Genomic DNA, 56,839 nt, shown 5'->3' with positions numbered 1-56,839 from the left:
TCTCACGACGTTCTAAACCCAGCTCGCGTACCACTTTAAATGGCGAACAGCCATACCCTTGGGACCGACTTCAGCCCCAGGATGTGATGAGCCGACATCGAGGTGCCAAACACCGCCGTCGATATGAACTCTTGGGCGGTATCAGCCTGTTATCCCCGGAGTACCTTTTATCCGTTGAGCGATGGCCCTTCCATACAGAACCACCGGATCACTAAGACCTACTTTCGTACCTGCTCGACGTGTCTGTCTCGCAGTTAAGCTGGCTTCTGCCTTTGCACTAACCGTACGATGTCCGACCGTACTTAGCCAACCTTCGTGCTCCTCCGTTACTCTTTAGGAGGAGACCGCCCCAGTCAAACTACCCACCAGACACTGTCCGCAGTCCCGATTAGGGACCTACGTTAGAACATCAAACATACAAGGGTGGTATTTCAAGGACGACTCCATCAGAACTGGCGTTCCAACTTCATAGTCTCCCACCTATCCTACACATGTAGGGTCAATGTTCAGTGCCAAGCTATAGTAAAGGTTCACGGGGTCTTTCCGTCTAGCCGCGGGTATACGGCATCTTCACCGCAATTTCAATTTCACTGAGTCTCTGGTGGAGACAGCCTGGCCATCATTACACCATTCGTGCAGGTCGGAACTTACCCGACAAGGAATTTCGCTACCTTAGGACCGTTATAGTTACGGCCGCCGTTTACCGGGGCTTCGATCAAGAGCTTCGCTTGCGCTAACCCCATCAATTAACCTTCCGGCACCGGGCAGGTGTCACACCCTATACGTCCTCTCTCGAGTTTGCAGAGTGCTGTGTTTTTAATAAACAGTTGCAGCCAGCTGGTCACTGCGACTCTCCGATGCTTACAGAGCAAGTCTTTCACATTAGAGAGCGTACCTTCTCCCGAAGTTACGGTACTATTTTGCCTAGTTCCTTCACCAGAGTTCTCTCAAGCGCCTTGGTATTCTCTACCTGACCACCTGTGTCGGTTTCGAGTACGGTCAACAGTACCTGAAGCTTAGAGGCTTTTCCTGGAAGCGTAGCATCAGCAACTTCACCACCGTGGTGGCTCGTCTCGTATCTCAGCATTAAGGAACCGGATTTACCTAATCCCTCTGCCTACGTACTTTCACATGGACTACCAACGCCATGCTTGCCTAGCTTTCTCCGTCCCCCCATCGCAGTACTGTCGGTACGGGAATATTAACCCGTTTCCCATCGACTACGGCTTTCGCCCTCGCCTTAGGGGCCGACTTACCCTACCCTGATTAGCATGGGATAGGAACCCTTGGTCTTCCGGCGGGGGAGTTTTTCACTCCCCTTATCGTTACTTATGTCAGCATTCGCACTTCTGATACCTCCAGCAGACTTCACAATCTACCTTCGCAGGCTTACAGAACGCTCCTCTACCACTTGCACATAATGCAAGTCCACAGCTTCGGTGCATGGTTTGAGCCCCGTTACATCTTCCGCGCAGGCCGACTCGACTAGTGAGCTATTACGCTTTCTTTAAAGGGTGGCTGCTTCTAAGCCAACCTCCTAGCTGTCTATGCCTTCCCACATCGTTTTCCACTTAACCATGACTTTGGGACCTTAGCTGGTGGTCTGGGTTGTTTCCCTTTTCACGGCGGACGTTAGCACCCGTCGTGTGTCTCCCGAGTAGTACTCATTGGTATTCGGAGTTTGCAAAGGGTTGGTAAGTCGGGATGACCCCCTAGCCTTAACAGTGCTCTACCCCCAATGGTATTCGCTCGAGGCGCTACCTAAATAGCTTTCGAGGAGAACCAGATATCTCCCGGCTTGATTAGCCTTTCACCCCTATCCACACGTCATCCCCTAATTTTTCAACATTAGTGGGTTCGGTCCTCCAGTTAGTGTTACCCAACCTTCAACCTGCACATGGATAGATCGCCGGGTTTCGGGTCTACGCCTTGCAACTATTCGCCCAGTTAAGACTCGGTTTCCCTACGGCTCCCCTATTCGGTTAACCTCGCTACAAAACGTAAGTCGCTGACCCATTATACAAAAGGTACGCAGTCACCCCACAAGGAGGCTCCCACTGCTTGTACGTACACGGTTTCAGGTTCTATTTCACTCCCCTAACAGGGGTTCTTTTCGCCTTTCCCTCACGGTACTGGTTCACTATCGGTCAGTCAGGAGTATTTAGCCTTGGAGGATGGTCCCCCCATGTTCAAACAGGATGTCTCGTGTCCCGTCCTACTCGTTTTCATTCATAACAACGCTTCGTGTACGGGGCTATCACCCTGTATCGCTCATATTTCCAGATGATTCCACTGCATTGCTATCAACTTAAGGGCTAGCCCCCTTTCGCTCGCCGCTACTAAGGGGATCTCGGTTGATTTCTTTTCCTCGGGGTACTTAGATGTTTCAGTTCTCCCGGTTCGCCTCGTATGACTATGTATTCATCATACGATAGTGTGTAAACACACTGGGTTTCCCCATTCGGACATCTGTGAGTCTAACGTCTCTTACCGACTTCTCACAGCTTTTCGCAGGTTAGCACGTCCTTCATCGCCTCTGACTGCCAAGGCATCCACCGTGTACGCTTAGTCACTTAACCATACAACCCCAAATTGTCTTCGGTTCGTATGTTGTTGTGAGTAAGGTTCACAATAAAATTGTTGACCTTATTTATTACTTTCTATCAGCTTACCTAATTGTTAAAGAGCAGTATGAGCGTAAAGCTCAAATCACAACACACCGTGGTGCATTCTGATTTGAACTCAAACAGTTGTTTTCTTCGCTTATGATTTCACAAGGAATGGTGGAGTTAAGCGGGATCGAACCGCTGACCTCCTGCGTGCAAGGCAGGCGCTCTCCCAGCTGAGCTATAACCCCATACAGGCGATATTGGTTGGTCTGAGTAGACTCGAACTACCGACCTCACCCTTATCAGGGGTGCGCTCTAACCACCTGAGCTACAGACCAGCCGTAACCGCAATGGGTCTTACTGTTTGCTCTACATGACAATCAATCATCTGTGTGGACACTTCGTTAAATCTGTTCGCTTTTGGTAAGGAGGTGATCCAACCCCAGGTTCCCCTAGGGTTACCTTGTTACGACTTCACCCCAGTCATGAATCACAAAGTGGTAAGCGCCCTCCCGAAGGTTAAGCTACCTACTTCTTTTGCAACCCACTCCCATGGTGTGACGGGCGGTGTGTACAAGGCCCGGGAACGTATTCACCGCAACATTCTGATTTGCGATTACTAGCGATTCCGACTTCACGCAGTCGAGTTGCAGACTGCGATCCGGACTACGATATGCTTTAAGAGATCCGCTCACTGTCGCCAGCTTGCCTCCCTCTGTACATACCATTGTAGCACGTGTGTAGCCCTACTCGTAAGGGCCATGATGACTTGACGTCGTCCCCACCTTCCTCCGGTTTATCACCGGCAGTCTCCCTAGAGTTCCCGACATAACTCGCTGGCAACTAAGGATAAGGGTTGCGCTCGTTGCGGGACTTAACCCAACATTTCACAACACGAGCTGACGACAGCCATGCAGCACCTGTCTTACAGTTCCCGAAGGCACCAAAGCATCTCTGCTAAGTTCTGTAGATGTCAAGAGTAGGTAAGGTTCTTCGCGTTGCGTCGAATTAAACCACATGCTCCACCGCTTGTGCGGGCCCCCGTCAATTCATTTGAGTTTTAATCTTGCGACCGTACTCCCCAGGCGGTCTACTTAATGCGTTAGCTGCGCTACTCACGGTACAAGACCACGAACAGCTAGTAGACATCGTTTACGGCGTGGACTACCAGGGTATCTAATCCTGTTTGCTCCCCACGCTTTCGCACCTGAGCGTCAGTGTTGTGCCAGGGGGCCGCCTTCGCCACTGGTATTCCTCCAAATCTCTACGCATTTCACCGCTACACTTGGAATTCTACCCCCCTCTCACACACTCTAGTTTTCCAGTTTCAAATGCAATTCCCAGGTTGAGCCCGGGGCTTTCACATCTGACTTAAAAAACCGCCTACGTGCGCTTTACGCCCAGTAATTCCGATTAACGCTTGCACCCTCTGTATTACCGCGGCTGCTGGCACAGAGTTAGCCGGTGCTTCTTCTGCGAGTAACGTCAAAATTAGCAGCTATTAACTACTAACCCTTCCTCCTCGCTGAAAGTGCTTTACAACCCGAAGGCCTTCTTCACACACGCGGCATGGCTGGATCAGGCTTGCGCCCATTGTCCAATATTCCCCACTGCTGCCTCCCGTAGGAGTCTGGACCGTGTCTCAGTTCCAGTGTGGCTGATCATCCTCTCAAACCAGCTAGGGATCGTCGCCTTGGTGAGCCATTACCCCACCAACTAGCTAATCCCACGTAGGCGCATCCGATAGCATGTGGCCCGAAGGTCCCACACTTTGGTCCGTAGACATTATGCGGTATTAACAGTCGTTTCCAACTGGTATCCCCCTCTATCGGGTAGCTTCCTACGCATTACTCACCCGTCCGCCGCTAGGTCCGAAAACCCCGCTCGACTTGCATGTGTTAGGCCTGCCGCCAGCGTTCAATCTGAGCCATGATCAAACTCTTCAATTAAAAGTTTTTTGCTGCCGAAACAGCTGCTCAGTTTACTGACTAAATAAATTGACTATATAGTCACTCAACTGAAGATTTATTCGTATCATGCGATACATCTTCAACGAGTGCCCACACAGATGATTGATTGCTAATTGTTAAAGAGCGTGCTTCGACTTCGAAGCGGGAGGCGTATCTTACACTTCCCAGATTTTAAGTCAAGCAGAGAAATTTACTATTTAAATAAACTACTCTGCTCAACCTACTTACTTGCCTCACTTGCGATTTCGAGGCTTTCACCCCAACCTCGCTGCGAGGCGGCCATTTTAGTCAGTTTTTAATTCGTGTCAAGCGTCTTTTTATCGACTATTTTTCACTTTTCAAACTTACCCGGCGTTCTGCGTTTCGCTTCACCCCGTCGGCATGGCGCGCATTATAGGTCGTTTTAAATCTCGCGCAAGACTAAATTTGAGAAAAGTTACGCTTTTGCGATCGTTCGGACAAATAAGCCGCAAAACGTGCATTTTCCAAACAAAAACTCCCATTTTACAACCGCTTAGTTGCTTGGCATCCTGCCAACTACTGGTTAAGATGCTGATTGACTACTATAAGTAGAAAGCTTTCTTTGTATTTACTCACCTTTTGCAGAATCAGGAATTCCATATGTTGCCAAGTTTAAGATCCTCACTGCCATTTACCCTGGCACTCGCTATTATCACTTATCTCGTTTTCAGCTTTGTACTGAGCAGTCTGACTTTAGATACACCGACCGCAGTAACTCTTGGAGTAGTACTAGCCGGTGTTCTGGTACCTATGCTGGTCGAACTGAAACCACTTGAGTCTACAGGGACCACTGCGGCGCCTAAAGCAGTCACAGTGACTGCGTCTGGCCCTTCGGTCACGCTGTATGTTGGCAACCTGCCATATAAAGCTAACGAAGAAGCGGTACGGGAGCTGTTCCAACAATCCGGCGTAGTAATAAACGTTCGGTTGATGAAAGATCGCCAGACTGGTCGCCGCCGTGGTTTTGGTTTTGTTGAAGTCGCAGCGAAAGATGCAGGCAAAGTGATTCAGAAACTCAACGACTTTGAATACGAAGGTCGTACATTAAAAGTGCGTGAAGCGAAAGAACGCCAGGACAACGATGACAGTGATGAATAACTAAGCTGTTAATGCCGGGATTGACCAATATTCGTATTGGTCAAAACCAAGTTCTGTCACACGTTGCCTCTGTCGCGCATCCAGTACACCACTACTTATATATAAGTGGTGATAATCGTCAGGCTGATTTGGTGTCTCTGGTAACCGCCCGATTAATGTAGTAACCCGTCTCGCAATGGCATCTGCAGTGTCCAGTAATGTGGTTTGCGGCAGACAATGATTGAGCTCAGCCGCCAGAAATGGGAAATGGGTACATCCCAAAACCAACGCTTCTGGTTGTTCTGACAAAATACCCAACCCTTTCAGCTCTGCCTCAACCTGTACCTGTATATTCTGCTGATACCAGACCTTCTGCTCAGCCAGACGTACCAGCTCACTGGACCCCGCCGTTCTCACAACACAAGCTGACGCGAACTCGGCAATCAGTCCTTTGAGATAATCACTACGGCAAGTTGCAGGTGTCGCCAGTACGGTAAAACCTTGCTGGCAAAATTGTGCTGCCGCGGGTTTAATCGCCGGCACCGTCCCGACAAAAGGCACGTTGAATTGGGTCCGTAATAAAGCAACCGCCTGCGTCGTTGCGGTATTACATGCAATGACAATCAAATCAGCCCCTTTATCCAGAAGCAATGCGGACAACTGTGCCAGCCGCGCCTGAATAAAGGTTTCGGATTTTTCGCCATATGGCAGATAGAAGTTATCCATTACATATATATAGCTGGCTGGCACTTTGGCACGAACCGCTGCCAAAATACTGAGCCCGCCAACACCGCTGTCGATAAATCCAATCCGCATGCTTACTCCTGCCATCTGCGGCCGTTATTTTGCCAGAAGCCACGTTATGACAACAGCACAGACAACGCTATTTGGTTTCTATGCAAAAAGTCTCTAAAATGTGCGGCCCTTTTGTTCTGAGACCACATCATGCAACCAGGTCAGGTTTATCCGACGCAATATGCACAACTACTGGCCGACAAAGCCAACGACGTCCGTCAGCTGTTCAGTGCTTTTGCCATGCCGCAACCGCAGGTATTTGCCTCAGCACCACAACATTACCGTTGCCGCGCTGAATTCCGCGTCTGGCATGAAGGCGATGACCTGTACCACATCATGTTTGACCCAGAAACCAAAACACGCCACCGCATTGATTATTTCCCGGTGGCAATCAAAACCATCGCCGATTTTATGCCTCGGCTGATAGAGGCGATAAAACGTCGCCCTTTATTACGCAACCGTTTGTATCAGATTGATTATCTGTCAGGTCTCAGCGGTGAATTGCTGGTATCGCTGATTTATAAAAAACCGGTGCCACCCGAATGGGCCGATGAAGTCCGGCAATTAAAAGCGGAACTGTGCACTGACCATCCGCTTGATTTCATTGGACGGGCACGAAAACAGAAGATCCTGATCGACCGCGATTTCATTACCGAACAATTGCAAATTGAAGATCGCCAGCTCAGTTACCAGCAGGTGGAGAATAGTTTCAGTCAGCCCAATGCTGCCGTGAATCAACAGATGCTGAGTTGGGCCTGTCAGATCAGTAAACAGCTCAGTGGCGATTTACTGGAACTCTACTGCGGCAATGGCAATTTTTCGCTGGCACTCGCGCCTTATTTCCGTCAGGTCGTCGCGACTGAATTGTCGAAAGTATCGATTAAATCAGCTGAGCTGAATATCCGGCAAAATCAGATCACTAATGTGCAGGTGCTGGCCATGTCGGCAGAAGATGTCAGTGCTGCGCTGGCGCAAGGCAATGCATTGAAACAGCTCGATTTAACGGGGCTGGCACTGAATACCATCTTAGTCGACCCGCCGCGGGCCGGTCTGGACCCGGCGACAGTACAACTGGTCAGCCGCTTCGAAGACATCCTGTACATTTCCTGTAATCCGGCGACGCTGGCAGATAACCTGCAAACCCTGACTCAAACGCACGACGTCCTGCAGTTCGCGTTCTTTGATCAGTTCCCGTACACCCATCATATGGAGTCTGGCGTCTGGCTACGGCGGAAAACTGCGTAACGAAAGTCAGTCTTTTGGCCGGCGGCCATAACCGGCAGCGCCGTGGGCCAGCCAACGTAACTGCACAATAGTGCGCAAGGTGATCTGTACCCGGGTTTCCGGGCTGGCGTCGAGAGCATCGGCGCCGGCGTGGAACACTAAAGTCACCATCGCTTCGGCCTGCATCTGGGCATATTCGTCCGGGCAGGCAGTTTCTTTACGCAGGTAATCCGCCAGTTCAGCACAGAAATGCTGGATCTCGCGGGCGACAGCGCGGCGAAATGCCGCTGAAGTGCCCGAGCGTTCACGCAGCAGCAGCCGGAACACGTTACTGTTGCCGACCACAAATTCCATAAAGGTCTCGATCGACGTGCGGATCACACTGCCGTTTTTTTCAATGCGGTTCCGCGCTTGTCGCAATAATTGTCGCAACATCAATCCGGCTTCATCCACCAGCGTTAACCCCAGTTCATCCATATCGGCAAAATGCCGGTAAAACGACGTCGGAGCGATACCGGCTTCCCGCGCTACTTCACGCAGGCTCAGGCTGGAAAAACCTTTGTCAGGGCTTAACTGGGCAAAAGCGGCATCAATAATAGCGCGGCGGGTTTTTTCTTTTTGCTGGGCTCTCGACACTGGTGTTACCTGTTAACTGATACGGCAAAACGTCATTTTATACCTTGACCGCGCCTCAATGCACAGTAAAATTAGCTTACAGTTGTAAGCCTAAAGTACCTATCATGGAAAAAGAACCTCTCATCTGGACCAACGTGCTGTTATTCAGCCTGACCTTTGCGGTCGCCGCCATCGGCGTACCGGTCTACGCCGTGCTGGTTGGTTTCAGCTGGACCGAAATCATCGCAACGATTCTTTGTCTGGGGTATTGCGGCATGTCGATCACGGCCGGATATCATCGATTGTGGGCACATAAAACCTATGATGCGCATCCGCTGCTGCAATGGTTTTTCGCCATTGGCGGCGCTTTTGCTCTACAAAACAGTGCATTGCACTGGTCTTCCGATCATCGGGTGCATCACAAATTTGTCGATCAGAATGACAAAGATCCCTATTCCGCTAAAAAAGGTTTTTGGTACAGCCACATCGGCTGGATGCTGCGTGAATATCAGGCGCAGCGTTACCATGATTACAGCAATGTGCGTGACCTGCAAAACAACAAAATCGTGATGTGGCAGCACAAAAACTACCTGCTGCTGACCGTGCTGACCAACTTCGGCATTCCATTATTGCTGGGCGTACTGACCGGCAGCATTGTTGGCATGTTATTGAGTGTTGGCGTGCTGCGCCTGGTACTGAGCCATCACTTCACTTTCTTTATCAATTCGTTGGCGCACATTTGGGGTAAACAGCCATACACTGATCAGAATACTGCCCGCGACAACGGCTGGCTGGCGTTCGTCACTTATGGTGAGGGATATCATAATTTCCACCATATTTTTGAATTCGATTACCGCAATGGCATCCGTTGGTGGCATTTTGATCCAACCAAGTGGTTGATTAAAGGCTGCTCGTTTATCGGGCTGACCCGCAATCTAAAAGTGTGCCCGGAAGATAAAATCGTCAAAGCCAAAGCCCTGATGCAGCTGAAACGGGCGCAAGCGCGGGCTATTCAATTGCAACTACCGGATGCTGAACAGTTGTTGCAGAAAATGGAACATGAGTATGCGTTATTGGTCGAGCGGATGCAGGCTTACTACGACTCACAGAAGCAGCTATTGCAGCAGAAGAAAGCCGGTTTTCAGCAGAAAAAAGACCAGCTTATGCAAAGTTATAACGACTTTGACTTGGGCAAACACTGCGCTGAGTTAAAGCAAAACTGGCAGCTACAGCAGCGTCAATGGCAGTTGTTTATCAGCCAATATGCCTAAGCTCAGGTAAAATAAGTAGAAAAGCCGACAGAAGTCGGCTTTTCTACTTCTGCTCCCTGAATTTCAGCTGCTATTATCATCGCATCGCGAGCAGGTAACAGGCGGAAATTCAGGTGTCCAATAAAAAGTCTACAACTCACACGCAAGAACAATTCGACTACGATGCAATCATCATCGGCACAGGTCCCGGTGGCGAAGGTGCCGCGATGAATCTTGCCAAAAGCGGCAAAAAGGTCGCGGTGGTAGAACGTCATACGCAGGTCGGCGGTGGTTGCACACACTGGGGAACCATTCCTTCCAAAGCGTTACGCCACTCAGTCAGCCGGTTTATCGAATACAATGATAACCCTTTGTTTCAGATGGATAACCAATCATCCAATCTGACCTTCCCGCAAATTCTGAAACATGCAGCTGGTGTGATCCGCAAACAAGTGCGGCTGCGCAGCAGTTTTTATGATCGGAACCGCGTCGAAGTTTTTGCCGGCGACGCCTCTTTTGTCGACAAACATCATATAAAAATAGTACCACCAACGGGTCCGGAGCGCGTGATCAGCGCACAGACCATAGTGTTAGCGGTGGGTTCAAGGCCTTACCGCCCGGCCAACGTCGATTTTAACCACCCGCACATATTTGACAGCGACACCATTTTATCGCTGAGCGAAGATCCACGTCATATCATCATCTTTGGTGCTGGCGTGATCGGCTGTGAATACGCATCGATTTTCCGCGGTTTAGGCGTGCGGGTTGATTTGGTCAATACTCGCGATCGATTGTTGTCTTTTATGGACGCTGAGATTTCGGATGCCTTGAGTTACCACTTCTGGAATTCCGGTGTGACTATTCGCCATGGTGAGGAATTTGAGTCGATTGAAGGCTTGAATGACGGCGTCATTTTGCATCTGCAATCCGGCAAAAAAATGAAAGCAGACTGCATTCTGTTTGCCAACGGTCGTACCGGCAATACCGATGCATTGAATCTGGAGGCGGTTGGCCTGAAAGCGGATAGCCGTGGCCAGCTTAAAGTGAATGAAAACTATCAGACCACCGTCGACAATATCTATGCGGTCGGTGATGTGATCGGCTATCCCAGTCTGGCCAGTGCGGCTTATGATCAGGGCCGCATCGCCGGCAACTCGATTATTCACGGTCACTGTGACACCCGGCTGATCGACGATATTCCGGTTGGTATTTACACCATTCCGGAAATGAGTTCAGTCGGTAAAACCGAACAGCAGCTCACTGCAGCAAGGATCCCATACGAAGTAGGCCGCGCCCAGTTTAAGCATCTGGCACGGGCGCAGATCGCCAACACCAGTGTTGGCAGCCTGAAACTGTTGTTCCATCGGGATACCAAAGAGATTCTGGGTATTCATTGTTTTGGTGAACGCGCGGCGGAGATTGTCCATATCGGTCAGGCCATTATGATGCAGAAAAATGGCGGCAATAATGTCGAGTACTTCGTCCATACCACGTTCAATTACCCAACTATGGCCGAAGCTTATCGGGTCGCAGCGATGAATGGGTTAAACCGTTTGTTCTGATTAGGCTGAGTTGCAGAGCAAAACGCCGGCAGTTGCCGGCGTTTTACTTTTTCGCAATCAAATTACAGCGTTGGATAATCGGTATAACCAACCGGGCCTTTGCCGTAAAACAGTTCTTTGCGGGGCGGATTCAGCGACGCATCGGCCGCAAGCCGCGCCGGCAAATCTGGATTCGCAATAAACGGGATGCCGAATGCAATAGCATCCGCTTTTCCCTCTGCCAGCCACTGATTGGCGGTCACTTTGTCAAACCGTTCATTGGCAATCACCACACCGCCAAAAAATTGCTTGAGCAGCGGCGTCAAACTGTCTGCAGCCGCATACTCACGCGTCGAGATAAAAGCAATACGACGTTTGCCCAGCTCAGTGGCTACATAACCAAAAGTCGCCGTTGGATTGCTATCAGCCATGTCATGGGCATCCATTCTTGGCGCCAGATGCACGCCGACCCGGCCAGCCCCCCAAACGTCAATACAAGCGTCTGTCACTTCAAGCAGCAAGCGCGCCCGGTTTTCCACCGAGCCACCGTATTGATCATCACGTAAATTGGTACTGTCCTGCAGGAACTGGTCAAGCAAATAACCGTTTGCGCCATGAATATGCACACCGTCAAAACCTGCAGCTTTGGCGTGGATCGCCGCCTGACGGTAATCAGCAACAGTGGCCGCTATTTCATCGAGGCTCAATGCACGTGGCGTGACAAAATCCTGCACTGGCCGCACTAAACTGACATGGCCGGCCGGACGCACGGCACTCGGCGCCACCGGTGTAGCGCCATCCAGATAGAGTGGCGCCGAGACCCGGCCAACATGCCACAATTGCAGAAAGATGCGGCCGCCGGCGCTATGCACAGCATCTGTGACCAGTCGCCAGCCGGCAACCTGCGCATCAGACCAAATCCCCGGCGTATCCGGATAGCCAACTCCAAGTGCATTCACAGATGTAGCTTCACTGAGGATCAGGCCGGCACTGGCGCGTTGCAAATAATATTCAGCCATCAACGCATTTGGTACCCGGCCGTCGTCGGCGCGACAGCGCGTCAATGGGGCCATCACAATTCGGTTTTGCAGCGTGATATCACCCAGCTGCAGTGGGTCAAAAAGATTAGGCATGGTTGCTCCGTTAAAGCTGTTGTTGCAAGCGGGCCAGAAATTCGGCAATGGCAGCCTCGTTGCGGGAGAAAAAATTCCACTGACCCACTTTTCGGCTGCTGACAAAACCAGAGCGTTGCAAAGTGGCCAGATGCGCCGAGACTGTCGATTGCGACAATCCGGTTTTTTGATCAATTTTACCGGCACAAACGCCCAGTGACAGCGGATGATCCTGATCGGCAAAATACAACTCAGGTTGCTTTAGCCAATGCAGAATGTCCCGCCGCACCGGATGTGACAGCGCTTTAATCATGTCGTCGATTTCAGTTGAGCTCATCTGTCCATATCCATATATCGCGATAAATCGAAACATATATCGAGATAAAACGATATGCAAATAACTTTGCTGATATGGTGAAAAATAAGCGGTGACCAGAGACGGTGTAATTGCAGCAACAAAAAGCAAAAAGCCAGTCGAATGACTGGCTTTTCTGTTTATTTACAATCGCTTAGATATTGTTATCGAGGTGATAAGTGCGGCTGAATGACTGCACAGCTTCAATAAAAAATTTAACTTTTTCCGGATCAACATCAGGAGTAATGCCGTGGCCCAGGTTGAAGACATGACCAGAACCCTGGCCATATCCGTCCAGAATTGCCTGAACTTCTAAGCGCATGCGTTCTGGCGTACCCAGCAAAAATGCCGGGTCCATATTGCCCTGTAATGCCACTTTGTCACCGATACGCTGACGTGCTGAACGAATATCGACGGTCCAGTCCAGGCCAACTGCATCACAGCCTGTGGCGGCAATTTCTTCCAGCCACAAACCACCGTTTTTGGTGAATAACGTGACTGGTACTGGCGTGCCATCGACTTGACGCGTCAACCCGTCGACGATTTGCTGCATGTAACTTAAAGAATATTCACGATAAGAATTAGGCGTCAGTACCCCACCCCAGGTATCAAAAATCATCACAGCCTGTGCACCGGCGGCGATTTGGGCGTTCAGGTACAAGATCACACTTTGCGCCAGTTTATCCAGCAGGATATGGATAACTTCCGGCTCCGAATACATGATTTTTTTGATTTTTGAGAAGGTTTTGCTGCTACCGCCTTCCAGCATATAAGTCGCCAGCGTCCACGGACTGCCGGCAAAACCGATCAACGGCACTTCGCCATTCAGCTCGCGGCGGATAGTGCGTACCGCATCCATCACGTAGCGCAATTCAACTTCCGGATCTGGAATCGGCAGTTGCACCACGTCCATAAAATCGCTGAGTTGTTTGGTGAATTTCGGACCTTCACCTTCACCGAAATACAAACCCATGCCCATAGCATCGGGAATGGTCAGGATATCGCTGAACAGAATTGCGGCATCCAATGGGTAGCGACGCAGCGGCTGCAATGTGACTTCACAGGCCAGTTCCGGATTTTTACATAACGACATGAAGTCACCGGCCTGGGCACGGGTCGCCCGATACTCTGGCAAATAACGTCCGGCCTGACGCATCATCCAAATCGGCGTGCGATCAACTGGTTGTTTTAAAAGGGCTCTTAAGTACCGATCGTTTTTTAGCTGCATCTTTGCTCTACCGTCATACTGAGTTCTGTCATTCTAGCAGCAACGCTGCCAGCACACTATCTTTGCAATTTAATGAAAATAATTCTGTTTTTCTGCATTTCTACACTTGCCAGCCTTGCAGACGATTTGGTATAAAACTGGCGCGCTAGTGAAGAAAATTACAACGAAGAGCCCGATTATACGGGCCCGCAACTTAAACTTAAGCCACAATTGTGGCTTTTTTATTTGGTTTTGCCAGTATTTTTACTGAGCTTTATCAAACTCTTGCTGCAAATAACGGATCATCTGACCCGACAGCGTCTGTTCTGGTGGTATTTCAGGCAATTCATTTAGTCTGAACCAGTCTGCCTCGGCAATTTCGTCTTCCTGACAAACAATCTCCCCACCGACATAATCTGCATAAAAACCCATCATCAGCGAATGCGGAAATGGCCAGGGTTGACTGCCGGCATAACGTAAATGACCAATCTGGACACCCACTTCTTCTGCCACCTCCCGCACAGCGGCCTGTTCCAGCGTTTCGCCGGATTCCACAAAACCAGCGAGGATCGAAAAAAAACCTGGTTTATGCCGGCTGGAACGCGCTAACAGGATCTGGTCGTCTTTGCGAATGGCCACCAATACACAAGGCGAAATACGCGGATAAGCGCGATGGCCACACTGATGGCATAACATCGCTAACTCCCAACTAACCAATCGCATCGCACAACCACACTGCCCGCAATAGCGATGGGTTTGGATAAATAACGCCAGCTGGGTAGCTCTTGCCGCCAGCTCAAACCAGTGTGGCTCGGGATGAACGAGCAACATGCGGGCGTTTTGCCACAGTTCTGGCTCAGTCAGTTGGTCCTGATACACCGCCAGCACACATGGATGTTGTTGCCACTCGCCAATCTGACAGAGCTGTTCTGGTTCAGACAAACCAAGATCCGCCCAATGACCAAATGGTATCTGCGCTTGTGGCAACCATAACTTACCCTGGCACACGACAAACCAATGAGCCTGTGGCACACTGCTCAGGGTCAGACTGTGTTTCAACATGTGTATACCCTTTTGAAACAAGAAGAAGAACCATGCCATGATAACGGCACAGACTGCACCGACCAATGAAAAAATGTGTTGATCTTTATTGCAGAATTCTTTTTATTAGCAATATCAGACAGGTTAAGATTTACAAGGAACCGCTTATGTACAACCGGCTACAGAGTGCCCGGCAGCAATGGGGAGGCTCTCTGACAGCGATTGATAACTGGCTGGAAGAGCGGCAGCAACTCATCGTCTGTTATTGCAAACTCGCTGCATTACCCCCTTTTGACAAACAAAACGCAGACCAGCAGTTGCCTGAACAGCAACAAATTCAGCATTTTTGTCAGCTGCTGATGGATTATTTGTCGGCAGGTCATTTTGAAGTTTATGACCAGATCGTATCGCAATGTGCGATCAATGGTGCGCACAGCAAGTCACTGGCGGAAGCTTTGTGCCCTAAAATTGCAGCATCGACCGATCTGGCGCTGGAATTCAATGATAAATTTGCCGATGAAAGCGCAGGTCAGACACTGACTGCATTTGATGCAGATTTATCTCAACTGGGACAAGCGTTGGAAGAACGCTTTAGCCTGGAAGATGAACTAATTCAGACGTTATTCCTGAAACATACCCAAGGCGTCTCCGCCTGAATTGCATGGCAAAATGCGATTCGTGATGTTGCAGTAAAGAAAAAGCCGGCATTGCCGGCTTTATTGCGTTTTATAGGGTGTCGCAATCACTACTTTTTTTCAGCTTCGCCTGCTGGCGCGGCTTCAGGAGCAGTAATACCAACCAGCTCAACTTCGAACACCAGTACGCTGTTCGCCGGGATTGGACCCATGCCATTCTCGCCGTAAGCCAGCTCTGACGGCACAGTGAACTTGAACTTAGAACCAACGCCCATCAGCTGAACACCTTCAGTCCAACCTTTGATCACGCGGTTTAACGGGAATTCGATTGGTTCGCCGTTGTTGTTTTTCTCGGTGCTGTCAAACTCAGTACCGTCAGTCAGAGTGCCTTTGTATTTCACTTTGACTGTGTCTTCAGCTTTTGGCTTGGCGCCGTCTGCCGCAGTGATCACTTCATATTGCAGGCCAGATGCAGTGGTAGTTACGCCAGCTTTTTTGGCGTTTTCAGCCAGGAAAGCAACACCTTTGGCTTTAGCTTCTTCCGCTTTGGTTTTCGCCATTTCAGCTTGTTTGTTGCGGAATTGCTCATCCAGTGCAGTCAAAATTTTCTGAACTTCTTCTTCAGCCAGCGCTGGTTTACCACCGCCTGCTGCATCCTGCACACCGCGCAGGATCAACGCTGCATCCAGTGTCAGGTTTAATTTTTTATGTTCTTCAACCGCATTGTTCAGGTATTTACCGGCAGACAGACCCAGTGCATAAGACTGTTTGGCGCTGTCGGTATCAAGCTTTGGTGCAGCTGGTTCAGCAGCTTCTTTCTGACAGGCCGACAATGAAATCAGGGCGGCGGCGATCAGTGACACCTTCGTTGCTACGCGCATTTTACTCTCCAAATAAACTGCAGACTTCACTGCAAAATTGTGTTGTGATAAACAGAAAGGACTACCCTTCAACCACGGCTATACTACAGGCTTGTGCGGATGACGTTAACACTTAGATCTAAATATCTGGCCGTTTTTCTCAGCTTTTGGCTGGTAAGCTGCACAGAAGTTCCCAAAGATTTGCTCCGGCAACAGGCGATCAGCGCGGAAGGTACAGTTGCAGGCGCTATCAGCCAGACCAGCCAGTTACTCGCGGTTAGCAGCCTTACCTCTGGAATTGTGATTTGGGATACCAACACTTCGAAGGCAAAATTCCGCCTGAGCCATGGCGATCCAACCCAAAACCTGGTCACACACCTGGTATTCAGTGCCGACGGCAAATATCTGCTCAGTGCCGATCCCGCTAACGCGGCGCTTTGGGATATGCAGGATGGGAAGAACCTTGGCTTCTGGGCTATGCAGTCGGGCGTCACCATCCGCGACATTGCCGTGTCAGACTTCGGCCGCCACCTGCTGATTGGCCAAAGTGATGGCAAAATTCAGCATATCACGTTGAAAAGTGGTCGCCGGCTCGAGTTTCAAGGTCATAGCGAGAACATCAATGCGGTCGCGATTTCACCGAATGGTCGTTATGCTTTGACCGGCAGCAGCGACCTGCATAGCTACTTCTGGGATACCGACAGCGCGCAAATCCTGCAAAGTATTTCACATCCAAACCGGGTCACCCGGGTTGCTCTTGACCCACAAGGCCGCTTTCTGTTTAGCGCAGACAGCCTGCAACAGGCACAGATCATCGAGTTGAAAACAGGCCGATTGCTCAGCCGGTTGCAGTTAGATCGTGGCCGTGTCTTTAGTACGGCACGCTTTAGCAGTGACGGCAAATGGCTGCTGACCGGTTCGCCATCCCAGCGCGTGACCATCTGGAACGTGCAGACCGGTCAAAAAGTCAAAGATTGGACCGTCAGTCCATCACCATATGCCAAACCACCGGGCGCAGTGGTGTATGATGTCGCCCTGCTTAATAACGGGCAGGTGCTGACCCTGAGTTCCAGTGGTCTGGCCGAATACTGGGAGTTCAAACCATGACAAACACTCACGACAGTCATGAGCAGTTGCAGCAGCAAGTGTTCGAACTGGAAAGCAAACTGGCTTTTCAGGAAGACACCTTGCAGGCATTAAATAATGAGTTATTGGAACATCAGCGTCGTATCGAAAAACTTCAGCGCCACGTCCTGATCCTGGCTGAAAAACTGCAGGGTAGCAGTGACAGCGGTATTTTGCGCACTGATGAAGAACCGCTGCCGCCGCATTATTAACGACGGCAGCTCAGCATTATTCCGGCTTAAAGACACCAATGACAGTCTCAGCCGGCCGGGATGCCTTCTCGACAGCCGCTCCCGGCTGAGCCATCTGATATCCACAATGCACACATTCTACTTTCTCGACGTTGTTATCCAGAAACAACATCATGGTATCGGTGGCTTTGCACTTCGGGCAGCTGGCCCCGGCGATAAAACGCTTTTTTTTCCGGCTTTGCATCAGTTTCTGTGTCTCCGCTGAGGGAAAACCACGGCAATACTTGGTTTGCCGGGCCTTTCCGATTACATTAGCAGCCTCTTCCGACGGGTATGGTTTTATGATCCAACTTCAGAACATCGAATTGCGCCGTGGCGCGCAGGCATTATTACTTGACGCCGATCTTACCGTATTTCCGGGGCAAAAGGTCGGCATTATCGGCGCCAACGGCTGTGGCAAATCATCATTGTTCGCGATGTTACAAGGCAAACTGCAGCCCGATGCCGGCAGCGCCAGCATCCCGGCCAGCTGGACTATCGCGACAGTGGCGCAGGAAACTCCGGCACTTGACATCAGCGCGATGGATTATGTACTGCAAGGCGATGAACTGCTGTTTCCGCTGTTACTGATGGTCCGCCATGCTGCCGCCGACACCGATTTAGTCGCAGTGCATCATCAGATAGAAACGCTGGACGGTTATCGTGCAGAAGCAAAAGCAGGTACGTTACTGGACGGTCTTGGGTTCAGTGGTGAGATGCAACAACATAGTGTGAAGTCATTTTCCGGTGGTTGGCGGATGCGGCTCAATCTGGCGCGGGCTTTGATGCAACGCGCCGAATTATTGTTATTGGATGAACCAACCAACCACCTCGATTTAGATGCCGTGTTGTGGCTGGAAAAGTACCTGAGTAATTTTGACGGCACTTTATTGCTGATTAGCCATGACCGCGATTTCCTTGATGCGGTGATCAACAACACTGTCCACATCGACAATCAAAAACTGAATCTGTACCGCGGTAACTACAGTCAGTTTGAACGCCAGCGTGCTGAGCAAATGGCGCAGCAGCAGTCGATGTTTGAAAAACAACAACGGCAGGTTGCACACCTGCAGTCTTATATTGACCGTTTCCGCGCCCAGGCTACCAAAGCGAAGCAGGCGCAAAGCCGGATCAAAGCGCTGGAGCGCATGACTTTATTGGCACCGGCCCATGTCGATTCGCCATTCCAGTTCGAATTCCTGCCGCCGCGGGCGTTACCGAATCCGTTACTGAAACTGGAAAACGTCCGCGCCGGTTATGGCGAGACATCCATCCTGCAACAGATTAATTTCCAGTTATTGCCGGGCAGCCGGATTGGCTTATTGGGTCGGAACGGTGCCGGTAAATCAACGCTGATTAAGCTGCTATCCGGCGCCATGCCGCCGCAAGCGGGTGACTTATGGTACGCCAATGGCGTCAGTATCGGTTATTTCGCCCAGCATCAGCTGGAAACACTGCGGCCTCAGGATTCACCGCTGCAACACTTAGTGCGGCTGGCTCCGCAGGCAACCGAACAGAGCCTGCGCGATTTCGTTGGCGGTTTTGGTTTTCATGGTGATAAAGCCCTGGCACCGTGCGGTCCCTTTTCCGGCGGCGAAAAAGCCCGGCTGGTCCTGGCCTTGCTGGTCTATCAGCGGCCGAATCTGTTATTACTCGATGAACCGACCAACCACCTCGACCTCGACATGCGCGAAGCTATCGTAATGGCGCTGCAAGGTTTTGAAGGTGCGATTGTTGTGGTGTCGCACGACCGGCATTTACTGGCCTCGACCACTGATGAGTTTTATCTGGTGGCGCATGGCAAAGTCGCGCCTTTTACCGGCGACCTGCAAGACTATTACCAGTGGCTGCAAAACGACAGCAAACTGCAGCAGCAAAAAGCCGAGCCAGCCAATGGTGAAGCGCCGGTGGCGCAGCAGCGTAAGGACCAGAAACGGCTGGAAGCAGACCTGCGAAACCTGCTGCGGCCACTGAAACAGCAAATTGAAAAGCTGGAACAACAACAGGAAAAACTGCAGGCGCGGCTCAATACCATTGAAACCGATCTGGCCGATGTTGGCCTGTATGACGCAGCGCGTAAAGCTGAGCTGACTAAACTGTTGGCGGAACAAACCAAGCTGAATGGCGAATTAGCCGATGTGGAACTGGCCTGGTTTGAAGCACAGGAACAGCTCGAACTGAAAACCGAAAATTTTTGGCAGGCCAATGGTGTCAATTGAAAAGGTGTCAGCTGACAACAGCTCATCTGCAAAGCGGTCGGCTGAGTCCCCGTCAGAGAGCGATCACGCAGAACAGTTCTGGCAGTTCAGTCTGGCGCTGTACCCGCTGCTGCAGACTGAACTACTAGCGTTACAAGACCAATACAACTGTAATATCAATGTGTTGCTACTGACCGCCTGGCGCCATGTGTTGGCGCCGCTGCCAGTGTTGATGCAAGGGTTAAGTCCACAGCATCTGACGACACAACAAATCCGCCAGCTGCGGCGTGATTTAAGTCGTCAGCTGAAAGACAAGCCAACCGACCCATTGTTGGCGCAACTGCGGCAACAACTGCTGGCAACAGAACTAACGGCAGAACGACTGGAACAGCGTGCCTTGGTGCAGTGCTGTGCGGATCAAGCTCACTGCACTGTGCTTGCCACCACAGTCCGTCAGCAGTATCTGGATAGCCATCAAGTGCCTGCGCCTATCCAACAGCAACTGGCTTTTGATCTGGATCAAGCACTGTTGCAACTGGGGCTATTACAGCCTTTTGACCCCGCCAAAGCTTGATCTGCATCAGGGTTTGACGGCCTTACGCTGACTAGACTGTCTTCATCAAGTCAATGGAGGCAAACATCATGAACCTGTGGCACGAATTTATGAATGACCCTGTCATTTTCATTTCTTTTACTGGTCTGGCAATTGTGTTGGGACTTTGTACATTTTACGCTGTGTATTTTATGTACAAAATCAGTCATGCCGGCCCGAACGATTAATCTGCGCTACGCTGTAGCGCGGTAAATTCTATCCTGCTGTGTTCTCTCGTCACTTGTACGACTGCGCAACGTTCCCGTCAGGTCCGACGCGCCTTTTGGCCCGAACTCTTTGCCAATGTTGCTGTCGGTATGAGCATTCACACCGACAGTTTTTTTATCAGCTCCATACTAATCCGCCAGCTCAACGCGTAAATCGTTAATTGTGGATTGGCGCCCAAACTGCTTGGCAAAATCGAGCCATCACAAATAGTCAGATTCTTCAGTTGCTGATGCTGGCCGAAGCTGTCGACCACCCCTGTTGCCGGATCCGCACTCATATTACAGCCGCCCATCACATGGGCTGAGGCTAAAGTTGCGCGATAACGCTGCAATGGAAGTTCCGCGATCGCGGCTTTCGCTTGCGGCCAACTCTGATACAAACGCGCGTCGTTATGGATCGGCAGGACAGCACTGGCTCCGGCAGCAAACTGCAATTCAGCCATCGCCAGATAAGCCCGGCGTACGCCATCCCACAGATAGTCGGTCAATGGATAATCCAGTTGGGGTTCACCAAAACTGTCGAGTTGTACTGCCCCACCCTGCGCCTCCGGATGAAAACCATCACGCAGCAAGGCAATCACCACTTGCAGGTGATTAAACTGCCGCATCAGGTCTGCATGCGATTCCGCAATCCCGGTCAGTTTGCTCGCCATCAACACTGGATGTAAGGGCGGAACTTCCAGTTTAAAACCAATCTGTGCCTCGGTTGGCCAGACAAATTGGTCGGAATATATTGATTGAGGCGCGCCTTTCTCCCCATGCACCGCTTCGCCAAACAAGGCACCAGAGATTACGCTTGGGTGCAGATAAGTATGTTTCCCCAGCCTGCCGGATGGATTTGGCACTTTTGAGCGCAATAACAGCGCCGGACTGTTAATTGCACCGCCGGCTAGCAGGTAATGCCGCGCCCGGATGCGAATTTTAAGCCGTGGGTCGGTCTGAAACTGCGCATCAACCGGCACTGCCCACAATTCCTGCACCTGATCACCGCGCCAGACTAATTCACGCGCCGACACCCGGCTGATTAACGTGGCGCCGGCATCCAGCGCCATCGGGATCGTCGTCACTAACATCGATTGTTTGGCGTTCAGTGGACAACCCATGCCGCAATAACCGGTATTGGCGCAGCCTTTGACATTGCGGTGGATCACGGTGTAATCCCAACCCAGGGTTTGGCAACCCCGTTGTAAGATGCCGTTGTTGTGATTCGGAGTCAGTGCCCATTCGCGGATGTTCAGTCGGCCTGTGGCAAGATCTAAAAACGGCTCCAGACTGCCAGTGCTGGCAAAATCCAGCCCAAACTCCTGTTCCCAGTATTTTAACGTGTTGCCAGGAGTGCGGATCGATGTGGTCCAGTTCACCGTGGTGGAGCCACCGACCGTACGGCCCTGCAAAATCGAAATGGCCTGGTCCAAAGTTTTACGGCCGGCGCCATCCTGATATAACTGCGGATAGGCCCAGCGTTCTTGTTGGCGAAAATCACTGCTGGAATACAAAGCACCATGCTCCAGCATTAATACTTTAAAACCAGCCTGCGTCAGCAGCTCCGCCGCAATACCACCACCAGCGCCAGTGCCGATAATGACCACGTCAGTGTCGAATTCCTGATCAGTACGCAGCGTGCTGGCATCAATATGTGACCAGCCACGGGCAAGTCCTGCAGCAATGGGATCATTCATAGGGGTTAAACTCCAGCGGCTGATATTGTAACGCCGGCCAATGCTGTGGCTGACCATAATAGGCGCCTAACAATAATTCGCGCAGACCATGATAGGCCTGCTGCAAAGTAGCGAGATAACTGTCCCGCCAGCTGGTCAGTATTTGCAACCGGCTGCTGATCGGCAGTTCATTCAGACTCAGCCAGTGCCCGGTCAGCGCCAGTTGACCAAGTCGCTCCTGCAGCACTAAAAACAGTTGCTGCAGTTGTTGTTGCTGGCTTCTGGGAAGGTAGGGCAGGAACTGCAATACCGCGTCGCGACTGCGGCGCAAAGCAGCTTGCTGCTCTGCTGCATCAGCTGGCAAAGCGCCTTGCAACAACACCGGCAACAGAGCATCCAGCACCAGCGTTGCGGCATCATTGCGGCTGGCCTCTGTGCTTTGCAGCACCGGATATAAAGTCAGTCCCAGACTCAGGCTGACACCCGCACCAAGGCCAAGCATGATAAACTGTCGTCTTTGCATTATTCTGGTCCGAACAGTTAAAAAACCATTGTTGTAGCAGGAGTTAAAAATTGCAAGCCGGAACTGCGCATCAGCCGCTCCCCCCGTTTAAACCAGCCTTAGGCCTGCGTAACGCGCACCTGCAAACTATTCTGGCTAAATATCTGGCGCCGCGTCGTGCGCTCAATACACGGGTAGAGATCCTGCAATTGCCGGATCGGGACGAACTGCAGCTGAACTGGAGTCTGAATGCCGAAGACTGCAGCAAACCTTTAGTCATCTTGTTACACGGGCTGGAGGGCAATATCAGCAGCCACTATATCCGTGGCATGTTTCATAGCTTGCAGCAACAAGGCTATGGCGTGGTCCTGATGCATTTTCGCGGTTGTAATGGGGTAGCGAATAAGTTACCACGCGCCTATCACTCCGGTGACACCGCCGACTTTGCGCTGTTTTTGCAACAATGCCGCCAACGCTATCCAGCACGTCGTTTTATGGCCATCGGCTTTTCGCTTGGCGGCAATGTCCTGGTGAAATACTGTGGCGAAAGCGGCAGCCAAAATCTATTGAGTGCCGCCGTGGCAGTGTGCGCGCCGCTGGCTTTAGCACCCAGCAGTGACCGCATCAATCAGGGCTTCAGCAAAGTCTATCAGCGTTATCTGCTCGGCCGGCTCAAAGGTACGATGCAACGTAAACTGGTGGCGCATGCTGATTTTCCGCTACCGATCAGTGCGGCTGACATCCGTAACATTCGCAGTATCCGCCAGTTTGATAACTGCTTAACGGCCCCATTGCATGGTTTTCGCGATGCCGAACATTATTACCAAAGCTGCAGCGGGTTAAATTTCCTGCCTGCGGTGCAATGTCCGTTATTGTTGATCCACGCCCAGGACGACCCATTTCTGGCCGCAGCAGTGATCCCGCAGCATTTACCGCCGCAGGTACAGTTACATCTGAGCCGCCATGGCGGTCATGTCGGATTTCTCTCTGGTACGCCCTGGCGACCCGAATATTGGCTGGAACAAGTGATCCCGCAGTGGTTCGGCACGAAGCATTCTCAACAGGAACAGATCTGATGCTCATCCCGTGGCAGCAATTAAACAGCGAAACCTTACATCGTCTGATCGAAAGCTATGTACTGCGTGAAGGCACCGATTATGGTGATGAAGAAGTGTCATTAGCCGACAAAGCCAATGCTGTGTTACAACAAATTCAGCAGGGCCAGGTGCTGATCCTGTATTCAGAACTGCATGAATCGGTAGATTTGTTAACCCGGCAGCAATATCAGCATTTATTGCAAAATGATCCGGCAACAGATTAGCAATCTGTTGCTGATAGCTGGCTAACTTTGGTATTGTGCCTGTTCAGGATACAATATTCATCTGGCAAGGATTTAAGTTGTGCTGCGCGCCTTGCGTCATTACCTCAAACTGACTCCCGCTGATTTAGCCACGGCCAGCCCGGATAACTGGCAGCTTAGTGTATTCCGCATCATGGTGCTGTCTGGCTTATTGCTGGTGCTGGTAATTTGTCTGCATAGCTCGTGGCAAGCCTGGCAACTTGGGGCTTACCATATCATCGCTATCACTTCAGGCTTTTATCTGGCGTTGCTGTTGTTGTTACGCCGCTCCAAACCGGCGCTTGGCTTCAGTGCCGTTGGTTTTCTGCTGCTGGTGGTCTGCGCCGGCCTTGCCATTGTGTTGCTGAATCCTGATTTCGAAATGGCAAAACTTGGCATTGTGTTTTTATACGCGCTGCCGACCATTGCCCTGATGTTTTTTCCGTTGCGGGTCATGGTTGGGCTGATGCTGCTGAATTTTATCCCGTTTGCGTTTTTGTTATATAACCAGCCATTACCCGCATTGTTCGATTTCTCGATTTCCCTGCCGTCGACCCATGCTTACTTGCATGGCTTAATATTCCTGTTTTTTAATCTGTGCCTGCCGCTGGCGTCGGCGCGCATTATCCGTACGATCCAGCGTCATAGCAGTGAGTTGCAGCAAACCCACAAGCAGCTGTCACAAAGTCATGATTTTTATGCCGAACTGTTTGAAAACAACGGCGAAGCAACTGTGTTGTGTGCCAGCAATGGCCGGATCATCAAAGCCAATACCAAAGCTTGTCTGTGGCTGGGTATTGAAGCGGATAACCATGGCTATTTGAGCCAGGTGCTGATCCCGGAACAGGACACCCCAGGCAGCGCCTTCTGGCTGGCGCAGGATTTACCTTGTATCGCCCGCAATCAGCCGGGCCGGCATTTACAGCTGAAACATATGGTACGCACGCGTCAGCATCATCATGTTTTGCAGCTGCAGGATGTCACCGCCATGCATCAGCTGAAACTACAACTTGATCAGCAGCACCAGAATGTCTGGCACCTGTATGACCGGCTGACCTGTTTACCCAAAGCCAGTTTTTTCCGCAAGCAGGCCGATGAGCGGCTGAGTAAAGCACAACCGTGGCCATTTCAGCTTTGTGTGATTATCCGGCTCTGTCATATCAAAACGCTGAATCAACAGTTTGGCTATGAATTTGGCAGCCAGGTATTGCAACAATTCGCCAGTCAATGCCGGCAATCGCTGCGGCCTGATGCCTTACTCGGACGTTTGCGTGGCGTCAAGTTTGGCCTGTTGTTACCGGTCCAGCCAGAGCCACTAAGCCCGGCGCAACAAGCAGAAGCCATGTACCAGCAACTGCCGGAAACCTTGATGATTGGCAGTCAGCAAGTCCAACTGCGTTATCAGCTGGGGTTTTGCCTCAGTGAAGGCACTGCCGATGCAGCGACTTTATTGGAACAGTGCGAGATTGCGCTGGAACAGGCCGACAACAACGTACCTATCGTGCAGTTTGCGCCGGAGCAAGCCGCAGAGCTGCAACAAACCTATGCGCTGGCCAATGCCTTACAGGATGCGATCCGTCAGCGCCAGTTGCAGTTGTTTTTACAACCCAAAGTGAATGGTGAGGGACAGATCAAAGCCTTTGAAGCTTTGTGCCGCTGGCAACATCAGGGGCAGTGGATAGCGCCGGATCTGTTTATTGAACTGGCGTTACAACATGGCTGTATCAAAGCGCTGAGTCAGCTGGTGCTGGAGATGACTATCGACATTCTGGCGCAATGGCAGCAACAACGCTGGTTTTATCCGATCGCTATTAACCTGGCCGGCCCGGAATTACTCGACGATAGCTTTTTTGCCCATTTGCTGGCGCAAAGTGCGTTTTATCCGTGGCTGACTAAGCGGCTGCAGCTGGAGATCACCGAAACGCATTTCGCAACACAACAAGCCGCACTGCACACAAGGCTGCGCGCGTTAAGCCAATATGGCTTCAGTATCGCCATTGACGATTTTGGTACCGGTCACGCGTCGCTGAGCCAATTAGTCGATATGCCAGCGGATACGCTGAAAATCGACCGGCGTTTTATCGCCGCGATCCCGCATCACCGTCAGCAAGTAAAAGTGTTACATACCACGTTACAGCTGGCGCGGGCGCTGAATCTGACGACCGTGGCGGAAGGGGTGGAAACCGATATCCAGCGCAAATTTCTCGCTAAACTGGGCTTTCCATTGATGCAGGGTTATTTGTTTGGCCGGCCAGCGCCAGCCAGTCACTGGCATGAGCAACTGGAACGCCAGCAACCAACACTACACGAAGTCAGTCGGTTATCTGCCGTGGAGTCGGATGTGGCTGGATAAGGTCGCGCCAGGCTACGCTGGACTGCCCTATCACCATAAAATCCGGATTGGCCAAGGTTTCACGTTGATTGTAACTGAGCGGGAAAAACTGGCTGTCGAGAATACGGCCACCGGCCTCTTCCACAATGATATGCACTGCGCCGGTGTCCCATTCGCCGGTCGGACCGAGCCGCATGTAACAATCGGCCCCGCCTTCAGCAACCAGACAACTTTTCAGTGAGCAACTACCGAGCGCGATAAATTCAGCTTGTTGCATCGGTGCCAACAAGGCACTGATCAGATGCTGCGGTTGGCGACGGCTGACCGCAATTCGCAGCGGATCACCCTGTTGATGTTGCCGGACCTGAATATGATTGATCAGATTGCGTTGTTGTTTAAAAGCGCCACGACCGCGGGTGGCGTAATACCAGATTTGTTCTTTTGGCCAGTAAATCACGCCAAGTGCAGGCCAGCCATGTTCAACCAGCGCAATGCTGACGGCGAAATCGCCGCTGCGGGCGACAAATTCCTGAGTACCGTCCATCGGATCAATCAGCCAATAACGCGGCCAGTGTTGACGCTGCGTCAGCGGCACCAAATGACTTTCTTCCGAGATCACCGGAATATCCGGCGTCAGCTCGGTCAGTTGTTCAATAATAATCTGATTGGCGGCGTGATCGGCCGATGTCACCGGACTGCTGTCGGCTTTAATTTCGGTCTGCACATCGCCACTGAGATACATTTGCCAGAGACGTTCTCCGGCTTGTTGTGCCGTGGCTTTGACCGGTTCGAGCAGTTTACTTAAAAACATCAGGGTGGCTGTCCAGATATTTGCGGGCCAGGAATAAGGCGGCCACGCTGCGCGCTTCAGTAAAATCCGCTTGTGCCAGCAGCTCGTCCAGCTGATCCCAGCGCCATAGCACCAGTTCCAGAGGTTCAGGCTCGTCACCTTCCAGCCGTTCGGCATAAAGGCCGGTGGCCAGCACAATCTGCATTGTAGCATTAAAATATCCGGGGGCGAGCGCCACAGCTCGCAGCTCCTGCAGCAGGGTGGCGCCAAAACCGGCTTCTTCTTTTAATTCACGATCGGCCGCCTGTAATGCGGTTTCGCCCGGGTCAATCAGCCCTTTGGGGAACCCAAGCTGATAGTCGTGGGTGCCGGCGCAATACTCGCGGATCAGATAAAAATGTTGTGGGTCCGGGCAAGCCACCACCATCACAGCGCCGCGACCTGAGCCACGCATCCGTTCAAATAAACGTTCTTCACCGTTACTGAATTGCAGCTGCACCTGCTCAATTTTAAACAGGCGACTTTGTGCCACGATGTCCTGCGCCAGAATGCGCGGTTTTTGCCTGGATTGCGGTTTTTCCGCCATAGCTTTGCCTCTGCTACAATGGCACTTCACTTTGCCTGCACTACTATAAATCGGAAAGATGGAAAAACCTATGCTGGATTGGTCGTCGATCGACACTGTTTTACTGGATATGGACGGCACTCTGCTCGACCTGCATTTTGATAACCATTTTTGGCTGGAGCATTTGCCAAAACGCTGGAGTGAATTGACCGGTATTGCCGAAACCGAGGCGCGCGCCACGCTCAGAGCTGAATATGCTGTGTTACACGGGAAAATTGAATGGTATTGCCTCGACTACTGGACACGCCGGCTGAATTTACCGATCACCGCGCTCAAACGCGAGATCAGCGACAAAATCGCCATGCGCGCAGATACACCACCGTTTTTGCAGGCACTGCAGCAAAGTGGTCGCCGCATTGTGCTGGTAACGAACGCTCACCCCGACAGTCTGTCACTGAAAGTCGAACTGACGCCATTGGCGACTTATATTGATGAGCTGATCTCAACACATGAATTTGGCGTGACCAAAGAACAACAGGAGTTATGGCAACAGCTGCAGGCCAGACTCGGCTTTGACGCCAAACGCACCTTGTTTGTCGACGACAGCTTGCCGATTTTACATGCCGCACAGCAATTTGGTATCGGTCATCTGTTGGCCGTGGCCAACCCGGACAGCCAGCAGCCGGTGCGGCACATCGATGAGTTCCCGGCGATTATTGATTATCGTGATCTAGTGGCAGATATACTGGCATCGCCCGTCACAGCACGTTAAAGCGTTGCCACAGAAACAACAAAGCCAGCATAAGCTGGCTTTGTTTTGCTGTGTTAAGGCGCATTACTGCGTACGGATCTGACCACCGAACTGGATGGTGTAACGCCCTTCGGCATCCGGCTGCGACACAAATCGCATCGCGTCATGCACTTCTTTTGGTAAAGACGCATCTGGTTTTAACGTGCCGGCTAACTGATACCGGCCCGCCATCACGTCGGCGGTTACAGCGAGAGCCAGCGGATTGTCCGGGGCTGTCACCAGCCGCAGGTTGCCTTGTTCACAGCTGAGTGTTGCATCGATTTGACGCAGATCCAACCAGCCAATCGGCGATTTAAACCGTGCCTGTTGCCAGCTGGCTGCACCATTTAAACTGGCACAATAAGGCTCACCTTTGGCAAACTCTTTGATATTCAGAACGATAGCGCCACTGGCGTCGACCGGCATTGGCAACTGCAGATTTTGCATAATGCCGCCAATCGGCCAGCGCACTGTGGCTTGTTGCAACGCATAACTGGCTGGATTGATACTGCCCTGTAACTGCAGATACGGCTGGCTGTCGTCTTTGACATCACCGGCCGACAGCTGCACGCCTAATTGTCCACGCCACAGGCTGGCCGGATCAAGCTGCCAACGCACGTTGGTCAGGTAAACCGGCGGCCGCGAAACGGCGTCAATCTGACCTTGCCACAGGCTGCCCTGAACTTTGCCGATTTGCACTTCAGGTGGCAGCGGCGCCAGTTTTAACCAGACCGACGCCGGCGTCAGCACCGCCATAAACAACAAATAGGCCAGCGCGCCGATGACAATAAACCACAACTTCTTCATCAAATGTACTCTTATCCCGTGCTGGTTTTGTCACAAACCGATTGATACCAAGACTTGTGATCTCAGATCCATTTATTCCAGTACCAGCCGGCGCACCCGCACGACACCCGGTACATCCGTATCTGTCACTTCGAGCTGCACCAGCTGCACACCATGCTCACCCTGCAACAGCTGCAACCAGCGCAGCAGTTGTTCAAAGGCGACATCTTCCAGCATCAGGTCGAGTTGCTCGTCTTTCGGCTGCATCCGGCTGACGTTGATCTGAAATTGCCGGCTGGTCTGCGAAACTTTGTCATTCAGACTGCCACCAGCACCAGTGGCAGGAGCCGCTGCCAGTTGTGGTAACTTGCCTTTGAGCCAGACTAGCTGTTCGGATGCCGTCGTTGCGGCCAGTTGCTGACTTTCACGCGTCTGATGCAAAGGCGCCCAGATCAGCGCATAAAATAGACCGATGCCACCAACGACCCCAAGCATACTGACCAGTTGCTGTTCGCGCCGTTGCAGGCTGCTCCACCATAATAAAACTGCTTTCATGATTTACTCCGCAGCGTCAGTGTGCCCTGCACTTTGCCTTCGATCTGGCTTAATGCGCCCTGATCCACTTGAAAACCTTGCTGTTGCAGTTGCGCTTTTAACGCTTCAAAGCGCTGAAAACTGGCGGCGGTCGCCAGTAACTTTAACTCAGCTTTTTTACTTTCATATTTCAGGCTGTTCAGCAGGACTGGTTCAGTGCCGCCGAGCGCTGGCGCGACACTTCCTAACAAGACCGTCAAGCTGTGCTGACCTTGCGCCCCACTGGCTGCCAGTTTACGTTCGACCTGACGTTTCAGGTTGACCACGCGTTCAGTCGGGAACTGTTGCTTATACAAAGCGCTGGCCTCTGTGCGGGCCTGGTCCGCCTGACGACTAAATTGCCAGGCCTCAACGCCAACCACCGTCAGATAAAGTACCGCACAGGCCGCTGCCAGACTGCCACTGAGCCGCCACTGTGCCCAATGTTTGTTGCTGGCTTTTTTCGGTGCATAAGCACCTTGCAGCAAATTAAACGACACCACATCAAGTTGTTGCGCCAGCAAAGCCAGTGGCAATTCAGCCGGAGCCAGCTGATGTGGCTGTGCCGCGCAGTGTTCAGGCCAGGGGCTGTAGCTCAGTACTTCTGGCAGTGCTGCCAGCTGCAAATAATCCGGCCACCAGCTGTCATCAATACAACTCAGCTGCCATTCGCCCTGACGTAACAACCATTGTGAACCCAGCTGCAGCGCTACCGGCTGTTCCAGCACAGGCAACAACAATGCATCAGGTAATAACCGGCGCGGTGTAAAACCAGCCTGCTGTAACAGGCTCAGCCATTGCTCCAGCAAACCACGCCGGACTACCGCGACTTGTTGCAGATATTGACTGTCCCGTTGCACGGTCTGTGCCGGTAATACCAGCAGTTGCTCAATATCTTCAGCCTGCTCTTCTTCGAGCATATACGGCAGCGCCTGCAAAATTTGCCGGGTTGGCTTGCCAGGCAGCGCCACTTCTTTCAGGACCACATCACAGGCAGGCAACAATGCAGTTAAAGGCCGGTCCACACCAATGCGTTCCGCCAACCCTGTCAGCTCAGTGGCATCCGCCAGTTCACCGGACGCAATGACTTCGGCTGCGGCTGCCGACCAAATCAGCCACCACAGTGGTTGTTGTGGCGTGCTGCCAAGTCTGATGATTAATTGTTCACTCACCCAGGGCCTCCAAAGCGCCGCGCGACCACCTGCACCTGATCATCTTCAAGTTTCAGCAGGCTGGTCAAACTAAAATTACTGTCGGCAGTATCAATACTAATCTCTGCCTGAAAATACTCAGATTTTACCGAAAACAACGTTTTCACTTCCGCACTGGGTGTTTGCGTGAATACCGAACTGTTGCTGCTGAAAAAGTCATCAACACTGTCGTAACCCTTTTCCGGTCTGTTGCTAATCAGCGATTTTGCATCGTCTTCGGTCAGCCCCGGAATTAACGCAGCCAGCACCGGCGCTTGTTGTTCTGTCATCGTATTCACGTTCATCTGCAAGGTTCCGACTTGCGGGATCACACAAACCAACGGTGCTACCAAAGCATAGTCGGCCGGTGTCATATCCAGAATCACCCGCAGTTCTGACTTGCTGACCATCAGACTGTTCGCACTGTAATACGGCAACTCCAGCGCGGCATAATCGTTTTCTTCGGCGCCACCGGCACTTTGTAGTGTGCTGTCAGCATCCAGCCAGTCTGCGACCCGCGCCACCAGATAATCTGGCGGCATCGACAGTTCCACCGCGTTTTGCTCCAGCAGTCTTAAGAAGGCCTGTTGCGCCGGCGATTGCTGATTCGGGTTTCGGTTAGTATTCCCCTCAGCCTTTTTTTCCGCGTCATTTTGCGCACCAGCACCACGACCGTTATTGTTATCTGGATTTTGGTCGCTATTTGGATCTGTGCCACCGCCCGGAGTATTGCCCGTCACAGGTCGCAGCGAATTTAAGTTAAAACAAGCCTGCAGATCGGTGACAGTGCCGCTGATCGTCGCCTGTTCGACCGGGAACACTGCGCCTTGCGTCGCCCACTCCTGACTAAGGTTGACCGTATCTTTGCCTGCCGCCGATTTCTTCAGCAGCCGCTGGATAAATTGTTCGGCACCCAATGCCAGCCAAATCGCTTGCTGGCGCTGCTGTAAATTAATCTGCCGTTGTAGCTCCAGCTGCAAGCGGCCACTCATACTGACGGCGATCAGCACGACAAATGCCACCACCATCATTACAGCGATCAACGCCACGCCGCGCTGTGACCGGCGATTCAGCGACTTCATCTGGCCTCCCGCAGCGGCAAACTGAAGACGCGTTCAATAGTGCCAAACTGTGGCGATTTGAAGGTCATTTTCACTGCCAGTGGCCAGTTCGCCTGGTCCCAGAATTCTTTCCATTGTTCCTGACCATCTTCTTTGATCAGATAGCGGAATTTCAGCTCATCGATGTCGTCGAGTAACGGCTGTACATTGGGCTCAGTGCCCGTCACCGCATCCGGGTACAAATAATACAGCCGTTGCAGCTGCCGCTCTTTTAAACGATAACCAACCAGCTGTACTTCGCTGCGCGCCAGCACCATGCCCGGATTGGTCCAGCCGGCATGACTAAAGGTGATGCCATCGTCGTCGCTTTCAATCCAGTTCACCGCGCCGGCCAGCGTTTGTGCCACCGGCGCTTCCCCATTGACCCGGATCTGCCGCGCGCTGATTTGCCAGAAATCACGATCTAACAACATCATCGCGCGCTGCAGCTGCTGTAGCCGCAATGTGCCGGCACGCGACGCTTCGTCACTGCGGGTAACACTGTCGAGCACCGCGACAGAGGCCAGGCCGACCAGAGCAAAAATCGCCACAGCCAGCAGCATCTCAATAAAAGTAAAACCGCGATTATTGTTCACGTTGCCGTCCGACAAAGGTCTGCAGCGTTGACACTACGCGCTCCGGCTCTTCCAGCGGCCGCACCGTGACTTTTAACATGCGAAATTCAGCATCGTCGGTTTCGACCACTTCCAACACCCATTTCCAGCGGTTTTTGGCCATTTCTGCTTCGCCGTCCCGCGCTTGCGGTGGCCAGCGCGTCTCCAACCTTGCCAGTTGCAATTGATTTTCTGCGACGTAACCGGCCATCGTCATCTCTTCGATCATGCCCATGGCGCGGATATGTTCCGTCGTCGCACGCATCACGGCAACGCCGGCGATGGCAAATACCGCCATCGCGATCATCAGTTCAATCAGCGTGAAGCCATTAACGCGTTTGTTCAATCTGCCCCCGCTCCAGTGGAATACTGAATACCGCTTTGAGACTTTGGCTCAGTGCTGGCCGTTCAGTGTTTTCAATCAGCTCCAGTAAAAAGGGGCTGATTTCACCACTGGATAAAATAAATACTGTCGGATAGCGCGGGTCTTTTTTCTGCGGCGGCGTGGTCAGAATGCCGGTTTGACGTTTTTTCGGCCTTTTCACTTTGCCGTCGGCCCGCTCTTTGTCAGCTTCGACCTGCTGTTTTTGTTCTTCCGCCAGCTGTTTTTCCACTTCCAGCTCATCAAAGCTGTTGGCTTCGGACAAGCCATCATCTTCCGGCTCAAACTCGGCACGGCTCAGCAGATTCTGCTCGGCCCATTCCAAGCCTTCCAACTCGATTTTGGCACTGAATCCGGGTTTAAACTCATATGGCGCCAGTGCTTTAGGCTCACGGATAGTGCGCCATTTATCCTGCTCAAACAGCATAAACCGATAGCCTTTATCATCGATAAACAACCCAAGCTCGACGTTTTTCAACATCGCCAGCTCAGCCGCCAGCTGGATACGGGCCTGTAGTTTTTCGGTCTCTTTGCCAAGCGTTTGTGACCGGCTTTCGCCGCTGAAGGAATACACCACTGTGGCCGCCAGTAATCCAATTAACAGGATCACCAGCAACACTTCAATCAGGGTAAATCCTCCGGCGCGGCGTATCTTCATTAGTTTTGCGGCTCTTGGCCACCATCCAGATTCCAGTTACCGATGTCATCTTCAGTGCCAGCGGCGCGATCCGGGCCGGCCGAGAAAATATCGATTTTGCCCATTTCACCCGGGCTGGCCAGTTGATACTCACCATTCCACGGATCTTTCGGCAGACGTTTGATATAACCACCTTCCGGGTACTGCCGTGGCATTGGCTCAGACGTCGGCTGCGTGGTTAACGCTTGTAAGCCTTGTTCTGTGGTCGGATAAAAGCCGTTTTGCATCTTGTATAAATCCAGCGCATTCTCCAGTTGCTGAATATCGACCACGACCTTCTGTTTGTCGGCCTGCTCTTTATTCCCCATCAGGTTGGGCACGACCATACTGGCAATAATGCCCAGAATAACGATAACCACCATGACTTCTAACAGGGTAAAACCACGTGAACGTTGCATTGTATTAACCTCCTCCTACTAAATTGTTCAGGGCCAGGATTGGCTGCAAAATCGCCATCACAATAAACAGCACCATGCCCGCCATCACCGCGACCAGCGCCGGCTCAAACACTTTGAGCGAGACAGTGACCAGGGTTTCAAATTCTTTATCCTGACTATTGGCCGCACGCTCCAGCATGCCGTCCAGCTGTCCGCTTTTTTCGCCGCTGGCAATCATGTGCAACATCATCGGCGGGAATAATTTGGTTTGATCCAACGCAGCGCGCAATGATGTGCCTTCGCGCACCCGGCCGGTCGCTTCAGCGATCATTTGTTTCATATAGCTGTTGTCCAGCACATCCGCGCTGATCCGCATCGCCTCTAACAATGGCACTGCGCTGGCATTCAGAATACTGAGGGTGCGGGCAAACCGGGCGGTATTCAGGCCACGGGCGACCTTGCCAATCAAGCCCATCCGCAAGATGCCGCGATCATATTTCAGTTTCAGCGCCGGTTTGCGTAACGCGCGTTTCAACGCGGTCACCGCCAGCATGATCAACACCACGAGGTAGAGGCCATAACTGCGGATAAATTCACTGGCGGCAATCAAAAACAATGTGGAACCCGGTAACGACTGGCCCATATGGTCGAATTGCTCAACGATTTTCGGCACCACTAATGCCAGCAGGATGCTGATCACGGCGACGGCGAAAAAGGTCAGGATGGCCGGATACAACATCGCCTGCATCAGCTGACTGCGCATATGCTGACGTTGTTCGGTGTAATCAGCCAACCGGTTTAATACTGCGTCCAGATGACCCGACTTTTCGCCGGCAGCTACCATTGAACAGAATAAATGGTCAAACACGTACGGAAATTCACTTAAACCTTCGGCCAGGCTGTAGCCTTCCACTACTTTGGAACGTACGCCCATCATCATGTTGCGCAGCCGCGGTTTTTCGCATTGTTCCGCCACCGCCAGCAAGGCGTTTTCAATCGGCAATGCCGCTTCCACCAGCGTGGCAATTTGCCGGGTGATCAGCGCCAGATCTGACGCACTGATGCCGCTTTGCAGCCAGTTACGGCCGCTGGCAATGATTTTTTCCTGCTGCGACGCCAATTCAATACTGACCGGCGTCAGCTTACGCTCACGCAGCAATTGGCGGGCATGCCGGGCGTTATCCGCTTCCAGCACACCTTTGTTTGATTTGCCACGCGCATCCAGCGCCTGATATTCAAAAGCCGCCACTATGCATCCTCACGCGTGACACGCAGTACTTCTTCCAGCGTGGTAATGCCGGCCAGCACTTTGGAAAAACCGTCCTGACGGATACTGGGGCTCTGGCTGCGGATATATTTTTCAATCGCCTGCTCGCCTTTGCCGTTGTGGATCAGCTCACGGCAATGTTCGTCGACGACGATCAGCTCATGAATACCGGTCCGGCCGCGATAGCCGGTCTGGTTGCACTGGTCACAGCCTATGGCGCGGAAAATCGGCGCGGCGTCGGTTTTTTTCACGCCCAGCAGTGCGCGTTCTTCTTTATCCGGTTCGTGGCTTTGTTTGCAGTGCGGGCATAAAGTCCGCACCAGTCGTTGTGCCAGCACGCCGAGTAAACTGCTCGATAACAGGAAAGGCTCGATACCCATATCTTCCAGCCGGGTGATAGCACCGGACGCGGTGTTGGTGTGCAGCGTCGACAATACCAGGTGACCGGTTAAGCTGGCCTGGACCGCAATTTGTGCGGTTTCCAGATCGCGGATTTCACCGACCATCACCACATCCGGGTCTTGCCGTAAGATCGCGCGCAGGCCGCGGGCAAAAGTCATGCTGACTTTGGTGTTGACCTGCGTTTGGCCTATGCCTTCCAGTTCATATTCAATCGGATCTTCCACCGTCAGAATATTGCGATCTTTGGTGTTGATATCCGTCAGGCCAGCGTACAAGGTGGTGGATTTACCGGAACCGGTCGGCCCGGTCACCAAAATGATGCCGTGTGGTTTTAAAATCAGCTCGGCAAATGCTTGTTGCACCGACAATGTCATGCCCAAATCGGCAAGATTCAGGTGCGAATTGTTTTTGTCGAGTAACCGCAGCACCACGCGTTCGCCATGGCTCGACGGCATCGTCGACACCCGCACGTCCACAGCGCGGCCAGCAATGCGCAGACTAATCCGGCCATCCTGCGGCACGCGTTTTTCCGCGATGTCGAGTTTCGCCATAACCTTAATCCGCGACACCAGCAGGCTCGACAACTTGCGGTTTGGCCGCAGCATTTCGCGCAGCACACCGTCGATGCGAAACCGCACTACTAAGGCTTTTTCAAAAGTCTCGACGTGAATATCGGAAGCGCCGAGTTTAATGGCTTCACCGAGCATCGCATTGATCAGCTTAATGATCGGCGCGTCGTCTTCGTTTTCCAGTAAGTCTTCAGTTTCCGGAATTTCGTCAGCCAGAGATGCGAGATTCACCTCATTGCCGATGTCTTCCATAATTTGCTGCGCTTCACTGGAATCACGCTGATAAGCGGCTTCCAGCATGGCTTCAAACTCCACCGCACTCATCCGCTGAATAACAAATGGCTGATTCAGCAAACGACGGATCTCGAGCAGTGCCGCTGGTTGTGTGTCCGGGGAGATCAGCAACTGCCACTGACCGGCAGTGCCGGCCTGCAGCAAGACTTTGTGTCGTTTCGCAAAACCAAACGGCAGCCGGACACGGGGGTTGCCTTCCGGCAGGTCGACCGCGGCCATTTATTGGTTGCCCTCTGGCTGATCACCCTTCGGCGGATTGGTATCGCCTTTATCCATCTGCTCCAGTCGTTGCTGAATTTCCGGTGGCAAGGTTTTGTCTTTGCCCCATACCGGCATTTCCGGAGTGTCGGTTTCTGGCATCAGCGACACGCCATTGTCTTGTTTATTTAGCTGCTGCGCACGCATGTAGTTGTACTTACGCTGGCTGACTTCATTCATCACACCACCATCGCGCATGATGGTCGGCCGGATAAACACCATCAGATTACGTTTTTTCTTGCTGCTGCTGGTGGAACGGAACAGATGGCCTAAGACCGGAATATCACCCAGTAATGGCACCTTGGATTCGCTTTGTTGCACGTCTTCGTCAATCAGACCACCCAGCACTACCGTGGCGCCATCGTCAGCCATCACTGTGGTTTTAATTTCACGTTTCGCGATAATCAGGTCACCGTCAATAGTCCCGGCGCGGCTGGAGACTTCCTGCTCGATAGTCAGGCGCACTGCAGTGCCTTCATTAATTTGCGGTGTGACTTTCAGTTTGATACCAATCTCTTTGCGATCTTTGGTGGTAAAAGGACTGTTGCCGTTTTGGCCTGGGCTGGTCGTCGTTTCAACCGGTACTTCTTCACCGACGATAAAAAACGATTCCTGGTTATCCAGCGTGGTGATATGCGGCGTGGCCAGAATATTGGAGTCAGTGTCGGCTTTGACGGCCTGAATAATCGCGCCCCAATCGTCTTTGACAACACCGAGCATCGCACCACTAACCTGGCCTAATACTGTACCCAAAGCCGTGTAATCACCCGGAGTATCAGCGTCTTGCACTGTCGTACTTGGCACACCAGGAATAGTAGACTGCACCACGCGTGGCTGCGGCGTCACTTTGCGGGCTGACGCCGCTGCTGCCGCCACTGAAGACACTGGTACCACACCATTATTAAACTGGGTGATCCCGCCTTCGGCCGAAATCAGCTGCACTCCCAGGTTAATGCCGGCGGTTTCACCGACTTCAACAATAATGGCTTCGACCAGTACCTGCGCGCGGCGGATGTCCACCTGCCGGATCACATCTTCGAGGTTGCGCAACATATCCGGCTGCGCCGTGACAATCACCGAGTTACTTTCGGTATGCGCTTCAATACTGACTTCACGGTTGCTGCCGCGCGAGCTACCGCCACCTTGCGCCGCTTGTTGGGTCTGGGCAGAATTGGCCGCCGCCACCATCGAGTTCGACACGCCCTGCAGCACTTTGACTAAATCTTCCGCCTTGGCGTATTTCAGGTAATAGACCCGGGTATTGCCTTGGCTTTCCTGTTCGGCATCGAGGCGTTTGACAATTTCTGACACGCGCTGACGCGCCTGTAATTCGCCGGAGACAATCACACTGTTGGTGCGCTCATCGGCGACAATTTTCGGGATCAGGAATTCAGGCTGGTCGCCTTGCCCTTGCTTTTTATAGATATTATCTAAAATGCGCACCACTTCCGCGGCAGAAGCAAAGCTCAGCCGGATGATTTCGATATCCTGATTACCAGCCTTATCGACGCGCTGGATAATGTCCACCAGCCGGTTCACTACTTCGGCCTGACCGGTCATCATGATCACGTTTGACGGATCATAGTTCACCACATGACCACCACCGGCCTGATCAGTGAACTGACGCAGCAGCGGCGCTAGCTCGCGCACCGACACGTTTTTGACCTGCACCACGCGGGTGACCATTTCGTCGCCAACGCCACCATTGTTGTCACTGACTACCGGGATGTTCGACATTTTGGCGTCTTTTTGCCGCACGACTTTCAGCACACCGCTTTTCATCTCGACGATCGAGAAGTCATAGACTTCCAATACGTTGAGGAAAAACTGGTAATACTGCTGCTCATTGAGCATTTCGTATGACCGCACATTGATCCGGCCGCGCACTTGCGGGTCGACAATGATAGTTTTGTTCAGATTTTTGCCGACAATATTAATAAATTCAGTGATTTCAGTGCCTTTAAAATTCGGCTGATATTCGACAGCAGCACTGAAAAAGCTCAGCAAGGCCAGGGCACCGGCACCCAGTTGCAGCTTCAGAGACGGAAGGCGGAAAATAGTTGATTTCATTGGAAGTAAGCCATTCTGTACTGGTTATTGTTGTGACAGGTTTACCTGGATATCCTGGATCTGACCGTCACGTTCTACTTTAATCGAAGCCTGGCTGGCTTCACGTAATTCGTTAATCACGCCATAGGCTTGCTGCATGTCATTCAGCCGCACGCCATTAATTTCGATGGCCACGTCGTTCGGCCGCAGCCCCATACGCGCAAACAATTCTGCATCTTTACCCGGCAGCAGCGCATAACCGTACATTTGACCGTTACGATGACGCGGCGTGATGCGGACATAATCAAAGAATTTGGCGGGTTCGTTTAACATCTCGCGCCGCATGCTGGCGACGTCTTCGGCCGCCGGACTATAAGATCCTGGCGGTGGCGCAACTTCCTGCAGGCTTTCTTCGCCTACAGCACTGTTGGCTTCACTGAGTTTCTGGTATTCAACACCATCGAGCATCAGCGTTTCCATCCGGCCCGACACCTGCAGTAACACCCGATCTTCCAGTACCTGTTTCAGCACGGCCGCAGTGCCTTCAATTTGTTCGTCAATGGCATACACTTGCTCAACACCACTGTTTTCGATCACGGCCGTGCCTTGCTCAGGTTTGGTCAATGTCGCGACGACGCCGGTCAGTTTCAAACTCAGACTGGTTTGCGGTGCATCTGTGACGGTCTGGACCGCGACCGGCTCCGCTGCTTTTTCCTGATACTTACCAAATAAACTGGCATCTACGACGCGCTGTACATCCTGCGTTGAACTGGCTGGTGCCTGGGCCGCTGCAACCGGGACTGCCACTTGTGACGTGTTACCTGTCGGGATCAATAACCAGCTGACCCGTGCCGCCAGCCAGGCCAGCAGCAGCAGAAAAACACATGCAAAAATACGGTTAAGTAACACGACAGGCAGTCGTGCATAAAACTGTTGCCACTGTGCTGCCCAATCCAGGCTGGAGACTCGTTGCCAATTCATTGTAATGATTCTGTATCTATTCTGTTTTTATCTTACTCAGTTGGGTCCATCGCAACAAGATCAGCAAACAATTTACCAATAAGATACAGGTGATAAACATCTGATATCTGCCGGATCATCGTGCCAAAATACCGTCCCGCTGGAGCCAACGCTGTGTTTATGCTATGGTCGCGCGCATTGCCGGAGTAAACATCTGATGACTCAACCCACCCAAAATCAGGACAATACCACAGTTATATTACGTTTGGACAAATGGTTATGGGCCTGTCGTTTTTACAAAACCCGCAGCCTTGCTAAAGACATGATAGACGGTGGAAAAGTTCAGTATAATGGCCAGCGCTGTAAGGCCAGTAAGACCGTCGAGGTCGGTGCAACTATTCGTCTGACCCAGGGCACCGACGAACGGATCGTCGTAGTTCGCGGTCTCTGTGAGCAACGTCAGGCAGCGCCGCTGGCGCAACAGCTGTATGAAGAAACCGCCGAAAGTCTGCAACTTCGCGCTGAACGTGCGGAATTGCGCAAGTTAAATCTGTTATTTGCCCCGCATCCGGAGACTAAACCGGACAAAAAAATGCGCCGGCAATTGTTATTACTGAAGTCACAAAATTGAGGTTGTCATGAACCAGTCTGATCAACTGCTACGTTTTTTATTCCGCGAACGCGATGTGCGTGGTGAAGTGGTCAAAGTATCCGCCAGTCTTGATGCCATGCTGGCCGGCCATCAATATCCACAACCGGTAAAACAATTATTGGCAGAACTGGTTGCTGCCACCAGCCTGCTGACGGCAACCCTGAAGTTTGAAGGCCAGATCGCTGTACAGTTGCAAGGCGATGGACCGGTTCGTTTTATTGCCGTAAACGGCAATCATCAGCAACAATTTCGTGGTGTGGCCCGGTTGCAAAAAGAAGTGCTGGGCGACAGCTTTGCCGAGTTAATTGGCCAGGGTTATTTGCTGGTGACTATCACGCCAACCCAGGGCGAGCGTTATCAGGGTATTATTCCATTGGTCAACGACAGTTTGACCGCCACCCTGGAAGCCTATTTTAATCAGTCCGAACAATTGCCTACCCGCCTGTATCTGCATACCGATATTGGCGCTGAGCATTGTCAGGCTGCCGGCTTGTTGCTGCAGGTATTGCCGGTTGACGCGGAAAAATCCCGCGCAGATTTCGCTGATCTTGAAATACTGACCGACACGCTGACGCGTGAGGAGTTACTGCAATTAGCACCGGAAGAAAGCCTGTACCGGCTATTTCATCAGGAAGTTGTTGAGTTATTCCCGGCACAGCCCGTCCAGTTTGTTTGTGGCTGTTCACGCGAAAAATCGGAAGCAGCCATTGTCAGTCTGGGGACCGAGGCGATTGACGAGCATATTGCTGAAGGGAAACTGGATATCAGCTGCGAATACTGCAATACGCTCTACCACTTCGATGCCGCGCAACTGCGGTTAATCAAACAGAATTTCTAATCTCGGGCTAGCGTCTGTATCTGTGCAGACGCTACTTTAAATTTACAATTCGTCGCATCTCCAACCATTTTGAGTATTCAAACATCACTCCTTTCTACTATAGTATTTTCGCACGCAGAGTTCAGAACAACACACGGCCGACCTCAGAGCCGGGTTGATTTCGCAACCTCTGCAGCTAGCTAAATTGTCCGGCGACAGAATTGCGACTGGCGGCGGCATCAAAAAAACAAAACTATTCAGGAAGCACAACATGTTGGTCAAACCCTCAACCAAAACCTTGCTGGCGATCTCTGTCGCTGCAGCTCTGGCTGCACCAGCCTCCGCCAATTTCGAAATCAAACATAGTTACTCTCCAGAGATTTCGGGGGAAATTCAATTTGACACTTCTTTAAAAAACAAAGCATTAAAACAAGATTTCCCTCAGTATTTTATCGTTCAGCTGCAAAGCGAACCGCTGGCAGCAACTGCAGTGACTTCCGAACAATCTGGTCCTGGTAACAAACTAAGCCTTGAAGCCGCTTCCACACAAAAGCAAGGCAACGTATTGGCGCAAGAACGCAGCGCATTTGCTGCAGCCTTAAAACAAGCCTTACCCAATGCCGAAATCGATCGTCACTTTGATACCGTAATTAACGCCGTCGTCGTCACGTCGACTGATGACGTCTACGAGCAATTACAAGAAGTTGCCGGCGTCAAAGCGGTGTTCCGTGAAGAAATGTACTACGAGCAAATGGATACCTCGCTGGATCTGATTAAAGCCAGAACTGTGTGGGAACAAATGGGCGGCGACATGAATGCCGGTAAAGGCGTCAAAGTTGCGGTCATCGATGGTGGTATCCGTCCGGAAAGCCCATTGTTTAAAGACACCGGCTTCTCTGCGCCTGCCAGCAAACCAAATAACGACTATTGCGCGACAGTTGAGCCAACGTTCTGTAATAACAAACTGATTGTTGCTCGTTTTAGTACACCAACTTTCGCGACAGTGCCACAAGAGTATATGAGCCCGCTCGGCAATGGCGGCCACGGTACGCATACGGCCGGTACTTCAGTCGGTGTGCCCGCCAAAATCAAATTCAATGGTTCAACCAATATCATTCCGAGCGTTGGCGGCAAACCAGATGAAAGTGGGTTTACTGAGCTGACGGTCTCTGGTGTGGCGCCAGGCGCCTATCTGATGGCATACAAAGCACTATTTCAGGTATTCCGTGCTGACGGTACCGTCACAGGCAGCGGCTCTAACGTGATGTTGTTGGAAGCGCTGGACTGGGCAGTCAAAGATGGCGCTGATGTCATCAATAACTCCTGGGGTGGCAGTGCTGGTGCCAATCCGGCCACCAGCCCATATCAGGCTGCTTTTAAAGCCGCAGAAGATGCCGGTGTAGTGGTCGTGACTTCCGCCGGTAACAGCGGCCCAGCTGCACAGACAGTAGGTTGCCCGGGTTGTATTGAAAGTGGTATCACCATTGCCAGTACCACCACAGGCCGGTTCTTCGGCAACACAGTGAAATTCGGTTCTGATGCGGCCATGCTCGGTATCGCTGGTTCACAATTTGGTGCCACTATCTCCGGGCTGACTGCAGACCCGGTGGCTAAAGTGATCGACACAGCCAAAGCCGCACCGACCAATGCATTGGCTTGTACTGCCTTCCCGGCGGATACTTTTAAAGACAGCTTCGCGCTGATTTCGCGCGGCACCTGTGCTTTTACCGACAAAATTAACAACGCGATGGCTGCGGGCGCCAAAGGCGTGATTATGGTGCAGAACAACGACGGTCAGCCAACGTCAATGTCTAACCCGAATACCACGATCCCGTCGCTGATGATCAGCAAAGCGGATGGCGCCAAATTGGCCAAATCAATTGAAGGCGCACCGAACAGCACCGCGACCCTCAGCCGCTTTGCCAGCCGTGTGGTGTCGGCACAATTTGCTGACAACATGAGCGACTTCTCGTCACGTGGCCCGGACGGAGATAACAATATTCTGAAGCCGGATATGGGCGCACCGGGCAGCGATATTCTGTCTGCGACATCACCGGATGCCTTTGCTGATAAACGTGGCTTCCAGCTGATGAGCGGCACGTCCATGGCTGCACCTCATGTGGCAGGCGCCGCAGCGATTATGCAGCAGAAATTCCCGAAATGGACTGCTGTGGAAATCAAAACCGCACTGACGTCTACTGCAGTCAACGGTCTGAAGAAAGAAGACTCCGTCTCTGCGACGACACCATTTGATATTGGTGCCGGTCGGCTGGATTTAAGCCGCGCAGTCAAAGCTGCCGCGACCTTTGACAAGCCTTCTTTTGCACAAAACCCTTGTGTCGGCAACTGTAACTTTACCCGGTCAATTCGTAATATGACTGATAAAGAAGTGACCTGGACTGGTAGTGTGCAGTTCACCGATGCCAATACCAAAGGCAAGCTGGATAAAACTACTGTGACGCTGAAACCTTATGGTACTACAGGCGATACAGCCGACTTTGTGCTCAGTGTGGATGGTACTATGTCGACCTTTGGTGCTTGGACATTTGGCAATGTATTGTGGACGTCTTCAGACAGCGCTGCACCAACAGCAACGATGCCAATAGCGGTCCGTATTGCTGAGTCTGCAGACACCACCATACTGGCGACTGCCAGCAGTACAGTGCTGAAAGTAGGTGAGCCTACGCAGGTTACTGCTACCTTTAACAACAAGTCCTATGACGGCACAGTCACCATGACCGCACAGGCGCCAGCTGGTACTAAACTGGTCGCCAGATCTGCCTCTGTGGGTTTAAAAGACGCTGCCACCAACTTATTGAATGAAAATGTCAGTTTAGGCAGAGTTGCCTGGGCCGGCAATGCAGTCAAAGCCGGTCTGGCTGTAGCTCAGTCCGCCAGTGCAGGCGCCAGCCTGCTCAAAGGTACAATCCCAGCGGCAACTTGCTCCGGTGACTGCGACGACAACGTCATCAGCTATAACCTTGGTACCTCAACAGTTACTTATGCAGGGGTTAAATACAGCCGATTCCATGTCTCGACCAATGGTTTTGTGCAATTAAGTAACAGTTCTACTGCGCCTGCTGCAACGCCAAATAATGTGAAGTTACCGAGTGCGGTAGTGCCGGCCAACATTCTGGCGCCGCTGTGGGCGGATATGGACTTGACGGGTGGTGAAACCGGCGCTGGCAGTATCCATGTCGCCACAGTGACCAGTAACGGCCGTGAATATTCGGTGGTCGAGTGGAATGGAGTCGAAGTCTTTGACGTACCGGGTTTGCAATACACCTTCCAGCTCTGGATGGCAAAAGATGGTGCTGAAGATATTAAATTCAACTACATAGATATGAGTGTATTGCCTTCAAAAGTTACTGTAGGTTTACAGGACTCCAGCCGTATTTTAGGTAACTCATTATACTATGCTGATGGCAGCACTTCAGCGGGCATCGCACCTGGAGCAAACTCAGGCGCATCAGTGAAGTACACCACAGCCGGTAGCGTTGACATGAAGTACTCTTTGGAACTGACCGGTGATTTGGAACTCGGCACCAAAGATGCAGCCACGACGGCAGAGGATACCAAGTCTGCCGCTATTGATGTTCTGGCCAACGAAAAAACCTCGTTTACCAAAATCATCAATGTCGAAGTAACCGGTGGCGGTAAATCTACCAAAGCCATCAACAAAGCGGCTGCTGGTGCTAATGGTGCGCTGTCTAAAGTTGCGATTGCAGCGCAACCTGCCAACGGCACTGCAGAAGTAGTTGAGGGCAAAGTGGTTTACACGCCAAAAGCTAACTTCAACGGCAAAGATACCTTCACTTACACCGCGGAAGATACTAAGGGCCTGAAACTGGTGCCGACCACTGTAGAAGTCACTGTGACTGCCGTCAATGACGCACCAACAGTGTCAGCTGCAACCGTGACAGCCAATGAAAGCAGCACAGCTACTTTGACGGCGACCGGTGCAGATGTGGACGGTGATGCACTGACCTATACCTGGACGCAGACTTCAGGCCCGGCAATGACTGTTACCGGTAATACCGCTTCAGTCAGCGTCTCGGTACCAGCTGTCACTGCAAACACTGTCGCGACATTCAGCGTAGTGGCCAGTGACGGCAAGCTGTCTTCAGCACCGGCGACAGTCACACTGAACATCACTGATGTACCAGCACCAGTTGTAGTTCCGGAGAAGAAGAGCAGCGGTGGTGGCGCAGGTCTGTGGACTCTGCTGTTATTACCACTGGTGTGGATGCGTCGTAACCGCCGGGGTTAACACCCTCGCGGTCCATCCTGAGGTCGATCGACCTTTTTAACTGAAAAAGCCCGATGCTTGCGTCGGGCTTTTTGTTTTCCGACAAGTCATATTACGAAATTCATTTGGTAATAATTAATCACCCAAATCAGTAAAATCCGCCATAAATGCAATTAAAGCTGAATTTATATGCGATTAATGCGGTTTTATGCGCAAAACCTGCAGGTCTGATCAGTTCGAACTGCATTTTTTTGTCGCCCGAAATGTCGACTTACGATACAATGATCAGGAAATCCAATCCCTGCTCTGTACCCGAAGGAGTCTGTTGAGAATGACCACGCAAACAAATAGCCACATAGATTTATCTGTGGCAGATCTGGTTGAACATGCCATCCGCCGTAACGAAGGTGTTCTGGCAGACAACGGCGCCCTTGTGGTGCGCACCGGTCACAGAACAGGCCGCTCGCCGAAAGACCGTTTTATTGTGCGTGAAGCCAGCACTGAAAACGATATTCAGTGGGGCAATGTGAATCAACCAGTCGCTGCTGACGTTTTCAACGCGCTGTGGAACAAAGTAGAGCACTTTCTGAACGACCGTGAGCACTTCACTTCTCATCTGGAAGTCGGCGCGGATCCTGAACACTACCTGCCGGTAGTCGTACGCACCGAAACCGCCTGGCAACATGTGTTTGCTAAAAACCTGTTTATCACACCAGCTCAGTGGAACGTAGCCGGCAAACCAGCCTGGCAGATTCTGAACGTCCCTGGTTTCGCCTGTGATCCGACGCGTGACGGCACGCACTCAGACGGCACTGTGATGATCAACTTTGCTGAGCGCAAAGTGCTGTTAGCTGGTATGCGTTACGCCGGCGAAATGAAAAAGGCGATGTTCTCAGTACAGAACTTCCTGTTGCCAGCCAAAGGCGTGTTGCCAATGCACTGTTCCGCCAACGTTGGTGAAACCGGCGATGTGACCTTGTTCTTTGGTCTGTCAGGCACAGGTAAAACAACATTGTCTGCCGATCCGAAACGCTTCCTGATCGGGGATGACGAGCACGGTTGGGCACCAGGCAGTGTGTTTAATATTGAAGGCGGTTGCTACGCGAAATGTATCGACCTGTCGAAGAAAAACGAACCGGTGATTTGGGATGCGATCCGCTTTGGTACCATCCTTGAAAACGTTGTACTGGATGACAATCGCACGCCAGATTACAAAGACGCCACACTGACCCAAAACAGCCGCGCAGCTTATCCGCTGGCCCACGTAGAAAAACGTGTCGAAGCCAACCGTGCCGGTGAACCGCGTGCTGTCGTATTCCTGACCTGTGACGTATCCGGTGTGCTGCCACCCGTCTCTGTGTTATCAGAAGAAGCTGCTGCTTATCACTTTCTGTCTGGTTACACTGCGAAAGTCGGCTCGACTGAAATTGGCTCCACCTCAGCCATCGAATCGACCTTCTCTACTTGCTTTGGGGCCCCATTCTTCCCGCGTCCGGCCGGTGTTTATGCCGAACTGCTGATCAAACGCGTGCGTGAGTTCAACTCAAAAGTTTATCTGGTCAATACCGGCTGGACCGGTGGTCCGCATGGCGTTGGTCAGCGTTTTGACATCCCTACTACCCGCGCCATCATCGACGCTATCGTGTCTGGTGAGCTGGCTAATGTTGAGACAGTGCACCTGCCACAACTGAATCTGGATGTGCCGGTAGCTATCCCTGGCGTCGACAGCACGTTGCTGAATCCACGCGAAACCTGGGCTGACAAAGCACAATATGATCAGTTCGCGGCCAAACTGGCGGCTGAATTTGCCAACAACTTTAAGAAATACGACGTTTCTGCGGCGATCCGCGATGCAGGTCCAAAAGCCTGACGCTGAGACTGTCTGCAATAGAACATCATAAAGGCCGCAATTGCGGCCTTTATTTTTATCTAATACTCAGTCAGAGTTCAGCGGTTTCAGCCCTGTTGCTACCTGCAACTCAGGCTTGCTTCGCTTTTTTCAGCGGCAAATACACCGTTGCCACCAGGCCGCCAAATGCATGGTTGTGCAGCCGGATCTCGCCATGATGCATATCGACAATCTTTTTAATGATCGCAAGACCAAGTCCGGAGCCTGCGCTGCCGCGCGCAGTGTCACCCTGAGTAAAAGGCTCAAACATTTTTGCCATCTGCGCCTCCGGAATTCCGGGACCATGATCACGGACCTGCACATAGACCCGCTGGCGGTTTTTCTCATAGCCGGTACGCACTTCGATGGCACCGTCGGAGTACTTCAGCGCATTCTCAATCAGATTACTCAGCACACGCTTAATCGCGATGCGCCGGATTGGCACCAGTGGCAGTGTTTGTAACAACTCAGTGCTGATCTGGCGTTGCTGCAGCCGATCCGCGTCGACTTGCTCCAGCACCAGCTGGTTCAGATCTTCTTCGGTCAGCGTTTCTTCTTTGTGATGGCGGATATAATCGATGAATTGATCGATGATGGCATTCATATCTTCGATATCACTGACAATCCCGTCGCGGATCCAAGCATCCTGTTCACTGACCATTTCACTGGCCAGCCGGATCCGTGTCAGCGGTGTGCGCAAATCATGTGAGACGCCGGCCATCAGCAGACTGCGGTCTTTCTCCAATTGCCGGATGCCATTGGCCATATGGTTAAAAGCGCGGGTCACCGCAATAATCTCGGTTGAGCCGTCTTCCGGCAACGGATCCGGAATATCACCGCGACCCACCAATAAAGCGGCGCGTTGCAGCTGCTGCAATGGTCGGTTCAACTGGCGTGCAAACCACCAGCCACCGGCCACGCTTAAGAAACCAATCAGCAGGATGTAAATTTGCAGCGGCGAAAAATCGGTTTCGTTCAGACCAGTCAGCGGGATTTTGATCCAGTATTGAGGGGCTTGTGGTGGGCGGACCCAAAAAGAAAACTGTTTATCCTGTTCAATCCGGACTTCGGCCGGACCTCCCAACTCACGAGACATTTCGTCCGAGAAATACTGGTAATGGATCGCATTGTTCAAGCCCTGCCGTAATGCCTGTGCTTCGGTCAGCACATCAATACCGGTCGCCTGCTGAAAACGCTTTGTCAGCTCTTCTGATAATAGGCGGTCTTCCCCACCGACATCGATAAACACCACTTTAATTTGCTTGGCAATCAGATGGTTAGTTTGCTGCAATGTTGGTTGGATCACATACACGGCCACCAGAAAATACGATACCAGCTGGTTGATCAGCAACAATAAGCCGATCAGAAAGACTGTTTTGCCAAACGCACTGCGCGGTAAAAAACGCATCAGCTGGTCGCACCATCCGGCACAAATACATAACCCAGGCCCCAGACGGTCTGGATATAGCGTGGATTGGTTGGATCATCTTCGATCATCCGGCGCAAGCGTGATACCTGTACGTCGATACTACGCTCCATGGCGGAGTAATCACGGCCACGCGCCATATTCATCAGTTTATCGCGTGACAACGGCTCACGAGCGTGACTGACCAGTACTTTTAATACCGCAAATTCACCGCTGGTCAGTGGCATCAGTTGCTCGCCTTTATGCATCTCCCGGGTCGCCAGATTGAAGCTGAACGGACCAAACTTCACCATGGTCTCTTCTTGCGTTGGAGCACCCGGCAGCTCTTTGGATTTACGCCGCAACACGGCACGAATACGAGCCAGCAGTTCACGCGGGTTAAAAGGTTTCGGCAGGTAATCATCGGCGCCCATTTCCAAACCAATAATGCGGTCGACTTCGTCGCCTTTCGCAGTCAGCATAATGATTGGAATTTCATTTTCCTGCTGCCGCAAACGCCGGCAAATCGACAAACCGTCTTCACCGGGCAACATCAGGTCCAGAACCAGTAAATGGAAATTTTCCCGTTCCATCAGGCGGTTCATCTGCTCGAAATTCGCGGATGTCCGCACGATGTACCCTTGCTCGACCAGATACCGTTCCAGTAATGCCCGCAGCCGCATATCGTCATCAACGACCAGAATTTTGGTGGTTTCCTGTGTTTGCATCAGAAGGGTCCTTAATACAGATTTTTCCTCACTATAAACGAAAAACCCGCAATGTTGACGAGACATTGCGGGCTCAGGTGTTACAAATTCTTTCCAGTGCTAGATCAGGGTTTTGGTTGCTCCGCCAGCGCGACTTTACGTAGCGGTGGATTAATCCAGACCACATGCGAAACCTGGCGTTGTTGCCGCTTCAGGTTGTCCGCTTTGCTGACCTGATCCTGGTCAACGACAAAGGCATAATCGGGTTTGACGGTGGCGCAACCGCTCAGCAACACAGCTGCAACGGCCACGACAGTGAATACAGTTTTTTTCATCATGTTGCTGTCTCCGGCGGTTAGGTTCAGTTTGAATATAGCGAACGCCTGCCCCAGATCGCCAGCATATTTTTGTTACACGTAGATGACAGAAAACAATTAATTTAAAATAATTTTATCTAATTGATTTTATTTGAAATTATTTCCTGAAGTCGTGTTGCTCACGGCACACCTGTAATAAATCGGCAATCACTTCCGGCGTTTTCACCGGCGGAATGTAATCCAGTACACATTGCCAATAGGCTTTTTTGCGCGGTAACAAGACCAGTTCACGATGAAGATGATCACAGGCGCTACGCACCAGCCCAACCACTTGCGGCACTTCGACTTTACTTTGATATTGCAACAGACATTGCTGGTAAGCTGCGTCATCCGCCTGTACATGCCAGGCACAAGCCGCCAGCAACCCGATCCACAGATTTTTCATACAGACTCCTTTTGCGTCAGATCTGGAATAAATTGCGTGGATTTGGCTGATCGGCTGCTGAATGGCATCGTTTCAAGCGGGTTGCGGGTAATAAATGTCGGTCACCCACCACTCTTTTGCCCCAGCCGGTGTGGTGACTATGGCGCTGTCATCGACTTGTTTTTTTAGCAGTGCACGTGCCATCGGCGCATCAATTGAGATGTAATCGGTACGGCCGTAGATTTCATCCGGTCCGACAATACGGAATTTCAGGCTGTTGCCGTCTTCATCTTCCACTTCCACCCAGGCGCCAAAAAACACTTTGCCCGCCTGCTGTGGTGAATAATCAACGATTTGCAGATCTTCTAATCTTTTACGTAAATACCTGATTCTACTGTCTATTTGTCTTAATAATCTCTTATTAAAGGTATAATCGGCGTTCTCAGATCTGTCGCCGAGACTGGCAGCCCAGCTGACAATCTTGGTGACTTCCGGCCGTTTTTTAAACCACAGCTCATCATGTTCAGTTTTCAGCTGGTTATAACCTTCCCGGGTGATTAATTTGGTTTTAGCTTGTTTTTGCCCACTCATCTGACACCACTTTGCCGGTTGCTTTGCGACTGAATGGCGGTTTATACCAAGCAGCGCGGACGCTGTCAGCCGCCACAGGATGGATTTTTTTACGCCGCCGTATGACAATAGCCACCACTTTATCAGAAGCGGCCGGCTATCATGCCGCTTTGCAAGGAAACCAAACCAACCATGTCGATGATTATCAAACAGATCGCAGCAGAAATTGCCGCACGCCCGGATCAGGTTAACGCTGCCGTGCAGTTACTCGACGAAGGCGCAACAGTGCCTTTTATTGCCCGTTACCGGAAAGAAGTGACAGGCGGCCTCGACGATACTCAACTGCGTACGCTGGAGCAGCGCCTGAATTATCTGCGCGAACTGGAAGACCGTCGCCATGTCATCCTGAAAACGATTGCCGAGCAAGGTAAACTGACCCCTACGCTGGAAAAAGACATCCTGGCGGCCGACAACAAAACCCGTTTGGAAGACTTATACGGCCCTTATAAAGCAAAGCGTCGTACCAAAGGTCAGATCGCTATCGAAGGTGGTTTATTGCCACTGGCAGACGCGCTGCTGGCAGATCCGAATCTGGTGCCGGAACAAGCCGCTGCCGCTTATATCAATGCTGAGGCTGGCTTTGCCGATGTGAAGGCTGTGCTGGATGGCGCCAAATACATTCTGATGGAACGTTTTGCTGAGGATGCCAACTTATTGGCCAAGCTGCGTCGTCATCTGGCACAGCACGCGGTGTTAAAGAGCAGCGTCGTGACCGGTAAAGAAGCAGAAGGTGCGAAATTCCGCGATTATTTTGAGCATACTGAACTGTGGAAAAACGTGCCGTCACACCGCGCCTTAGCCATGTTCCGTGGCCGCAACGAAGGAATTTTAAACCTGCAATTGCAACCAGATGCCGACGAAACCAGCGCCCATGCCAGCTGTGAGCAAATGGTGGCCAGCCACTTTGATTTGCGCCAGCAAGGCCGCGCCGCGGACGCCTTTATCCGCACCGTCGTACAGTGGACCTGGAAAGTTAAATTACATCTGCAACTGGAAAACGATCTGCTCGGTGAACTGCGGGAAAAAGCAGAAGAAGAAGCAATCGCCGTCTTTGCCCGTAATATGAAAGATCTGTTGATGGCTGCACCGGCCGGTATGCGCGCAACACTCGGGCTGGATCCGGGTTTACGTACTGGTGTAAAAGTGGTGGTGGTTGATCAGACCGGCAAACTGGTGGCCAACACCACCATATTCCCGCATGCGCCACAAAATCTGTGGGACAAATCAGTCAAAACGCTGGCCGCTTACTGTAAGCAATTTAAGGTGGAATTGATCGCCATCGGCAACGGCACCGCGTCACGTGAAACCGATAAACTGGCCGCCGATGTGATCAAGTTATTGCCAGAGCAATCATTGAGTAAAATCATGGTTTCGGAAGCAGGTGCATCGGTTTATTCCGCCTCCGAGCTGGCTGCGCTGGAATTTCCGGATCTGGATGTATCTTTACGCGGCGCAGTCTCGATTGGCCGTCGCTTACAAGACCCGCTGGCAGAGCTGGTTAAGATTGAACCGAAAGCGATTGGCGTGGGCCAGTACCAGCATGACGTTAACCAGAGCCTGCTGACCAAATCCCTCGATGCAGTGGTGGAAGACTGTGTAAACGCCGTCGGTGTCGACCTGAATATGGCTTCGGTCGCTTTATTGGCACGCGTGGCGGGTCTGAATAAAACTCTGGCGCAGAATATCGTCATGTACCGCGACAGCAATGGCCGGTTTAATCAGCGCCGTGATTTACTGAAGGTACCACGACTTGGTCCTAAGGCATATGAACAAGCCGCCGGCTTCCTGCGCATCAATAACGGCAGCAATCCATTGGACGCTTCGGCAGTGCACCCGGAAGCCTATCCATTGGTTGAGAAGATTCTCGCCAAACACCAGCAACCGGTGGATGCCGTGATTGGCAACAGCAGTTTTCTGAAATCAATTAATCCGGCCGAGTTTGCCGATGAGCATTTTGGGGTCCCGACTATCACCGACATCCTGAAAGAGCTGGATAAACCGGGGCGTGATCCACGGCCGGAGTTTAAAACGGCGCAGTTTAAAGACGGTGTCGAAAAACTCTCTGATTTAACTCCCGGCATGCTGCTCGAAGGCGTCGTCACCAACGTGACTAACTTTGGTGCTTTTGTCGATATCGGTGTGCATCAGGACGGCCTGGTGCATATTTCATCGCTGACCGACAAATATGTGTCAGATCCGCATCAGGTGGTCAAAGCCGGCGATATCGTCAAAGTGAAAGTGCTGGAAGTGGAAGTCGACCGCAAACGCATTGCGCTGACGATGCGGATGGACGAGCAGCCACAGCCAAAAGCAGCCGGTAACAACAAAGAACGCACGGCTCCGGCAAAACCGGCCAGCAACAACGCCCGCCCGTCAGCACCGCGCCAGCAAGACAATGGCAACGCGGCAATGGGCAATGCATTTGCTGCGGCGCTGGCCAAGCTGAGAAAGTGATCACCACACCGCATTTAGATAAAAAAACCGCCGTCAGCTGACGGCGGTTTTGTTTTTGTCGTGCAAAAAATATCAGGCGGTCAGTAACAACGGTCGTTCCTGCGGCTGCACGGCCTGTTGGTAAAAACCGCTAATCACCTTGCTGCGCTGTTGCATCAGCGCGGCAAACTCCAGACTACGTTGTTCCAGCTGCGGGCCTTTATTGACTGCCTGGCCTGGCGTCATTGCTTGTGTTTCAGCATCTTCAGCAGCCTGACGGGCCACGCCACGCTGCTGAATATTGTCCCCGGCTTGCTCCAGCCAATAATTGGCATCAGCCGCTGGCGGGTCGTTTAACGCCACTTTCTGCTGCGCCAGTTCGGTTTGTGCCTGTAAAATCCGTTTGGTCGCTTCAGATGCCACACTGCGGTCAGCGGACGATGGATCCGCCGGAGCCAATGCTGCGGCTCTGACCTTCTGCATTTTGACGATAGTCGCCTGGGGATCCCCTGGGACCATCGCTAAGTCAATATTGACCTCACCGCCCACAGCGTATTGCTTACCATCCGGTCCCAGTTCAAATTCATAACTGGGAGCGGCCGCCAAATCACCACCGACACTGGCATGCGCCTGTTCATGCGCCCGGACTTCGGCATCGCGCTTCTTCAGTTCAGCCAGTTTACGCTGTTCGGTCGCTTCCTGCTGCGAGTCGTCCCGCCCGGACTGGCCTGAACTGTCCTGCCCAGAACGACTTTCAGGGTCACGTTCTTGCGAACGTCCCTCGACAGCTTGCTTCAGCTCAGTACCGCGGTTTTTAATTTCGTCGCTGTAGGTGGGATTATTTTGCGCTGTATTGCGGCTTTTATCTTCGGAGATAACGCCTTTCTCTGCCGCACTGCGTTCCATCTGTGCAACAGGCTCGATGATATCGCGCTTCAGATTTTCCCGACGCGCCAGATCTACTGCCGGATTTCCGACATAAGGCGTGACATTGGGATAAACCGAAGTGATGGCCATTATTTACACCTCAGGCACTGACATCAATCAGCGTACCGAGCATTTCATCGGCGCTTTTCATAGATCGGACGTTGGCCTCGGCATAAACAGACTCGGTGGCAAGCTGCACCAGACTTTGCTCCAGCGCCGGTGTTTTCGGCGCGGCAACTGCGGGTTCTGGCTGTTGCGCAACAGCGTTGCGGTCTTGTGCATTTTGCACCCGCTGCTGATTGATGGTTTCTCGATTGATATTAACAGTGGCTTCCGTAATTCCATTGGAAGCACGTTGCAAGCCCTGCAAACCTGAGGCATAAGCGGACTGTATTTCCATTGACGGATCTCCACAACATGAACGGATGATTAAATAGTAACCAACCGATGTGAATGAGACAAGCACAATGGCAATTTAACGCCACAAAAGCGGCAATTTTATGCCGGATGATAGTGCAAACAATGGCCCGGTAACTTTACAGCGCCGCTCCGATCTGCAGAAAACGTCGCAGCCAACTCAGAAACTCATCCGGATGAGAAATAAATGGTGCATGCGAAGCCTTGGCCAGTACTGTGATGTCGGCCTGCGGCGCAAAAGTAGCGAACGGCTGTGTCATCGCCACCGGCACCAGCGAATCAAGCCGGCCAAAACAAGCCCACAATGGCATCTGCAACCGCGATAATTCCGGGCGCAAGTCAGCACTGGCCAGGATCTCCAGCCCACCAGCCAGAACCTTCGCATCCGGCAACGGCAAACTCAATACGGCTTGCTTCAGCTGTTTGATATCCTGGCGGGCTGTGGTGCTGCCCATCGCCTGGATCGCCAGAAAACGTTCCACCGTCAGTGCGAGGTTGGCGGATAACGCACCGGCAAATTGCTGCATCACGCTGGCATTCATCCCAGGCCAGTCCGTCTGCTGTAAAAAACAGGGGGAACTCGCCAACAATGCCAGTGCCCGGACTTTCGCCGGATGGCGCAACGCCAGTTGTGTCGCGACTAGTCCGCCCAGTGACCAGCCAAGCAACAGGCTTTGGGGTGGAATGATCGCGGCCAGTTGATCCGCCAGAGCAATAAGCGAATAAGGCTCAGGATAATCAGTTGCCAGGCCATAACCAGGTAAGTCTGGTGTCAGCACGATACATTCATCAGCCAATGCCGCCGCGATGGGCTGAAAAATCGCATGATTCAGGCCCCAGCCATGCAGCAGCACCAGCGTCGGTTTGGTCTTTTCGGAGATTTCGGTCATAGTTAATTTTTTGTGAATTAATGTATTCAGGCAATTACAGGGATTTGTATGCGCGCACTGCAAGCTATTGTGCCAGCGCTGTTGCCGCTGGCGCAGCGCTTTTTGCACTTTTGTCTGCCTAATTGTTGTTTATGGTGTGATTTTGCCGTGCAGCGACCGGCAGCACAGCTGTGTGACTACTGTCAGGCTGCTTTACCGCGCCTGTATTGGCCCGCTGGTGCGCATGCGTTGCAATTGCCGGCGGTGCGGCGTGGCCTTAAGTCCCCGCTGTTTGATGCGGTGTGGAGTTTAAGCTGGTATCAGCAACCCTGGAGTCACTTTATCAGTGCCTGGAAGCTACACCAGGATCTGGCCTGTGGCGTGATGTTGCGCCAACAACTTGCCAGAGCTTTGCCGGACTGGGCGTTGCACCAGCATTATGACGCGATCAGTTATGTGCCGATGCATCGCAAACGCCTGCGCGAACGCGGTTTTAATCAATCCCGCCAATTGGCGATGACAGTGGCGTGCAGCACCGATCTGCCGCTGTTAGATCTGTTTGTGGCACAAAGCCATCTGCCGCACCAGTTGGGGGCTAGTGCCAGTGCACGGCGCGCCCAGCTGCGCCGGCAATTCCGGCTGCGACCTGCTGTCGACGGCTGGACACAACTGCCACGGCGGATCTTGCTGGTCGACGATGTACTGACCACTGGCGCTACGCTGAATCAGCTCAGCCGGCTGCTACGTAAGGCAGGCGTGCAGCAGATTGGCGTGGTGACCCTCGCCATCACGCCGGCGCCGGGAGTCAGCACCACACTTTATGCATCGCAGGCAGCATATGCAGCACCGGCGCTTTATTCTTCGCCATCGCCGCTGTCGTCACCGGAATCAAACAATTTGCCGAAATAAAGACTGTTGACCAACAA

The 56,839-nt window shown here is 52.0% G+C and carries 53 protein-coding genes, 2 tRNA genes and 2 rRNA genes (2 of these 57 only partly in view); 20 read left to right on the top strand and 37 right to left on the bottom strand.

Translation table 11 applies throughout. From position 1 onward, the window contains the following. The 4 genes from ACQ66Q_RS15225 to ACQ66Q_RS15210 all read right to left on the bottom strand — a co-directional run. Positions 1 to 2,579, bottom strand: a 23S ribosomal RNA gene (locus ACQ66Q_RS15225); it reaches 304 nt to the left of the window's first position. Between the two features lie 202 nt (positions 2,580 to 2,781). Beyond that, positions 2,782 to 2,857, bottom strand: a tRNA-Ala gene (locus tag ACQ66Q_RS15220). Positions 2,858 to 2,870: 13 nt separating this feature from the next. After that, positions 2,871 to 2,947: transfer RNA gene (locus ACQ66Q_RS15215), tRNA-Ile, on the bottom strand. An 86-nt stretch (positions 2,948 to 3,033) separates the two neighbouring features. Next, positions 3,034 to 4,558 (bottom strand): 16S ribosomal RNA (locus ACQ66Q_RS15210). The 16S and 23S rRNA genes sit together here with 2 tRNA genes alongside, the layout of an rRNA operon. 642 nt (positions 4,559 to 5,200) lie before the next feature. Between ACQ66Q_RS15210 and ACQ66Q_RS15205 the strand changes: the two genes are divergently transcribed. Further along, positions 5,201 to 5,698: an RNA recognition motif domain-containing protein gene (locus ACQ66Q_RS15205; protein ID WP_430457582.1), complete on the top strand. Its 498-nt coding sequence runs from the start codon at positions 5,201 to 5,203 to the stop codon at positions 5,696 to 5,698. On the opposite strand, the gene murI is transcribed toward ACQ66Q_RS15205, so the two are convergent. Continuing rightward, complete coding sequence (gene murI, locus ACQ66Q_RS15200; RefSeq protein WP_430457581.1) at positions 5,699 to 6,493, bottom strand: glutamate racemase; 795 nt, start codon at positions 6,491 to 6,493, stop codon at positions 5,699 to 5,701. A 129-nt stretch (positions 6,494 to 6,622) separates the two neighbouring features. Here murI and trmA point away from each other — a divergent pair, with 129 nt between their 5' ends. Next, positions 6,623 to 7,717: a tRNA (uridine(54)-C5)-methyltransferase TrmA gene (trmA, locus tag ACQ66Q_RS15195; protein ID WP_430457580.1), complete on the top strand. Its 1,095-nt coding sequence runs from the start codon at positions 6,623 to 6,625 to the stop codon at positions 7,715 to 7,717. Between the two features lie 6 nt (positions 7,718 to 7,723). Here the strand turns inward: trmA and fabR are convergent, their stop codons facing one another. Next, entirely contained in the window at positions 7,724 to 8,332 is a 609-nt protein-coding gene (gene fabR / locus ACQ66Q_RS15190) for an HTH-type transcriptional repressor FabR (protein WP_430457579.1), read from the bottom strand. Positions 8,333 to 8,436: 104 nt separating this feature from the next. Here fabR and ACQ66Q_RS15185 point away from each other — a divergent pair, with 104 nt between their 5' ends. Both ACQ66Q_RS15185 and sthA read left to right on the top strand, forming a co-directional pair. Continuing rightward, positions 8,437 to 9,582 (top strand): acyl-CoA desaturase, encoded by a 1,146-nt coding sequence (locus ACQ66Q_RS15185; RefSeq protein ID WP_430457578.1) that lies wholly within the window; start codon positions 8,437 to 8,439, stop codon positions 9,580 to 9,582. 113 nt (positions 9,583 to 9,695) lie between these two features. After that, complete coding sequence (gene sthA, locus ACQ66Q_RS15180) at positions 9,696 to 11,123, top strand: Si-specific NAD(P)(+) transhydrogenase (RefSeq protein ID WP_430457577.1); 1,428 nt, start codon at positions 9,696 to 9,698, stop codon at positions 11,121 to 11,123. A gap of 62 nt (positions 11,124 to 11,185) precedes the next feature. Here the strand turns inward: sthA and ACQ66Q_RS15175 are convergent, their stop codons facing one another. The 4 genes from ACQ66Q_RS15175 to nudC all read right to left on the bottom strand — a co-directional run bounded on the left by ACQ66Q_RS15175 (position 11,186) and on the right by nudC (position 14,838). Beyond that, positions 11,186 to 12,235: an alkene reductase gene (locus tag ACQ66Q_RS15175; protein WP_430457576.1), complete on the bottom strand. Its 1,050-nt coding sequence runs from the start codon at positions 12,233 to 12,235 to the stop codon at positions 11,186 to 11,188. Positions 12,236 to 12,245: 10 nt separating this feature from the next. After that, entirely contained in the window at positions 12,246 to 12,551 is a 306-nt protein-coding gene (locus ACQ66Q_RS15170; protein WP_430457575.1) for an ArsR/SmtB family transcription factor, read from the bottom strand. A 172-nt stretch (positions 12,552 to 12,723) separates the two neighbouring features. Then, positions 12,724 to 13,797 (bottom strand): uroporphyrinogen decarboxylase, encoded by a 1,074-nt coding sequence (gene hemE, locus ACQ66Q_RS15165; protein WP_430457574.1) that lies wholly within the window; start codon positions 13,795 to 13,797, stop codon positions 12,724 to 12,726. A gap of 243 nt (positions 13,798 to 14,040) precedes the next feature. Beyond that, a complete protein-coding gene (gene nudC, locus ACQ66Q_RS15160; protein WP_430457573.1) occupies positions 14,041 to 14,838 on the bottom strand; it encodes an NAD(+) diphosphatase in 798 nt (265 codons plus the stop codon). Between the two features lie 146 nt (positions 14,839 to 14,984). On the opposite strand from nudC, the gene rsd reads away from it, so the two are divergent. After that, positions 14,985 to 15,473, top strand: coding sequence for a sigma D regulator (gene rsd, locus ACQ66Q_RS15155; protein WP_430457572.1), 489 nt, complete (start codon positions 14,985 to 14,987; stop codon positions 15,471 to 15,473). An 89-nt stretch (positions 15,474 to 15,562) separates the two neighbouring features. Here the strand turns inward: rsd and ACQ66Q_RS15150 are convergent, their stop codons facing one another. Continuing rightward, positions 15,563 to 16,333, bottom strand: coding sequence for an FKBP-type peptidyl-prolyl cis-trans isomerase (locus ACQ66Q_RS15150; protein ID WP_377248682.1), 771 nt, complete (start codon positions 16,331 to 16,333; stop codon positions 15,563 to 15,565). A gap of 99 nt (positions 16,334 to 16,432) precedes the next feature. Between ACQ66Q_RS15150 and ACQ66Q_RS15145 the strand changes: the two genes are divergently transcribed. Then, positions 16,433 to 17,419 carry a WD40 repeat domain-containing protein gene (locus ACQ66Q_RS15145; RefSeq protein ID WP_430457571.1) on the top strand — a complete coding sequence of 329 codons (987 nt, stop codon included), beginning with the start codon at positions 16,433 to 16,435 and terminating at the stop codon, positions 17,417 to 17,419. Then, a complete protein-coding gene (locus tag ACQ66Q_RS15140; RefSeq protein ID WP_430457570.1) occupies positions 17,416 to 17,649 on the top strand; it encodes a SlyX family protein in 234 nt (77 codons plus the stop codon). The genes ACQ66Q_RS15145 and ACQ66Q_RS15140 overlap by 4 nt, the downstream gene beginning before the upstream one ends. A gap of 16 nt (positions 17,650 to 17,665) precedes the next feature. Here ACQ66Q_RS15140 and ACQ66Q_RS15135 read toward each other — a convergent pair whose 3' ends face one another. Next, entirely contained in the window at positions 17,666 to 17,872 is a 207-nt protein-coding gene (locus tag ACQ66Q_RS15135; protein WP_377248691.1) for a YheV family putative zinc ribbon protein, read from the bottom strand. Between the two features lie 97 nt (positions 17,873 to 17,969). Here ACQ66Q_RS15135 and ACQ66Q_RS15130 point away from each other — a divergent pair, with 97 nt between their 5' ends. Genes ACQ66Q_RS15130 through ACQ66Q_RS15120 form a run of 3 tightly spaced genes read left to right on the top strand, consistent with a single transcriptional unit; the run spans position 17,970 to position 20,645 of the window. After that, on the top strand, positions 17,970 to 19,886 hold the full coding sequence (locus ACQ66Q_RS15130; protein WP_430457569.1) for an ATP-binding cassette domain-containing protein: 1,917 nt from the start codon (positions 17,970 to 17,972) through the stop codon (positions 19,884 to 19,886). Next, on the top strand, positions 19,873 to 20,439 hold the full coding sequence (locus tag ACQ66Q_RS15125) for a DUF2390 domain-containing protein (protein ID WP_430457568.1): 567 nt from the start codon (positions 19,873 to 19,875) through the stop codon (positions 20,437 to 20,439). The genes ACQ66Q_RS15130 and ACQ66Q_RS15125 overlap by 14 nt, the downstream gene beginning before the upstream one ends. Before the next feature lie 53 nt (positions 20,440 to 20,492). Further along, positions 20,493 to 20,645, top strand: coding sequence for a DUF3149 domain-containing protein (locus ACQ66Q_RS15120; protein ID WP_430457567.1), 153 nt, complete (start codon positions 20,493 to 20,495; stop codon positions 20,643 to 20,645). A 137-nt stretch (positions 20,646 to 20,782) separates the two neighbouring features. Here the strand turns inward: ACQ66Q_RS15120 and ACQ66Q_RS15115 are convergent, their stop codons facing one another. Together ACQ66Q_RS15115 and ACQ66Q_RS15110 are read right to left on the bottom strand one after the other, a co-directional pair. Continuing rightward, on the bottom strand, positions 20,783 to 22,363 hold the full coding sequence (locus ACQ66Q_RS15115; RefSeq protein ID WP_430457566.1) for a GMC family oxidoreductase N-terminal domain-containing protein: 1,581 nt from the start codon (positions 22,361 to 22,363) through the stop codon (positions 20,783 to 20,785). Further along, complete coding sequence (locus ACQ66Q_RS15110; protein ID WP_430457565.1) at positions 22,356 to 22,865, bottom strand: hypothetical protein; 510 nt, start codon at positions 22,863 to 22,865, stop codon at positions 22,356 to 22,358. The genes ACQ66Q_RS15115 and ACQ66Q_RS15110 overlap by 8 nt, the downstream gene beginning before the upstream one ends. 50 nt (positions 22,866 to 22,915) lie before the next feature. On the opposite strand from ACQ66Q_RS15110, the gene ACQ66Q_RS15105 reads away from it, so the two are divergent. The 3 genes from ACQ66Q_RS15105 (at position 22,916) to ACQ66Q_RS15095 (ending at position 26,536) form a co-directional block, all read left to right on the top strand. Then, positions 22,916 to 23,920, top strand: coding sequence for a hydrolase (locus tag ACQ66Q_RS15105; protein WP_430457564.1), 1,005 nt, complete (start codon positions 22,916 to 22,918; stop codon positions 23,918 to 23,920). Further along, positions 23,920 to 24,165 carry a YheU family protein gene (locus tag ACQ66Q_RS15100; protein WP_430457563.1) on the top strand — a complete coding sequence of 82 codons (246 nt, stop codon included), beginning with the start codon at positions 23,920 to 23,922 and terminating at the stop codon, positions 24,163 to 24,165. The genes ACQ66Q_RS15105 and ACQ66Q_RS15100 overlap by 1 nt, the downstream gene beginning before the upstream one ends. A gap of 79 nt (positions 24,166 to 24,244) precedes the next feature. Further along, a complete protein-coding gene (locus tag ACQ66Q_RS15095; protein ID WP_430457562.1) occupies positions 24,245 to 26,536 on the top strand; it encodes a putative bifunctional diguanylate cyclase/phosphodiesterase in 2,292 nt (763 codons plus the stop codon). On the opposite strand, the gene cysQ is transcribed toward ACQ66Q_RS15095, so the two are convergent. Continuing rightward, the gene (gene cysQ / locus ACQ66Q_RS15090) at positions 26,496 to 27,326 is read right to left on the bottom strand and encodes a 3'(2'),5'-bisphosphate nucleotidase CysQ (protein ID WP_430457561.1); all 831 of its coding nucleotides are present in this window, start codon (positions 27,324 to 27,326) and stop codon (positions 26,496 to 26,498) included. The two genes, ACQ66Q_RS15095 and cysQ, sit on opposite strands and share 41 nt — an antisense overlap. Next, on the bottom strand, positions 27,313 to 27,891 hold the full coding sequence (nudE, locus tag ACQ66Q_RS15085) for an ADP compounds hydrolase NudE (protein WP_430457560.1): 579 nt from the start codon (positions 27,889 to 27,891) through the stop codon (positions 27,313 to 27,315). The genes cysQ and nudE overlap by 14 nt, the downstream gene beginning before the upstream one ends. A gap of 58 nt (positions 27,892 to 27,949) precedes the next feature. Here nudE and yrfG point away from each other — a divergent pair, with 58 nt between their 5' ends. Beyond that, a complete protein-coding gene (gene yrfG, locus ACQ66Q_RS15080) occupies positions 27,950 to 28,642 on the top strand; it encodes a GMP/IMP nucleotidase (protein WP_430457559.1) in 693 nt (230 codons plus the stop codon). A gap of 63 nt (positions 28,643 to 28,705) precedes the next feature. Here the strand turns inward: yrfG and ACQ66Q_RS15075 are convergent, their stop codons facing one another. The 12 genes from ACQ66Q_RS15075 to gspC form a co-directional block, all read right to left on the bottom strand. Continuing rightward, the gene (locus ACQ66Q_RS15075) at positions 28,706 to 29,467 is read right to left on the bottom strand and encodes a type II secretion system protein N (protein WP_430457558.1); all 762 of its coding nucleotides are present in this window, start codon (positions 29,465 to 29,467) and stop codon (positions 28,706 to 28,708) included. 72 nt (positions 29,468 to 29,539) lie between these two features. Then, entirely contained in the window at positions 29,540 to 30,001 is a 462-nt protein-coding gene (gene gspM, locus ACQ66Q_RS15070) for a type II secretion system protein GspM (protein ID WP_430457557.1), read from the bottom strand. Then, the gene (gspL, locus tag ACQ66Q_RS15065; RefSeq protein ID WP_430457556.1) at positions 29,998 to 31,191 is read right to left on the bottom strand and encodes a type II secretion system protein GspL; all 1,194 of its coding nucleotides are present in this window, start codon (positions 31,189 to 31,191) and stop codon (positions 29,998 to 30,000) included. The genes gspM and gspL overlap by 4 nt, the downstream gene beginning before the upstream one ends. Continuing rightward, positions 31,188 to 32,291: a type II secretion system minor pseudopilin GspK gene (gene gspK / locus ACQ66Q_RS15060; RefSeq protein ID WP_430457555.1), complete on the bottom strand. Its 1,104-nt coding sequence runs from the start codon at positions 32,289 to 32,291 to the stop codon at positions 31,188 to 31,190. Before gspK ends, gspL begins: the two co-directional genes overlap by 4 nt. After that, positions 32,288 to 32,905, bottom strand: a complete 618-nt coding sequence (gene gspJ / locus ACQ66Q_RS15055) for a type II secretion system minor pseudopilin GspJ (protein WP_430457554.1) — start codon at positions 32,903 to 32,905, stop codon at positions 32,288 to 32,290. Before gspJ ends, gspK begins: the two co-directional genes overlap by 4 nt. Then, positions 32,895 to 33,269 carry a type II secretion system minor pseudopilin GspI gene (gene gspI, locus ACQ66Q_RS15050; RefSeq protein WP_430457553.1) on the bottom strand — a complete coding sequence of 125 codons (375 nt, stop codon included), beginning with the start codon at positions 33,267 to 33,269 and terminating at the stop codon, positions 32,895 to 32,897. The genes gspJ and gspI overlap by 11 nt, the downstream gene beginning before the upstream one ends. Then, positions 33,253 to 33,963 (bottom strand): prepilin-type N-terminal cleavage/methylation domain-containing protein, encoded by a 711-nt coding sequence (locus ACQ66Q_RS15045; RefSeq protein ID WP_430457552.1) that lies wholly within the window; start codon positions 33,961 to 33,963, stop codon positions 33,253 to 33,255. Before ACQ66Q_RS15045 ends, gspI begins: the two co-directional genes overlap by 17 nt. After that, positions 33,963 to 34,400 (bottom strand): type II secretion system major pseudopilin GspG, encoded by a 438-nt coding sequence (gene gspG, locus ACQ66Q_RS15040; RefSeq protein ID WP_430457551.1) that lies wholly within the window; start codon positions 34,398 to 34,400, stop codon positions 33,963 to 33,965. Before gspG ends, ACQ66Q_RS15045 begins: the two co-directional genes overlap by 1 nt. Positions 34,401 to 34,404: 4 nt before the next feature. After that, positions 34,405 to 35,628: a type II secretion system inner membrane protein GspF gene (gene gspF, locus ACQ66Q_RS15035; protein WP_377248748.1), complete on the bottom strand. Its 1,224-nt coding sequence runs from the start codon at positions 35,626 to 35,628 to the stop codon at positions 34,405 to 34,407. Further along, positions 35,628 to 37,130: a type II secretion system ATPase GspE gene (gene gspE / locus ACQ66Q_RS15030; protein ID WP_430457550.1), complete on the bottom strand. Its 1,503-nt coding sequence runs from the start codon at positions 37,128 to 37,130 to the stop codon at positions 35,628 to 35,630. Before gspE ends, gspF begins: the two co-directional genes overlap by 1 nt. Continuing rightward, complete coding sequence (gene gspD, locus ACQ66Q_RS15025) at positions 37,131 to 39,239, bottom strand: type II secretion system secretin GspD (RefSeq protein WP_430457549.1); 2,109 nt, start codon at positions 39,237 to 39,239, stop codon at positions 37,131 to 37,133. Positions 39,240 to 39,263: 24 nt separating this feature from the next. Next, on the bottom strand, positions 39,264 to 40,199 hold the full coding sequence (gene gspC, locus ACQ66Q_RS15020; RefSeq protein ID WP_430457548.1) for a type II secretion system protein GspC: 936 nt from the start codon (positions 40,197 to 40,199) through the stop codon (positions 39,264 to 39,266). A gap of 196 nt (positions 40,200 to 40,395) precedes the next feature. Here gspC and hslR point away from each other — a divergent pair, with 196 nt between their 5' ends. From hslR to ACQ66Q_RS15000, 4 genes are all read left to right on the top strand, one after another. After that, positions 40,396 to 40,809 carry a ribosome-associated heat shock protein Hsp15 gene (gene hslR, locus ACQ66Q_RS15015; RefSeq protein WP_430457547.1) on the top strand — a complete coding sequence of 138 codons (414 nt, stop codon included), beginning with the start codon at positions 40,396 to 40,398 and terminating at the stop codon, positions 40,807 to 40,809. 7 nt (positions 40,810 to 40,816) lie between these two features. Further along, complete coding sequence (gene hslO / locus ACQ66Q_RS15010) at positions 40,817 to 41,668, top strand: Hsp33 family molecular chaperone HslO (RefSeq protein ID WP_430457546.1); 852 nt, start codon at positions 40,817 to 40,819, stop codon at positions 41,666 to 41,668. Positions 41,669 to 41,918: 250 nt separating this feature from the next. Beyond that, positions 41,919 to 45,917, top strand: a complete 3,999-nt coding sequence (locus ACQ66Q_RS15005; RefSeq protein WP_430457545.1) for a S8 family serine peptidase — start codon at positions 41,919 to 41,921, stop codon at positions 45,915 to 45,917. A 310-nt stretch (positions 45,918 to 46,227) separates the two neighbouring features. Next, on the top strand, positions 46,228 to 47,766 hold the full coding sequence (locus ACQ66Q_RS15000) for a phosphoenolpyruvate carboxykinase (protein ID WP_430457544.1): 1,539 nt from the start codon (positions 46,228 to 46,230) through the stop codon (positions 47,764 to 47,766). A 109-nt stretch (positions 47,767 to 47,875) separates the two neighbouring features. Here ACQ66Q_RS15000 and envZ read toward each other — a convergent pair whose 3' ends face one another. From envZ to greB, 5 genes are all read right to left on the bottom strand, one after another. Continuing rightward, positions 47,876 to 49,192, bottom strand: a complete 1,317-nt coding sequence (gene envZ, locus ACQ66Q_RS14995; protein WP_430457543.1) for a two-component system sensor histidine kinase EnvZ — start codon at positions 49,190 to 49,192, stop codon at positions 47,876 to 47,878. After that, entirely contained in the window at positions 49,192 to 49,917 is a 726-nt protein-coding gene (ompR, locus tag ACQ66Q_RS14990) for a two-component system response regulator OmpR (RefSeq protein WP_430457542.1), read from the bottom strand. The genes envZ and ompR overlap by 1 nt, the downstream gene beginning before the upstream one ends. A 104-nt stretch (positions 49,918 to 50,021) precedes the next feature. Next, a complete protein-coding gene (locus ACQ66Q_RS14985) occupies positions 50,022 to 50,234 on the bottom strand; it encodes a hypothetical protein (RefSeq protein ID WP_430457541.1) in 213 nt (70 codons plus the stop codon). 136 nt (positions 50,235 to 50,370) lie between these two features. Continuing rightward, on the bottom strand, positions 50,371 to 50,658 hold the full coding sequence (locus ACQ66Q_RS14980; protein ID WP_430457540.1) for a VF_A0006 family four-cysteine protein: 288 nt from the start codon (positions 50,656 to 50,658) through the stop codon (positions 50,371 to 50,373). Between the two features lie 72 nt (positions 50,659 to 50,730). Further along, the gene (gene greB / locus ACQ66Q_RS14975) at positions 50,731 to 51,228 is read right to left on the bottom strand and encodes a transcription elongation factor GreB (protein WP_430457539.1); all 498 of its coding nucleotides are present in this window, start codon (positions 51,226 to 51,228) and stop codon (positions 50,731 to 50,733) included. A gap of 171 nt (positions 51,229 to 51,399) precedes the next feature. Between greB and ACQ66Q_RS14970 the strand changes: the two genes are divergently transcribed. Further along, complete coding sequence (locus ACQ66Q_RS14970) at positions 51,400 to 53,721, top strand: Tex family protein (RefSeq protein WP_430457538.1); 2,322 nt, start codon at positions 51,400 to 51,402, stop codon at positions 53,719 to 53,721. A 72-nt stretch (positions 53,722 to 53,793) separates the two neighbouring features. Here the strand turns inward: ACQ66Q_RS14970 and ACQ66Q_RS14965 are convergent, their stop codons facing one another. The 3 genes from ACQ66Q_RS14965 to bioH form a co-directional block, all read right to left on the bottom strand. After that, complete coding sequence (locus ACQ66Q_RS14965) at positions 53,794 to 54,717, bottom strand: putative metalloprotease CJM1_0395 family protein (RefSeq protein ID WP_430457537.1); 924 nt, start codon at positions 54,715 to 54,717, stop codon at positions 53,794 to 53,796. 10 nt (positions 54,718 to 54,727) lie between these two features. Beyond that, a complete protein-coding gene (locus tag ACQ66Q_RS14960) occupies positions 54,728 to 55,027 on the bottom strand; it encodes an excinuclease ATPase subunit (protein ID WP_430457536.1) in 300 nt (99 codons plus the stop codon). A gap of 136 nt (positions 55,028 to 55,163) precedes the next feature. Then, a complete protein-coding gene (gene bioH, locus ACQ66Q_RS14955; RefSeq protein ID WP_430457535.1) occupies positions 55,164 to 55,934 on the bottom strand; it encodes a pimeloyl-ACP methyl ester esterase BioH in 771 nt (256 codons plus the stop codon). 48 nt (positions 55,935 to 55,982) lie between these two features. Here bioH and ACQ66Q_RS14950 point away from each other — a divergent pair, with 48 nt between their 5' ends. Beyond that, positions 55,983 to 56,822 (top strand): ComF family protein, encoded by an 840-nt coding sequence (locus ACQ66Q_RS14950; RefSeq protein WP_430457534.1) that lies wholly within the window; start codon positions 55,983 to 55,985, stop codon positions 56,820 to 56,822. On the opposite strand, the gene ACQ66Q_RS14945 is transcribed toward ACQ66Q_RS14950, so the two are convergent. After that, a protein-coding gene (locus ACQ66Q_RS14945) for a M14 metallopeptidase family protein (protein WP_430457533.1) crosses the window boundary here: on the bottom strand, positions 56,768 to 56,839 show its 3' portion. It continues 2,472 nt past the right edge of the window; the window shows 72 of its 2,544 coding nt (coding positions 2,473–2,544); its start codon lies beyond the right edge, outside the window; the stop codon is at positions 56,768 to 56,770. The two genes, ACQ66Q_RS14950 and ACQ66Q_RS14945, sit on opposite strands and share 55 nt — an antisense overlap.

It is taken from the genome of Rheinheimera sp. (genome assembly GCF_965283995.1).
GTDB lineage: Bacteria > Pseudomonadota > Gammaproteobacteria > Enterobacterales > Alteromonadaceae > Pararheinheimera.
This window is presented reverse-complemented; position numbering and strand designations above follow the sequence as displayed.

What these genes read in the sequence shown, in the direction of transcription:
- ACQ66Q_RS15205 (WP_430457582.1), top strand. Translation starts at nt 5,201, where the DNA reads ATGTTGCCAAGTTTAAGATCCTCACTGCCATTTACCCTGGCACTCGCT.
- murI (WP_430457581.1), bottom strand. Translation starts at nt 6,493, where the DNA reads ATGCGGATTGGATTTATCGACAGCGGTGTTGGCGGGCTCAGTATTTTG.
- trmA (WP_430457580.1), top strand. Translation starts at nt 6,623, where the DNA reads ATGCAACCAGGTCAGGTTTATCCGACGCAATATGCACAACTACTGGCC.
- ACQ66Q_RS15185 (WP_430457578.1), top strand. Translation starts at nt 8,437, where the DNA reads ATGGAAAAAGAACCTCTCATCTGGACCAACGTGCTGTTATTCAGCCTG.
- ACQ66Q_RS15175 (WP_430457576.1), bottom strand. Translation starts at nt 12,235, where the DNA reads ATGCCTAATCTTTTTGACCCACTGCAGCTGGGTGATATCACGCTGCAA.
- ACQ66Q_RS15170 (WP_430457575.1), bottom strand. Translation starts at nt 12,551, where the DNA reads ATGAGCTCAACTGAAATCGACGACATGATTAAAGCGCTGTCACATCCG.
- hemE (WP_430457574.1), bottom strand. Translation starts at nt 13,797, where the DNA reads ATGCAGCTAAAAAACGATCGGTACTTAAGAGCCCTTTTAAAACAACCA.
- nudC (WP_430457573.1), bottom strand. Translation starts at nt 14,838, where the DNA reads ATGTTGAAACACAGTCTGACCCTGAGCAGTGTGCCACAGGCTCATTGG.
- rsd (WP_430457572.1), top strand. Translation starts at nt 14,985, where the DNA reads ATGTACAACCGGCTACAGAGTGCCCGGCAGCAATGGGGAGGCTCTCTG.
- ACQ66Q_RS15150 (WP_377248682.1), bottom strand. Translation starts at nt 16,333, where the DNA reads ATGCGCGTAGCAACGAAGGTGTCACTGATCGCCGCCGCCCTGATTTCA.
- ACQ66Q_RS15145 (WP_430457571.1), top strand. Translation starts at nt 16,433, where the DNA reads ATGACGTTAACACTTAGATCTAAATATCTGGCCGTTTTTCTCAGCTTT.
- ACQ66Q_RS15140 (WP_430457570.1), top strand. Translation starts at nt 17,416, where the DNA reads ATGACAAACACTCACGACAGTCATGAGCAGTTGCAGCAGCAAGTGTTC.
- ACQ66Q_RS15135 (WP_377248691.1), bottom strand. Translation starts at nt 17,872, where the DNA reads ATGCAAAGCCGGAAAAAAAAGCGTTTTATCGCCGGGGCCAGCTGCCCG.
- ACQ66Q_RS15130 (WP_430457569.1), top strand. Translation starts at nt 17,970, where the DNA reads ATGATCCAACTTCAGAACATCGAATTGCGCCGTGGCGCGCAGGCATTA.
- ACQ66Q_RS15125 (WP_430457568.1), top strand. Translation starts at nt 19,873, where the DNA reads ATGGTGTCAATTGAAAAGGTGTCAGCTGACAACAGCTCATCTGCAAAG.
- ACQ66Q_RS15120 (WP_430457567.1), top strand. Translation starts at nt 20,493, where the DNA reads ATGGAGGCAAACATCATGAACCTGTGGCACGAATTTATGAATGACCCT.
- ACQ66Q_RS15115 (WP_430457566.1), bottom strand. Translation starts at nt 22,363, where the DNA reads ATGAATGATCCCATTGCTGCAGGACTTGCCCGTGGCTGGTCACATATT.
- ACQ66Q_RS15110 (WP_430457565.1), bottom strand. Translation starts at nt 22,865, where the DNA reads ATGCAAAGACGACAGTTTATCATGCTTGGCCTTGGTGCGGGTGTCAGC.
- ACQ66Q_RS15100 (WP_430457563.1), top strand. Translation starts at nt 23,920, where the DNA reads ATGCTCATCCCGTGGCAGCAATTAAACAGCGAAACCTTACATCGTCTG.
- cysQ (WP_430457561.1), bottom strand. Translation starts at nt 27,326, where the DNA reads ATGTTTTTAAGTAAACTGCTCGAACCGGTCAAAGCCACGGCACAACAA.
- nudE (WP_430457560.1), bottom strand. Translation starts at nt 27,891, where the DNA reads ATGGCGGAAAAACCGCAATCCAGGCAAAAACCGCGCATTCTGGCGCAG.
- yrfG (WP_430457559.1), top strand. Translation starts at nt 27,950, where the DNA reads ATGGAAAAACCTATGCTGGATTGGTCGTCGATCGACACTGTTTTACTG.
- ACQ66Q_RS15075 (WP_430457558.1), bottom strand. Translation starts at nt 29,467, where the DNA reads ATGAAGAAGTTGTGGTTTATTGTCATCGGCGCGCTGGCCTATTTGTTG.
- gspM (WP_430457557.1), bottom strand. Translation starts at nt 30,001, where the DNA reads ATGAAAGCAGTTTTATTATGGTGGAGCAGCCTGCAACGGCGCGAACAG.
- gspK (WP_430457555.1), bottom strand. Translation starts at nt 32,291, where the DNA reads ATGAAGTCGCTGAATCGCCGGTCACAGCGCGGCGTGGCGTTGATCGCT.
- ACQ66Q_RS15045 (WP_430457552.1), bottom strand. Translation starts at nt 33,963, where the DNA reads ATGAAGATACGCCGCGCCGGAGGATTTACCCTGATTGAAGTGTTGCTG.
- gspG (WP_430457551.1), bottom strand. Translation starts at nt 34,400, where the DNA reads ATGCAACGTTCACGTGGTTTTACCCTGTTAGAAGTCATGGTGGTTATC.
- gspE (WP_430457550.1), bottom strand. Translation starts at nt 37,130, where the DNA reads ATGGCCGCGGTCGACCTGCCGGAAGGCAACCCCCGTGTCCGGCTGCCG.
- gspD (WP_430457549.1), bottom strand. Translation starts at nt 39,239, where the DNA reads ATGAAATCAACTATTTTCCGCCTTCCGTCTCTGAAGCTGCAACTGGGT.
- gspC (WP_430457548.1), bottom strand. Translation starts at nt 40,199, where the DNA reads ATGAATTGGCAACGAGTCTCCAGCCTGGATTGGGCAGCACAGTGGCAA.
- hslR (WP_430457547.1), top strand. Translation starts at nt 40,396, where the DNA reads ATGACTCAACCCACCCAAAATCAGGACAATACCACAGTTATATTACGT.
- hslO (WP_430457546.1), top strand. Translation starts at nt 40,817, where the DNA reads ATGAACCAGTCTGATCAACTGCTACGTTTTTTATTCCGCGAACGCGAT.
- ACQ66Q_RS15005 (WP_430457545.1), top strand. Translation starts at nt 41,919, where the DNA reads ATGTTGGTCAAACCCTCAACCAAAACCTTGCTGGCGATCTCTGTCGCT.
- ACQ66Q_RS15000 (WP_430457544.1), top strand. Translation starts at nt 46,228, where the DNA reads ATGACCACGCAAACAAATAGCCACATAGATTTATCTGTGGCAGATCTG.
- envZ (WP_430457543.1), bottom strand. Translation starts at nt 49,192, where the DNA reads ATGCGTTTTTTACCGCGCAGTGCGTTTGGCAAAACAGTCTTTCTGATC.
- ompR (WP_430457542.1), bottom strand. Translation starts at nt 49,917, where the DNA reads ATGCAAACACAGGAAACCACCAAAATTCTGGTCGTTGATGACGATATG.
- ACQ66Q_RS14985 (WP_430457541.1), bottom strand. Translation starts at nt 50,234, where the DNA reads ATGATGAAAAAAACTGTATTCACTGTCGTGGCCGTTGCAGCTGTGTTG.
- ACQ66Q_RS14980 (WP_430457540.1), bottom strand. Translation starts at nt 50,658, where the DNA reads ATGAAAAATCTGTGGATCGGGTTGCTGGCGGCTTGTGCCTGGCATGTA.
- greB (WP_430457539.1), bottom strand. Translation starts at nt 51,228, where the DNA reads ATGAGTGGGCAAAAACAAGCTAAAACCAAATTAATCACCCGGGAAGGT.
- ACQ66Q_RS14970 (WP_430457538.1), top strand. Translation starts at nt 51,400, where the DNA reads ATGTCGATGATTATCAAACAGATCGCAGCAGAAATTGCCGCACGCCCG.
- ACQ66Q_RS14965 (WP_430457537.1), bottom strand. Translation starts at nt 54,717, where the DNA reads ATGGCCATCACTTCGGTTTATCCCAATGTCACGCCTTATGTCGGAAAT.
- ACQ66Q_RS14960 (WP_430457536.1), bottom strand. Translation starts at nt 55,027, where the DNA reads ATGGAAATACAGTCCGCTTATGCCTCAGGTTTGCAGGGCTTGCAACGT.
- bioH (WP_430457535.1), bottom strand. Translation starts at nt 55,934, where the DNA reads ATGACCGAAATCTCCGAAAAGACCAAACCGACGCTGGTGCTGCTGCAT.
- ACQ66Q_RS14950 (WP_430457534.1), top strand. Translation starts at nt 55,983, where the DNA reads ATGCGCGCACTGCAAGCTATTGTGCCAGCGCTGTTGCCGCTGGCGCAG.